The organism is Nocardioides panacisoli (assembly GCF_039537325.1).
Taxonomy (GTDB): Bacteria; Actinomycetota; Actinomycetes; order Propionibacteriales; family Nocardioidaceae; genus Nocardioides; species Nocardioides panacisoli.
In genome coordinates this window covers 1-54,180 of the sequence record NZ_BAABAH010000003.1, presented here as the reverse complement: position 1 = coordinate 54,180, position 54,180 = coordinate 1, and the positions used below count along the sequence as shown (strand labels likewise).

Below are 54,180 nucleotides of genomic sequence, written 5' to 3'. Positions count from 1 at the left end.
CGGCGGCGCTGGACGACCTCTCCCTCGGCCGGGACCTCCGGCGCTTCGGCTGGGAGGCGTACACCCCGGCGCTGCTGCAGGGCCTGGTGGAGGCCTACCTCGTCCGCGGGCAGCTCGCTGCCGCGCGCGAGCTCGGCGCCGAGCTCGCGGCGTTCCTCGAGGAGAGGACGACGATCGCCTCCTACGCTTACGCGGCGCTCAGCGACCTCGCGTTCGTCGACGGCCGGTTCGACGAGGCTGCCGAGCTCCTGGACCGGCTGGCCCGGCTGGTCGCGGAGTCGGACAACCCGGTGCTGCTGACCTGGCGGCAACGACTCGCGCGGGTGCGCGCGCTGCAGGGGCGCTACGACGAGGCCCGCGCCCTGGCCGCGGAGGAGCTGGAGATCACGCGGCAGTGGGGCGCCCCCCGGGTCGCCGCCGGTGCCGCGCTCGTCGCCGCGGAGCTGGACCTCGAGGACCCGGAGGAGCTGCTGCGCGAGGCGCTGAGCCTGACCGAGGCCGACGACCTGCGGCTGACCCGGGAGCGCGCCTATGCCGCGGCGGGGCTGGCCGGGCACCTGCTCGACCACGACCCGGCCGGCGGCCGTGACGAGGCCGTCGCGCTGTCCCGCTTCGCGCACGGCCGCGCGGTCGCCGAGGGCATGGCCCCGCTCGCCGACCGGTCCGCGAACCTGCTGCTGCGCTGCGGCGTACCGGCCGATCCCGAGCAGGACCCGCTCGGCGAGCTGTCACCGGCCGAACGTCGCGTCGCCGAGCTCGTGCTCACCGGGCTGTCCAACCGCGAGGTCGCGGGCGAGCTGTTCGTGACGGTGAAGGCGGTGGAGTTCCAGCTGTCGTCGGTCTACCGCAAGCTCGGCATCCGGGGCCGGCGCGACCTCCTGAAGGTGATGTCGGGTCGATGAGGCAGATTTCTGGGGTCCGTCGCTGCGGATCTGGGGTCGTGGACGGGTGCATCTGCCGCGATCCCGGTACAAGGTGGAGCGTCGTAGGACGCGGGAGGCCGGGTCTTCGTGTGTGGGGCATGCAGACCCGCACCCGCCTCCTCGACCAGCCGGGCGGGACCGCGTGACCGCCTACCTCCTCGAGCGGGCCTGGGTCGACGGCGCCGTCCGCGACACCGTCCGCGTCGAGATCGCCGACGGCCGGTTCGCGAGCGTCGAGGTGGACTCCGACCGCACCGCCACGCCGGTGCGCGGGCTCACGCTGCCGGGCCTCGCCAACGCGCACAGCCACGCCTTCCACCGGGCGCTCCGCGGCCGGACCCAGCAGGAGCGCGGCTCGTTCTGGACCTGGCGGACGCGGATGTACGCCGTCGCGGAGCGGCTCGAGCCGGACAGCTACTTCGCGCTCGCCCGTGCGACGTACCGGGAGATGGTGGCCACCGGCTACACCTCGGTGGCCGAGTTCCACTACGTGCACCACCGGCCCGACGGGACGCCGTACGCCCCGCCGGACGACATGGAGTCGGCCCTGCGGCACGCGGCGGCGGAGGCCGGCATCCGGATGTCCCTGATGGACGCCTGCTACCTCAGCAGCGGGTTCGGCAAGCCGCCCGAGGGCATCCAGGTCCGCTTCAGCGACGGCGACGCGGCGGCGTGGGCCCGGCGAGCCGGCTCCGGCCCCGCCGCCATCCACTCCGTGCGCGCCGTGCCGCGCGACCAGCTGCACGTGTTCCGCGGGCGGGCGCCGCTGCACGTGCACCTCTCGGAGCAGCGCGCGGAGAACGAGGCCTGCCTGGAGGCGTACGGCGTCACGCCGACCCGCCTCCTGCACGACGAGAGCCTGCTCGGTCCGGGCACCACCGTCGTGCACGCCACGCACCTGACCGACGACGACATCGAGCTGCTCGGGACGTCCCGGACGAGCGTCTGCATCACCCCGACCACCGAGCGGGACCTCGCCGACGGGATCGGGCCGGCCCGCCGGCTGCTCGACGCCGGCTGCTCCCTCAGCATCGGGAGCGACAGCCAGGCGGTGGTCGACCCGTTCGAGGAGCTGCGCGGCCTGGAGATGGACGAGCGCCTCGCGACCGAGCGGCGCGGGCACTGGACCGCGGCGGAGCTGCTCGACGTCGGCACCAACCACGCGGCGATCGGCATCGACGGCGCGGGACGGATCGAGGTCGGAGGCCTCGCCGACCTGGTCACCCTCGACACGGCCTCGCCCCGCACCGCCGGCACCGGCGCCGACGAGCAGACCGCGGTCTTCGCCGCCACGGCCCAGGACGTCCGACAGGTCGTCGCGGGCGGGAGGGTCGTGTACACCAGGGACGACGACGAGGAGATCGGGCGCGAGCTGGACTCGGCGATCGGGAGGCTGTGGGCATGAGCACCCTGGTCACGAACATCGGCGAGCTGGCCACGAACGACCCCGCCGCGCCCGACCTCCTCGGGTTGCGGCACGACGCAGCCCTGGTGGTCGAGGACGGCCTGGTCGCATGGACCGGGCCCGCCGGCGAGGCGCCGGCCGCCGACGAGCGGGTCGACATCGGGGGGCGCGCGGTGCTGCCCGGGTTCGTCGACAGCCACAGCCACCTGGTCTTCGCCGGCGACCGCGCCGACGAGTTCGCGGCGCGGATGGCGGGGGAGTCCTACGCGGCAGGCGGCATCCGCCGTACCGTCGCCGCCACCCGCGCGGCCTCCGACGCCGAGCTCGCCGCCAACGTCGACCGGCACGTCGCCGAGATGCGGCGGCAGGGCACGACGACCGTGGAGATCAAGTCCGGCTACGGCCTGACCGTCGCGGACGAGACGCGGTCGCTGCGGGTCGCGAGCGACTTCACCGACGACACCACGTTCCTCGGGGCGCACGTCGTGCCGCCGGAGTACGCCGACGACGTGGCCGGGTACGTCGACCTGGTGACCGGCGAGATGCTGGCGGCCGCGGCGCCGTACGCGCGCTGGATCGACGCCTTCTGCGAGACCGGCGCCTTCGACGACGACCAGGCGCGTGCGGTGCTCGAGGCAGGCGGGGCCGCCGGCTTGCGCGGGCGGCTGCACGCCAACCAGCTCGGCCCGGGGCCCGGCGTACGGCTCGCCTGCGAGCTCGGGCTGACCGCCGTGGACCACTGCACTTTCCTGGCCGACGAGGACGTCGAGGCGCTGAGCGGCTCCGGCACGATCGCGACGCTGCTGCCGGGCGTGGAGTTCTCGACCCGCCAGCCCTACCCGGACGCGCGCCGGCTGCTCGACGCCGGCGTCCGCGTCGCGCTGGCCTCCGACTGCAACCCGGGCTCCTGCTACACCTCCTCGATGCCGCTCTGCGTCGCCCTCGCCGTACGGGAGATGCGGATGACGCCCGCCGAGGCCGTCCACGCCGCGACCGCCGGGGGAGCGGCCGCGCTCGGCCGCGACGACGTCGGCACGATCGCCGTCGGCTCCCGCGCCGACCTCGTCGTGCTCGACGCCCCCACCCACGTCCACCTCGCCTACCGGCCGGGCGTGCCGCTGGTCGCCGCGGTATGGGTGGGCGGCGAGCGCAGCGGGGCGGCGACCGCCCTGTAACACGGAGTCACAGCAGCGCCCGGCCCCGCCCCGGCCCGCGTTGGCGCCCGTTCGGCGTTCGCTGGCCGGGAAATCCCTGGGGTACGTCGGCGACGGTTGTCAGGATGGTCGGCATGAGCGACGCAGCGCCGATCGAGCCCGACACCAAGGACTGGACCTGGGTCCTCGAGCAGCCGTGCCCCGACTGCGGCTTCGAGGCGTCCGCGGTCGATCGGTCGGCCATCGGTGCCGAGATCCGCGGCAACGCCGAGGAGTGGCAGCAGGTGCTGGCCGCCCCGCAGGCCGCCGAGCGACCGGAGCCGACGGTCTGGTCGCCGACGGAGTACGCCGCGCACGTGCGCGACGTGCACCGGGTCTTCGCCGGGCGGGTGACGCTGATGCTGGCCGAGGACGGCCCGAGGTTCGCCAACTGGGACCAGGACGAGACGGCCCTCGCCGAGCGCTACGACCTGCTGGCGCCGGCCCAGGTCGGGCCCGAGCTGCTCGAGGAGGCCGAGCGGGTCGCGGCGGCGTACGACGCGGTCGAGGGCGCCGCCTGGGAGCGGACCGGCACCCGCAGCAACGGGAGCACCTTCACCGTCGAGAGCCTCGGGCGCTACCACCTGCACGACGTCGTGCACCACCTGTGGGACGTGCGCTGGGTGCACGCCGCCGACCGCGGCGGGGCCTGACCGAGGCATGAGGCACACGGAGTTCTGGGAGCGGATGGAGCGGCACCTCGGCCCCGCCTACGCACGGGTCTGGGCAGACCGGACCGTCATCGGCGAGCTCGACCACCGCACGGCGCAGGAGGCTCTGGACGCGGGTGTTCCGCCCAAGCAGGTGTGGCGGGCGGTGTGGCAGATGCTCGAGCTCCCCCTGAGCGAGAGATGACGCAGGACGTCGCGGCGATCCAACGCCGCACCGTCCGGGTGCTCGTGCTCACCCAGGCCGTCGGAGCCGTCGGCATCACCATCGGCATCGCCACCGCGTCACTGCTCGCCCGCGACCTTTCCGGATCCGAGGCGCTCTCCGGGCTGGCGCAGACCGCGCAGGTGCTCGGGGCCGCCGTCACCGCGTTCCTGCTGGCTTCCCTGATGGGCCGGCGCGGGCGCCGGATCGGGTTGGTCACCGGCTACCTGCTCGGTGCCGGTGGCGGCGTGCTCGCCGTGCTCGCCGGCGTGGCCGGGTCGATGCCGCTGCTGCTCGTCGGCGCGGTCCTGCTGGGTGCCACCACGGCGGCGAACAACGCGGCGCGGTACGCCGCCACCGACCTCGCGACCGACGCCACGCGGGCGCGGTCGCTCTCGCTCGTCGTGTGGGCCACCACGATCGGCGCGGTCGCCGGACCCAACCTCACCGGGCCGGCCGGCTCGTTCGCGGACGCGCTGTCGATCCCGCGGCTGACCGGGCCGTTCGCGCTCGGGGCGATCGGGATGCTGGTCGCCGCTGGCGCGGTCGGCGTACTCCTCCGGCCGGACCCGCTGCTCGTGGCCCGTGGCTCCGCCGCGGGGGAGCGCGTCGTCGCGGAGCTGCCGTCCGGGAGCTCCTGGTCGCGCGCCCGGGCCGCGGTGGAGGAGCGGCCGGTGCTCGGCTACGCCATCGCGGGCCTGGCGCTCGCGCACGCCACGATGATCTCGGTCATGGTGATGACGCCGCTGCACATGGAGCACGGCGGCGCCGAGCTCGAGATCATCGGCATCGTGATCAGCATCCACGTGCTGGGGATGTTCGCGTTCGCTCCGTTGGTCGGCGTGCTCGCCGACCGCGTCGGCCGGCCGCCGGTGCTGGCGTCCGGGGGAGTGGTGCTGGCCGTGTCGCTCGCGCTGTGCGCGGCGTCGCCGGACGGGATGTCGTGGCAGGTGACGAGCGGGCTGTTCCTGCTCGGCGTCGGCTGGTCGCTGTCGATGGTCTCGGCGTCCACGATGGTGGCCGAGCACGCGCCGCTCGAGGCGCGCACCGACGTCCAGGGCACCTCCGACCTGGTCATGGGCCTGACCGCCGCCGTCGCCGGCGGCCTGGCCGGCCTGGTCGTCGACCTGGCGGGCTACCGGATGCTGGCGCTCGTCACGGTCGCCCTGGCGGCGGGCACGGTCCTCTGCGCCGTGTCGGCCGGGAACCGCGCGACGGCGGTCCTAGGCTCGGACCGTGGCTGACCTGACCGAGCCCTGCCCCAACTGCGACACCCTGATGCGCTGGGAGACCTCGCACGAGCGCTGTGACGGGTGCGGCTACATCCGTCCGTGCTGCGAGGGCGCACCCTGCGGTTGAGCTCCTGATGGCTGTCTGCCTGGTGTGGCTCGAGGACGCGGCGGGCGTCGAGGCTGTGCTGGCCTCGCCCGGTCCGTGGCGCGAGGTCGTCGAGGCCGGCCCGGGGCTGCTGCTCGTCGAGAGCGACGAGACGCTCTCGCGGGTCTACCACGAGATCAAGTGGATGCTGCCCGACGACGCGGCGCTCCTCGTCGCCCCGCTCGCGGAGCGGCCCAAGGCGCGCGGGGTGACTGCCGGCACCGTGCGGTGGCTACGCGCCCGCCTGCCCCTGCCCGGCTGAGCCCTCGCCGGAGGGTTGCAGGCTCGCCGACACCAGGAACCGCTGCACCTCGATCCGCAGCGCCACCCGTGACGGGTTCGGACGTGGCGTCCGGTAGCGCACGGCGTACTGCTCCTCGGCCCGCCGCACCGACTCGGGGTCGGTCCGGATCTCGGCCGTGCCCTCCAAGGTGGACCACCTCCTGCCGTCCACCTGGCAGGCAGCCACCCGCGGGTCGGTCGATGCGTGCACGGCCTTGAGCGAGCGCTCGGAGGTGATCACCCAGGCGCACCGCCGCTCCAGGTCCAGCGCCACGCCGACGGGAGTGACGTGCGGGCGGCCGTCGCGCCGCAGCGTGGTCAGGGTGCACAGGTGACGCTCACGCCAGAACTCGAGGAGCGATGGCGGGAAGCTCTCCCACCCTGGTTGCCACGAGGTCACGAGGCATCTTCGCATCCGTCCCATCCGGATCCGCGGTGGCTCCGAATGTCCCGTGGGTCGCCCCCGGAAGAGAGCGGTACGGAGCACCGGGGGCGACCTTTTTCGTGACAGTGTCGGAGGGTGGGCGCACACTGAGGCATGGCCGCGCTGAGACCACTCCCCGCCACGGGTGAGGTCTTCTTCGACACGCGTGGGGCGAACCGCGCCCTGCGCGTGACGTGGCACTTCGACTCCGACCTGGTGAACCTCTCGCTGTGGAGCGGCAACGTCTGCACCGGGTCGTTCCGGCTGCCGGTGGAGCAGGTGCCCGACCTGATCGAGCTGCTCCAGACGGGTCTCCGCACCTCCGAGGTGGTCGCGACGTCCCGCCGCCACCAGGCCGGCTAGCGGATGCCGGCCGCTCGATCCAGTGCCTGCAGGAGGTCGTGGGCGGCGAGCTCGACCTTCTTGTGGCGCCACTCCGAGGCGCGGTAGACGCACGCGATCAGCGCGGTGCGGTGCAGCCGGCGGAAGTCGCCGTACACGAACGCGTAGCGCGCCTTGGTCTCGTCGTTGGCCCCCACGGTGAGGCCGAGGTGCCACTTCGCGTAGTCGTCCCACGAGTGCCGCTCGAGGAAGTCGTTGCCGGTCTGGGCGTTGGGCTGGACGACGCCCCAGTCGCTGTCGAGGACGTACTGCCGGGCGGCGATCAGCTCTCGCGCCTTCTCCACGGCGGCGTCGTTGACGTCGTACTCGGCCACGGCGAACCTCCACAGGTCGTTCGGGACAACGCCTGCAGCCTGACACCAGACGCGTCGTCGGCGCCACGGCCCATGTGCGTCTCGCACGCGCCGGGGAGAGGATGAGGGTGGTCGCTCAGCGTTGCTAGCGTTGCGACAGGTGCTCGGGACCGGTCAGCGTTGTCGTGTGATGGAGGCCTCGTGTCGGTACGTATCTTCAGGCTCTGCGCCGTCCTCGTCGCCGTCCTTCTGCTTGCGCCCCTGCTCGCACGCGAAGCTGCCGCGGCCCGGACGATCGAGCGGCCCCGAGTGGATCGGGTTCAGATCGACAAGGTCGTCTACCCCGGGCACGGGGTCGACGTCTGGCGCGCATCAGGGCAGCTGCACCGGTTGTCCGAGACCTCGCTCGGGTTCAGGCGTGCGATCAGGGCCAGCCTCGACCGGACCTGGGGATGGTCGGACGACGATCCTGACTGCGCGCAGGCCCCGGTGGCGACCGTGAAGGAGTACCGGGCGCGGGTCGCGTTCGTGGAGAACCTGGGCATGTTCTCGGGGGGTCCCGGCGACGCTCCGGAGAAGTGCGCCCGTGGCGGGGCATGGCAGTTCTTCGTCAAGCGGAACGGTCACTGGATCTTCCCCTACCGGCTCGGTGGTCAAGACGTCCCCGGCTGCCGGATGCTCCGGCACTCACGCATCCCACGGATGAACGGTGCGACCGAATGCGTGAACGGGAAGGGCGAGATCGTCCCCTACCGCCCCTGACCCGCGGCGCGAGCCCCGTCGACCTTCGCCGATCGGTGCGCTGGGCCTCCGCTACGGTCCCGTCCGTGGATGTCGTCGAGCGCCTTCGTCAGCGTCAGGGCGGCTTCGTGCTGTTCGCGCTCACTCCGCCGAGGCTGGCGACGGCCGATGAGCGGGTCGCAGAGATCGCCGAGACGACCCTGGAGCGCCTGCGTCCGCTCGGCCTGGACGGGCTGATCCTCTACGACATCGACGACGAGAGCTCGCGCAACCCGTCCGAGCGGCCGTTCCCTTTCAGCCCCACCCTCGACCCGGCCGACTACCTGCGGCGTCACCTCGGCGCGTGGCCGACACCGGTGGTCGTCTACCGCGCGGTGAGCAAGTACGGGCCGGAGGATCTCGCGACCTGGCTCTCCTCCCAGGACGCCGCGCGGGTCATGACCGTCCTCGTCGGCGCGCCGACCGCCGGCACCGAGGCGGCCGTCTCCCTCGCGCAGGCGCAGGACCTCCGACGGGACCTGAACCCCGATCTCCTGCTCGGCGGGGTGGCCATCCCCGAACGGCACAGCCGGCGCAAGGACGAGCACCTCCGCCTGGTCGCGAAGCAGGACGCGGGCTGCCGGTTCTTCGTCACCCAGGTCGTCTACGACGTCAACGCGGCCAAGGACCTGGTGTCCGACTACACGTACCACTGCCTGGCCGCGGGCATCGAGCCCGTGCCGATCGTGTTCACCTTCTCGGTCTGCGGCTCGATGAAGACCCTGGAGTTCCTTCGCTGGCTCGGCGTCGACGTCCCTCGGTGGATCGAGAACGACCTGCGCCACGCCACGGACACGCTCGCGGCCTCCCAGGAGCAGGCCTACTCCGCGGCCGTCGAGCTCGCCTCCTACTGCCGCGGGTTGGAGGTCCCCTTCGGCGTCAACGTCGAGAGCGTCTCGATCCGACGGGTCGAGATCGACGCGTCGGTGGAGCTCGCGCGGCGACTCGTCGAGCACCTCCGCGCCTAGGCGAGCCGCCGCCGACCCGCGGCGGCCGACACGCCGCACCTCTTGAACGACTTCGAACACGTGTTCGTCTAGGTTTGCCCGTACGACGACCCGGTGCGAGCCACCGGACGTCCACAGGTACGACGTGGGAGCGGACTGTCCACAACCCACGACGCGGTTGATCAGACTGTGTCGGGACCCCGCCGTAGCGTCGCCGATGTACCTGGCTCACACGACACGAAGGACTGAGGCACATGGCCGGTGAGGACCGCCAGAAGGCGCTCGACGCAGCGCTGCTCAACATCGAGAAGGCTTACGGCAAGGGTTCGGTGATGCGCCTCGGTGACGAGTCCCGCGCACCGCTCGAGATCATCCCGACCGGTTCGATCGCGCTCGACGTCGCGCTCGGTCTGGGCGGCCTCCCGCGGGGCCGCGTCGTGGAGATCTACGGCCCGGAGTCCAGCGGCAAGACGACCGTCGCGCTGCACGCGGTCGCCAACGCCCAGGCGGCCGGCGGCATCGTGGCGTTCATCGACGCCGAGCACGCGCTCGACCCGGAGTACGCCAAGAACCTCGGCGTCGACACCGACGCCCTGCTGGTCTCCCAGCCCGACTCCGGTGAGCAGGCGCTGGAGATCGCGGACATGCTGATCCGCTCCGGCGCGCTCGACCTGATCGTGATCGACTCCGTCGCCGCGCTCGTGCCCCGGGCCGAGATCGAGGGCGAGATGGGCGACAGCCACGTCGGCCTCCAGGCCCGCCTGATGAGCCAGGCGCTGCGGAAGATGACCGGTGCGCTCAACCAGTCGCAGACCACCGCGATCTTCATCAACCAGCTGCGCGAGAAGATCGGCGTGATGTTCGGGTCGCCCGAGACCACGACCGGTGGCCGGGCACTGAAGTTCTACTCCTCGGTGCGCCTCGACGTGCGCCGCATCGAGACCCTCAAGGACGGCACCGACATGGTCGGCAACCGGACCCGGGTCAAGGTCGTGAAGAACAAGGTCGCCCCGCCGTTCAAGCAGGCCGAGTTCGACATCATGTACGGCAAGGGCATCAGCCGCGAGGGCGGTCTGATCGACGTCGGCGTCGAGGCGGGCCTGGTCCGCAAGGCCGGTGCTTGGTACACCTACGAGGGCGACCAGCTCGGCCAGGGCAAGGAGAACGCCCGCCAGTTCCTCAAGGACAACCCCGACCTGGCCAACGAGCTGGAGAAGAAGATCCTCGAGAAGCTCGGTGTCGGGCCGCAGGTCGACGCCGAGACCGACCTCTCCGATGAGCCGATCGGTGTCGACAGCTTCTGAACCTCGACAGGCTCGATCACCGGAGCGACCCATGCCGGCGGACGACATCGAGTTCGACCCCGACGCCGACCACGAGTCGGTGGCGCGGAAGATCCTGCTCGACCAGCTGACCGGCCAGGCGCGCAGCAGGCACGAGCTCGCCGAGCGGCTGGCCCGCCGCAACGTCCCCGACGAGGTGGCGGGCCCGCTGCTCGACCGGTTCGAGGAGGTCGGTCTCGTCGACGACGAGGCGTTCGCGCGGTCCTGGGTCGACAGCAGGCAGCGCACCCGCGGCCTCGCCCGGCGGGCGCTGGCCCAGGAGCTGCGGCGCAAGGGCGTCGCCGACGAGACCGCGCGCGAGGTGCTCGCCGAGGTCGACCCCGGCGACGAGGCCGAGGTGGCCCGTGGGCTGGTCCGCAGGAAGCTGCGGGGGATGCGCGGGGTGGATGACACCGCCGCGGCCCGTCGTCTCGCCGGGATGCTGGCGCGCAAGGGCTATCCCGCCGGCCTCGCGTTCTCGATCGTCCGCGAGGAGCTCGCGGCGGCGGGACGGGACGAGATCGCCGGAGCAGAATCGACCCATGACCTCTGAGTCGGCGCCCGTCGTCGCCCTGCGGGGGATGACGCGCGCCGACCTCAAGGACGTGCTCCGGTGGCGGCTCGCGCCGCACGTCGCCCGCTGGTTCGACACCCGCGGCCCGGCGACGATGGCGGAGGTCGAGGCCCGCTACGGCCCGCGGATCGACGGCGACGAGCCGACCCGGATGTGGGTCGTCGAGGCGAACGGCCGCTCGGTCGGGATGCTGCAGGACTACCTGATCAGCGACCATCCCGAGTTCGCCGTGCTGACCCCGGACCCGGCGGCGATCGGGGTCGACTACCTGGTCGGTGAGCCTGCCTGGCTGCGGCGGGGGATCGGGACGGGGATGCTGCGTCGCTGGTTCTCCGTCGCGCGCGCCGGCTATCCCGGCGCGACGACGTACTTCGCCGCGCCCGACCACCGCAACGTCGCCTCGCGGCAGCTGCTGGTGCGGGTCGGGTTCGCCGAGGGCGCCTGGTTCGACGAGCCGAAGCCCGACGGCAGCGTGGCGACCCTCGTCGGTCACAGCCTCGCTGTGACAACGGTGCTTGGATAGCGACCATGACGTCGGAGCCGATGGAAGACCTGCTGCGCGCACCTCAGGGCGCGATCGATCTCTCCGCACGAGAGACGAACGCCAGTCCCGGCTTCGACGGTGGCAAGAAGGACGGCAAGGTCGCCCTCCTCGGCCTGGGCGCCGGCCTCGCCGACCTGCAGGAGCGGCTGTTCGCCCACGGCATGTCCGGCGGCCACAAGAACCTGCTGCTCGTCCTGCAGGGCATGGACACCTCGGGCAAGGGCGGCACCCTGCGCAAGACCGTCGGCCTGATGGACCCCCAGGGCGTCCGGATCACGTCGTTCAAGGCGCCGACGCCCGAGGAGCTCGAGCACGACTTCCTCTGGCGGGTCCACCGGGCGCTGCCCGGCCCCGGCTACGTCGGAGTGTTCGACCGCTCTCACTACGAGGACGTGCTGATCGCCCGGGTTCGCGAGCTGGCGCCGGCCGAGGAGATCGAGCGGCGCTACGACGCGATCAACGCGTTCGAGGCCGACCTGGTCGAGTCCGGAACCACGATCGTGAAGTGCATGCTGCACATCTCCGCCGACGAGCAGAGGGAGCGCCTGCTGGCGCGGCTCAACAAGCCGAACAAGTACTGGAAGTACAACCCCGCCGACGTCGACGAGCGCCAGCGGTGGCCCGCCTACCGCGAGGCCTACGAGATCGCCATCGAGCGCACCAACACCGACGTGGCGCCCTGGTACGTGATCCCCGCCGACAAGAAGTGGTACCGCAACCTTGCCATCGGGCACCTGCTCCACCACGCGCTCAGCGAGCTGCACCTGGACTGGCCGTCCGCGGACTTCGACGTCGAGGAGGAGCGCCGGCGGCTCGCCGAGGAGGACCCGATCACGTGACCCTGTCCAGCGTCCTCCCTCGGGCCTCGGTCACGCGCTACGTCACCCCGCTGCGAGAGGGCGGCAGCCTTCCGGGCATCGTCGAGGCCGACGACCTCGGCACCTACGTCTGCAAGTTCCGCGGCGCCGGCCAGGGGCCGCGGGTGCTCGTCGCGGAGGTGATCGTCGCCGGGCTCGCCCGTCGACTCGGGCTGCGCACGCCCGACCTGGTCGTGCTCGACCTCGACCCGGAGATCGCCCGCTACGAGGCCGACGAGGAGGTCCAGGACCTGCTCAACGCCAGTACCGGGCTCAACCTCGGGGTCGACTTCCTGCCCGGTGCCTTCGGCTTCGACGGCGAGGACGCCGTCGACCCGATCGAGGCTGCGTCGGTCATCTGGCTCGACGCGCTCACCGCCAACGTGGACCGCTCCTGGCGCAACCCCAACCTGCTGTGGTGGCAGCGCAACCTCTGGCTGATCGACCATGGCGCGTCGCTCTACTTCCACCACAGCTGGCCCGGCGGGATCGGCGACCCGGCGCGCTTCGCGGCCCAGCCCTGGGACGTCGCCGACCACGTGCTCGGCAGCGCGGTCGGCACGGTGGGCGAGGTCGACGCACACCTGCGTGCGCTGCTCACCGACGACGTCGTCGCGGAGGTCGTGGGGGAGGTCCCGGAGGTCTGGCTGGACCCCGTCCCCGGCGCCGAGACGCCCCTCGAGCTGCGGTCGGCGTACGTCGAGTTCCTGGGCGCGCGGCTCCGCTCGGACGCCTGGCTGCCGACGGGGGCCCGCACGTGACCGAGCGGCATCCCTACCAGTACGTCGTCCTGCGGTGCGTGCCGCGCGTGGACCGCGAGGAGTTCGTCAACGTCGGGGTGGTGCTGTTCTGCCAGGAGCTCGACTACCTCGACGTCAGCTGGCACTGCCGCGCCGAACGCCTGCACGCGCTCGACCCGGGCCTCGACGTCGACCGCGTGTGCGAGGCGCTGACCTTCGTCGACGGCGTGTGCGCAGGCGACGAGCGCGGCGGCTCGATCGGCCACCGCTCACTGAGCCAGCGGTTCGGCTTCCTCAAGGCGCCGCGCAGCACCGTCGTCCAGCCCGGCCCGGTCCACGGAGGGGTCACCGAGGACCCCGCCGCGGAGCTCGGCCGGCTGCGGACGACCCTGGTCGACTGAGACTTCGGTGCGCCCGTCGGTCAGACCGGAACCAGCTCGACGGCGCCGACGGCGTACCGCGCGAGCACCGTCCGGGCGATCTCCGGGTGCGCGCCGAGCGGCGCGGAGACGGCGACGGCGCCGGCCTCGAGGGCCAGCTCGGTCGCGCGGTCGAGCAGGGTGCCGGGCGCGAGGAACAGCGAGGCGACCGCGATGTGGCGGCGGCCCTCGGCGCGGAACTGGCGCACGGCCTCACCGGTCGCCGGCGGCGCCGCGGCCGCGTAGGCAGCGGTGATGGGCAGCTTGTGGTGGCTGCCCCACACCCGCGCGAGCCGGGCGACGGCCTGGTTGGCCAGCGGGTCGGAAGACCCGGCGGCGGCCAGCACCAGTGCGTCGAGCTCACGGACCCGGGCGGCGCGCAGCGACTCGCGCATCCGCTCGTCGAGGACCTCCAGGAACCGGGGCTCGAGACCGAGCACGTCGGTCGCCGTGATCTTCAGGCCGGGATGCCGCGCGGTCGCGTTCGCGATCGCCTCGGGCACGTCGACCTTGGCGTGGAAGGCCGCGACCAGGAGCAGCGGGACGACGACGATCTCGTCGTGCCCGGCCCGGACGAGACGGTCGACGACCGTGTCGAAGCTCGGCCGGGAGAGGTCGAGGAACGCCTTCTCGATGCGCAGGTCGGGGCGCAGCGCCTTGACCTCGTCGACCAGGGCGGTCACGGTCGCGGAGGAACGAGGGTCCCGGCTGCCGTGAGCCAGGGCCACCAGTGCGGGAGCGGCCATCAGGGCGCCCTCCTCTCGGGGTTCATCGGGGGGAAGTGGGTCGGGATCACGAGTGGATCCCGCACTCGGTCTTGTTGGTGCCCGCCCAGCGGCCGCTGCGAGGATCCTCGCCCGGGGCCACGCGGCGGGTGCACGGCCAGCACCCGATCGAGGGGTAGCCGTCGTACACCAACGGATTCACGAGGACACCGTTGTCCCTGATGTAGCTCTCGACCTGTTCGTCGGTCCAGCGCGCGATGGGGGAGACCTTGACCTTCTGCTTCTTCGCGTCCCAGCCGATGACCGGCGCGATCACCCGGTTGTGGGTCTCGGCGCGGCGCAGGCCGGTGGCCCAGGCGTCGTAGCCCGCGAGCGCCTCGGTCAGCGGCTGCACCTTGCGCAGCTTGCAGCACAGGTCGGGGTCGGTCTTGTAGAGGTCCTTGCCGTACGTCGCGTCCTGCTCCTCGACGCTCTGCACGGGCGTGATCGGGATCAGGTTCACCGGCAGCGTGTGCTTGACGGCGTCGGCCGTGCCGAGGGTCTCCGCGAAGTGGTAGCCGGTGTCGAGGAAGACCACGTCGATGCCGGGGACCACCTTCGACGCGAGGTGGGACAGCAGCGCGTCACCCATCGAGGAGGTGACGCAGAACCGCTCGCCGAACGTCGCCGCCGCCCACTCGATGATCACCTCGGCCGGCGCGAGCTCGAGCTCGGCGCCCCAGTGGGACACCAGCTCGCGCAGCTCCTCCGAGGAGCGGCCCTCGGTCTGGACGCCGCGGGCGGCGCGCGCCCGGGTGGTCGCGGCACTCATGACTCGCCCTGCCCGCTCACGATGCCGCGCCTTCGAGCGTCTGCTCGCCGCGCAGCAGCTCCTCGTCCGCGCGCTGCACCCAGTCCGCGAACGACTCCTGCTCCTTGCGGTCGACCAGGTAGTTGGTGACGACGCTGGTGACGTAGTCGCCGAGCCCGGCGCTGGTGACCTTGTGGGCGCGCAGCTTGCGGCCGAAGTTGGCGTCGAGACCGGTCGCGCCGCCGAGGTGGACCTGGAACCCCTCGACCTGCTGGCCCTCGTGCATCACCAGCTGGCCCTTGAGGCCGATGTCGGCGACCTGGGTCCGCGCGCAGGCGTTCGGGCAGCCGTTGACGTTGATCGTGATCGGCGCGTCGAGCTGCGGGAGCCGCCGCTCGAGCTCTGCGATCAGGTCGCGAGACCGGTCCTTGGTGTCGACGATCGCGAGCTTGCAGAACTCGATGCCGGTGCACGCCATCGTGTTCTGCCGCCAGTTGGAGGGCCGCCCGGGGAGGCCGATCTCGTCCAGCCGGTCGAGGAGGGCGTCGACGATCTCGGGCCGGGCGCCGATCAGCACGATCTTCTGGTACGGCGTGAACCGCGCCCCCTCGATGCCGAACTGCTCCATGACCTCGGCCAGCGAGACCAGGAGCGTCCCCGAGATCCGGCCGACGACCGGAGCGACGCCGACATAGAAGTTGCCGTCCTTCTGCGGGTGCACGCCGATGTGGTCGCGGTGGCCGACCGGCGAGGCCGGCGACGGGTTCGAGACCAGCTCCTTGCCGAGGTACTCCTTCTCGAGGACCTCGCGGAACTTCTCACCGCCCCAGTCGGCGACCAGGAACTTCAGCCGGGCCCGGGAGCGCAGCCGGCGGTAGCCGTAGTCACGGAAGATCCCCGCCACGCCCGCCCAGGCGTCGGCCACCTCGTCGATGGGGATCCAGACGCCGAGCTTCTCGGTGAGCATCGGGTTGGTCGACAGGCCGCCGCCGACCCACAGGTCGAAACCCGGACCGTGCTCGGGGTGGACGGTCCCGACGAAGGCGACGTCGTTGATCTCCGGCGCCACGTCGTGGCTGGGGTGACCCGTGACGGCGGTCTTGAACTTGCGGGGGAAGTTCGAGAAGTCCTTGTTGCCCAGGAAGCGCTCCTCGATCTCGCGGAGGGCGCTGGTGCCGTCGATGATCTCGTCGGCGGCCACCCCGGCGACGGGGGAGCCCAGGAACGGGCGGGGCGAGTCACCGCAGGCCTCGATCGAGTGGAGACCGACGGCTTCGAGCCGCTCCCAGATCTCGGGCACGTTCTCGATCTCGATCCAGTGGTACTGGATGTTCTCGCGGTCCGTGACGTCGGCGGTGTCGCGCGCGAAGTCCTGGCCGATCGTGCCGAGCGTCCGCACGGCCTCGGGGGAGAGCAGCTTCCCGTCGGAGCGGACCCGCATCATGAAGTAGCGGTCGTCCAGCTCCTCCTCCTCCAAGGCGCCGGTCTTGCCGCCGTCGATGCCCGGCTTGCGCTGGGTGTAGAGCCCCATCCACCGGAACCGGCCGCGGAGGTCGGCGGGGTCGATGGAGTCGAAGCCGCGCTTGGAGTAGACGTAGAGGATCCGGTCCCGCACGTTGAGCGGGTCGTCGTTCTTCTTGCTCTCCTCGTTCTTGTTCAGCGGCTCGCGGTAGCCGAAGGCCCACTGACCCTCCGCGCGGCGGGGGCGGGGCACATCGGTGAAGCGCGGCGGCTGGGAGTCGAAACGTAGGTCGGCCATGATGAGGTGCTGAGTCCTTCGAGGGTGGGCGCGCGCGGGACGTGGCGCGGCGGTCGGTCGGGAACGGGACGCGGGCTCAGAAGGGCCAACACATCATGCTGCGGGTGCGCCCGAAGTCCACGTGGCGACGTACCACGAGGTGCGCATGGGTTGCAGCGGTGACCATGTCAAGAAGTCTCACGGTGCGGGACGGCTGCCCACAAATCTGAATCTCATGATGTGGACGTGCGTACCAGATGGTGGACGGATCTCAGGCGCGCCACACGTGCGTTGCGACCCACATCACATCGCTAGGCTGTCGCCATGACCGACGCCCTCGCCACCACGATCAGCAGTGCCTATCAGCAGGCCCTGGAGGTGATCGCGTCGGTGGAGCCGCGCATCGCCGATGCCACGCGCAAGGAGCTCGAGGACCAGCGCGGCTCGCTGAAGCTGATCGCGAGCGAGAACTACGCCTCGCCGGCGGTGCTGCTGACCATGGGCACCTGGTTCTCCGACAAGTACGCCGAGGGCACCATCGGGCACCGTTTCTACGCCGGCTGCCAGAACGTCGACACCGTCGAGGCGCTCGCCGCCGAGCACGCCCGCGAGCTGTTCGGCGCGGAGTACGCCTACGTGCAGCCGCACTCCGGGATCGACGCCAACCTGACCGCCTACTGGTCGATCCTCGCTCACCGGGTCGAGGGCCCGTGGCTTGAGAACGCCGGCGTCAAGAACATGAACGACCTGAGCGAGGCCGACTGGGAGAAGCTGCGTGGCGAGCTCGGCAACCAGCGCCTGCTCGGCATGAGCCTCGACGCGGGCGGCCACCTCACGCACGGCTTCCGGCCGAACATCAGCGGCAAGATGTTCCACCAGAACCAGTACGGCACCGACCCGGAGACCGGCCTCCTCGACTACGACGCCCTGCGCGCCAAGGCCAAGGAGTTCAAGCCGCTGATCCTGGTGGCGGGCTACTCGGCGTACCCGCGCCGGGTGAACTTCGCCAAGATGCGCGAGATCGCCGACGAGGTCGGCGCCACCCTGATGGTCGACATGGCGCACTTCGCCGGGCTGGTCGCCGGCAAGGTGTTCACCGGCGAGGAGGACCCGGTGCCGCACGCCCACGTCGTCACCAGCACCTCGCACAAGTCGCTGCGCGGCCCGCGCGGCGGCTTCATCCTCGCCACCGAGGAGTACGCCCCGTCCGTCGACCGTGGCTGCCCGATGGTGCTCGGCGGACCGCTCTCGCACGTGATGGCCGCCAAGGCCGTCGCGTTCGCAGAGGCCCGACAGGACTCCTTCCGCACCTACGCCCAGCAGATCGCGGACAACGCTAAGTCGCTCGCCGATGGCTTCCTCTCGCGCGGCGCCAAGCTGGTGACCGGCGGCACCGACAACCACATCGTGCTGCTCGACGTCACGTCGTTCGGCCTGACCGGCCGTCAGGCCGAGTCGGCGCTGCTCGACGCCGGCGTCGTCACCAACCGCAACTCGATCCCCGCCGACCCGAACGGCGCGTGGTACACCTCCGGCGTCCGCCTCGGTACGCCGGCGCTGACCAGCCGCGGGTTCGGGCACGACGAGTTCGACCGGGTCGCCGAGCTGATCGTGCACGTGCTCCAGAACACCGAGCAGGGGTCGACCAAGGCCGGCGGGCCGTCCAAGGCGTCCTACGTCCTGGCCGACGGTGTCGCGGACAAGGTCAAGGACGCCTCGGCCGAGCTGCTCGACAAGCACCCGCTCTATCCCGGTCTCGAGCTGTCCTGATCCGGGCCGGTCAGCGCCAGCGGTAGGCCACCTCGGGCCTGCCGCCGGTGCCGCTGTAGCGCGGCTGCCGCTCGGCGAGCCCGGTGCTCGCGAGGTGCTCGAGGTAGCGCCGCGCGGTGACCCGCGAGATCCCGACCGCGGCGGCGGCCTCGCTCGCCGAGAGCCCGTCGTCCGCTGCGCGCACCGCCGCGGTGACCTCGCGGAGCGTCTCCGCGCTCATGCCCTTCGGCAGCGGCGCGGCGCCCGCCGGGCGCAGCGACCCGAGCAGCTGGTCGACCTCGTCCTGGACCACCTCGCGCGGTGAGGACTCGAGGTGCTGGCGGTAGGCGGCGTACTGCTCGAGCTTGGCGCGGAACGTCGCGAACGTGAACGGCTTGAGCAGGTAGAGCACCACGCCCTGCGCCACGGCGTGCCGGACGACGTCGGTGTCGCGGGCCGCGGTCACCGCGATCACGTCGCACAGGTGGCCGGCGGCCCGGGCGCCGGTGAGCAGGCCGAGCCCGTGCCCGTCGGGGAGGTTCATGTCGAGCAGCAGCAGGTCGACCCGGTGCCCGCGCTCGCGCTCGGCGTCGAGGACCCGCATCGTCTCCGCGGCCGAGTGCGCGATCCCGGCGACGACGAAGCCAGGAACCCGCTCGACGTACGACGCGTGTGCGTCCGCGACCCGCACCTCGTCCTCCACGACCAGGACCCGCACCGTCATGCCGGCACCCCCTGACCGACGGTGACGGTGAACCGGGCGCCGCCGAGGTCGGACCGCTCGATCCGGACGTCGCCGTGGTGCCGGCGGGCGGCCTGCACGACGAGCGCCAGCCCGAGCCCGCGGCCCGCGCCGGGCGCCGCCTTCGTGGTCCAGCCGCGCTCGAGGACGCGCGCCGCCGCGTCCTCGTCGAGACCGGCCCCGCTGTCGTCGACGGCGATCGTCAGGCCGCCTGCACCGCCCTCGACGTGCACGCGGACCCGTCGCCGCTCGGCGCCCGTCACCGCGTCGAAGGCGTTGTCGACGAGGTTGCCGAGGACGGTGACCAGGTCGCGCCGGGACAGCTCGCCCACGTCCGGAAGGCTGCCGGTCACCTCCAGCTCGATGCCGCGCTCGGCCGCCTCGGCCGACTTGCCCAGCAGCAGCGCCGCGACCACCGGGTCGTCCGCGGCGTCGAGCACGCGGTCGGCGAGGAGCTGCGCGACGTGCAGCTCCTCGGTGGCGAAGTCGACGGCCTCCTCGGGTCGGCCCATCTCGATGAGCGACACCACCGTGTGCAGCCGGTTCGCCGCCTCGTGGTTCTGGGAGCGCAACGAGTCCGTCAGCCGGTGGACGAGCTCGAGCTCGCCGGTCACCGAGCGCAGCTCGGTGTGGTCGCGCAGGCTGACCACGGAGCCCACCTCGCGTCCCTCCCACACGGCCGGTGCGGTCGAGACGACGAGCATCCGGTCGCTGGCGAGGTACAGGTCGTCGGACTCCGCTGTCCGGCCGAGCGCCGCCGCGACCAGCCCGGGGGCGAGACCGAGGTCGTGGACCCGGCGGCCGACCACGTCGTCGGGCAGGTCGAGCAGCCGCCTCGCCTCGTCGTTGACCAGCTCCACCCGACCGTCGAGGTCCAGGAGGAGGAGCCCCTCCCGGACGGCGTGGAGGACGGCGGAGTAGTACTCGTACATCCGCGCCAGCTCGCGCTCGCCGAGGCCGTGGGTCTGCCGGCTCAGCCGCCGGTTGATCAGCCAGGCGCCGACCATGCCGGTCAGCAGCACGACCGCCGCGGAGAGCGCGATGAGCACGAGGTCCTGCCGCAGCTGCCGATCGATCGTGGAGACGGTGATGCCGACCGAGACCAGCGCGACGACCCGGTCGCCGTCGCGGACGGGCACCACGGCACGCATCGACGGTCCGAGCGTCCCCGTGTACTGCTGGGTGAACACCCCGCCCTCCGGGGCGTCGCCGAGGTCGCCGACGAAGGGCTTCCCGATGTTGGCCGGGTCGGGATGGCAGTAGCGGGTCCGGTCCAGCGCCATCACCACCACGAAGTCCACCTCCGTGTCCTTGCGGACGTCCTCGCAGTAGGGCTGCAGCGCCGTGGAGGGGGCCGGTCCGTCGAGCGCCTGGAGCAGCGTGGGGGAGTCGGCGACCGCCTCGGCGACGTCGACCGCCCGGTCGGTGGCGTGGTCGCGCACGTCGCGGCGGGCGTCGTACGTCGCCAGCACGATCGCGACCGTCACCAGGAGCAGCACCACGCCGACCTGCAGCAGCAGGACCTGGCGGGCGACCGATAGCCCGGCGAGCGGACGAGGGCGGCGCACGACGACATTGAACCGCAGGCGCGGCCCCGGTTGTGGCGCACGTCACGAACACAACGAACGCAACGGTGACGTGCGTCACGGCGGCCGGGACAGTCGGCGGAGAAGCCGGGTCGGCCGGCAACCAGGAGAGGCCACAGCAATGAGCAGTCACGTCACCACCGCACCAGCGCGGGCCCGCCGGGACCGTACCCACTTCCTCTACCTCGCCGTCGTCGGCGCCGTCGCCGCCGGGATCGTGGTCGGCCTCGTCGCGCCGTCGTTCGCGGTCGAGCTGAAGCCGCTCGGCGAGGCGTTCGTCGCGCTGATCAAGATGATGATCCAGCCGGTCATCTTCTGCACGATCGTCCTCGGCGTCGGATCGGTGCGCAGCGCCGCGCGCGTCGGCAAGGTCGGCGGCCTCGCGCTCCTCTACTTCCTCGTCATGTCGACCGTCGCGCTCGGCATCGGCCTCGTCGTCGGCAACCTGCTCCACCCGGGTTCGGGCTTGCACATCACCGATGCGACCGCCTCCGCGGGGGCCGAGCAGGCCGCCACCGGCCACGCGAGCACCACGGACTTCCTGCTCGGGATCGTGCCCGACTCGATGCTCTCGGCGCTGACGTCAGGGGACGTGCTGCAGACCCTGCTGATCGCGCTGCTGGTGGGCTTCGCCATCCAGGCGATGGGGGCTCCGGGGGAGCCCGTGCTCAACGCGGTCGGCTACATCCAGCGCCTGGTGTTCCGTGTTCTCGCCATGATCATGTGGGTCGCGCCGGTCGGCGCGTTCGGCGCGATCGCGGGCGTGGTCGGGGAGACCGGGGTCGACGCCCTGAAGAGCCTGGCCGTGCTGATGCTGGGCTTCTACATCACCTGCGCGCTGTTCGTGTTCGTCGTCCTCGGCCTGGTGCTCAAGGCGACCACGGGGGTCAACATCCTGTCCCTGCTGCGCTACCTCGGCCGCGAGTTCCTGCTGATCCTGTCGACCTCATCGTCGGAGTCGGCGCTGCCGCGGCTGATCGCGAAGATGGAGCACGCCGGCGTCGACAAGCCCACCGTCGGCGTGGTGGTCCCGACCGGCTACTCCTTCAACCTGGACGGCACGGCGATCTACCTGACGATGGCGTCGCTGTTCATCGCGTCGGCGATGGGCGACCCGCTCTCCATCGGCCAGCAGATCTCCCTGCTGCTCTTCATGATGGTGGCGTCCAAGGGCGCGGCGGGCGTCACCGGCGCCGGCATGGCGACCCTCGCCGGCGGGCTGAGCTCGCACCGGCCCGAGCTGGTCGACGGCGTGGGGCTGATCGTCGGCATCGACCGCTTCATGTCGGAGTGCCGCGCGCTCACCAACTTCGCGGGCAACGCCGTCGCCACCGTGGTGATCGGCACCTGGACCGGCGGCATCGACCGGGCCCGTCTCGACCGGGTCCTCGCGGGCGACGAGCCGTTCGACGAGGCGACGATGGTCGACGAGGTTCCCGCCGACGAGGTGCCGGTCGTCCAGCCGGCGCTTCAGGAGCGGGCGCGGCTGCAGACCAGCAGCCGGTAGGCCCGGGCGCCTCCGCCCACGCGGCGCTGCTCGACGTCCAGACCGACGTCGCGCAGCGCCGCTGCCACGTCGTCGACCGGGCGGATCGTGAACTCGTGGCGGGTGAAGGGCTGCGTCGCCATCCAGTCGGGATCGGCGATCCCCAGCACCGCTCGACCGGACGGCGCCAGCACCCGGTGCAGCTCGGCGAGGGCAGGTGCCAGCTCCTCGATGAAGTAGACGGTGTTGAGGCTGATCCACCCGTCGAGCGCCTCGTCGGGGAAGGGCAGCCGGTCCATGGTCGTCTCGTCCAGCTCGAGCCGCCCGCTCTCCAGGTCGTCATCGTGCATCCGGCGCGCCCGCGCGAGCATGTCGGGGGAGGGCTCGACGCCGTAGACCCTGCCGTCCTGGCCGACCGCGTCGAGGAGCAGGTCGAGCCCGAGCCCGCCGCCGAACCCGATGTCGGCCACCCGCTCGCCGCCGGAGAGCTCGAGCGCCTCGACCGCCGCTGCGATCACTCCCGCGTTGCCCTTGTTCAGCATCCGGGCGACGAACCCGCCCAGCACCCCGGAGGGTCCGCTCAGCTGCCGGCTGAGCGTGCGCAGGAGGAAGTCCGGTACGGGGATCCGGGGCATCGTCCGACTATCGCAGGTCACCGCGGCGAAGGGATGCGATTGCAGATGACCACCGGCCCGGCGGTCACGCCGACCGTGGGAGCACCTCGTCCATCGGGGCCGGGACGATCGCGGTGTCCGTCCCGACGTGGATGAGCTCGAGACGTACGCCGGCGTCGGTCGCCGCGGCGTACAGCTCACGGCAGGACGAGCGGTCCGCCTCGGTCAGCGTGGCTCCTCCGGGGCGGGCGAACATCAGGGCGGCGCTGCCCGTCTCCAGCAGATGGCCGAGCAGGTGCAGTACCGCGACCGCGTCCTCACGGGTGAGGGCGCCGGGCATCTCGTCGACCTCGACGAGATGGGGGAGCGACCGGCCGTCGTCCTCGACGAGGATGATGTGGAGACGGTTGGTGTGCCAGCCGAGCGGCTGCATCAGCGTGCGCCACATGGTGGTGACGTCGGCGTCGCAGGTGATCGCGGGGCGGAAGGGTTCCCGAGAGACGTTGGTCATACCGACATGGTGGGCCGAGCGAGGGCCGTCGCGTCAGCCCTTGCTCGTGGCCTGTGGACAACCGCCGCTGCGGCTAGGTTTGCGCCCGTGCAACCGGAGGAGTCGGCGGAGGCGGAGCCTGCCGCCAGCGTTCCCCGACGCATCCTGCACACGATCTGGCGGCTGGTCGTCACGACCGTGTCGTCCTGCCTGAGGTACCGGGTCACCGGGCTCGCGGCGGAGGGCGCGTTCTTCGCGGTGGTGTCCGTGCCGCCGCTGATCTTCGCGCTCGCCGGCGCCGTGGGTTATGTGTCGCGGACGTTCTCGGCGGACCAGGTCGAGGAGCTCCGGCGCTCGATCGTCGACCTGTCCTCGTCGTTCCTGACCGACCGCGCGGTCGACAAGGTGATCGAGCCGACGCTGGACGACGTGCTCGGCGGCGGCCGCTTCGACGTCGTGTCGCTCGGCTTCGTGCTCGCGCTCTGGTCGGGCTCGCGGGCGCTCAACGTGTTCGTCGACACCATCACGATCATGCACGGGCTCGGCGGCCACCGCGGGATCATCAAGACCCGGGCGCTCGCTTTCGTCCTCTACATCCTCGCGGTCGTCACCGGCGCGGTCTCGATCCCGCTCGTCGTGGCCGGACCGAAGCTGGTCCGGACCTGGCTGCCCAACCGCGCCGACGTCCTGATGACCTTCTACTGGCCGATCGTCGTCGTCATCTGCATCTGCTTCCTCGCGACGCTGTACCACGTGTCCGTGCCGGTGCGGACGAGCTGGAGCTTCAACCTGCCCGGCGCGACGTTCTCGCTCGTCGCCTGGATCCTCGGCTCGTGGATCCTGCGCTGGGTGCTGACGGTCACGGCCCACGACTCCCGCTCCATCTACGGCCCGCTCGCGGCGCCGATCGCGGTCCTGCTGTGGCTCTACATCCTCGCGCTCGCCGTGCTCGTCGGCGCCGCGGTCAACGCCGCCTTCGACACCGTCTTCCCGCAGCAGGCGACGACCCGCGCGCGGCGGGAGCTCGTCGCCCGGCTGCGCGAGCGCGTGGTGCAGGCCCGCGAGCGCAGGTCCACGCTAGATTCGCCCGAGTGAGCGACGTACCGGCCCAGGTCTCCCTCCCCGAGCGGCCACGCTCACCCGGGTGGCAGCTGGCCCGCCGGCTCCTGGTCGCGCTGGCGATCCTCGTGGGGACCGCGCTCCTGGTGTACCTCGACCGCGGGGGCTACCGCGACAACGGCGACATCTCGGCGGCGCGCCCGAACGGGCACCTCACGCCCGTCGACGCCCTCTACTACGCCACCGTCACGCTCTCCACGACCGGGTACGGCGACATCGCGCCGGTCAGCGAGACCGCCCGAGTGGTCAACGCCCTCATCGTCACGCCGCTCCGCATCGCGTTCCTCGTGGTCCTGATCGGCACCACCATCGAGGTCCTCGCGCAGCGCAGCAGGGACCTGTTCCGGATCGGCCGCTGGAGGAGAAACATGGGACAACACGTCGTGATCGTGGGCTACGGGACCAAGGGCCGCAGCGCCGTCGAGACGCTCGTCAACAACGGCATCAACCGGGACAGCATCGTGGTCGTCGACCCGAGCCCGCAGGCGCTCGCCGACGCGCACACCGACCAGCTCGCGGTCGTCAGCGGCGACGCGACCCGTCGCGACGTGCTGCGTCGCGCCGGCGTCGCGACCGCCGACCAGGTCATCGTCACCACCGCGCGCGACGACACCAACGTGCTCGCCACGCTCACCGTCCGCCAGCTCAACCCCGACGCCAAGATCGTCGCCGCCGTGCGCGAGCAGGAGAACGCCGCGCTGATGCGCCAGTCCGGGGCCAACTCGGTCATCATCTCCGCCGACGCGGTCGGCCGGCTGCTGGGCCTCTCCACGCTGTCGCCGACGATGGGCTCGGTCATGGAGGACCTGCTGACCTACGGCGAGGGCCTCGAGGTCGCCGAGCGCGAGCTGCTCGTCAACGAGGTGGGCCGGCAGCCGCAGACCCTGCCCGACCAGGTCATCGCGGTCGTGCGCGACGAGAAGGTCTACCGGTACTTCGACCCCGTCGTCGCCCTGCTCGCGCGCGGCGACCGACTGGTCGTCGTACGGCCGGCCAAGGAGCAGCCGTGGGCACCGCGCCCCGGCACCCACAACGAGGACTTCGCCGTCGAGGACGACGCCTGACGCACCGTTGCGAGGAGGCCCTCAGCAGCTGAAGTGCTGGGTTCCGGTGTTGAGCGACGCACCGTTCTTCGGGTGCTGGCCGTGGTCGATCGGGAAGCCGCGCATCCAGTCGAAGAGCGCGTAGGTGTGCCGCATCTCGTTGTTCCCGTTGCCGATCAGCGAGAGCCGGATGGTCAGCGGGACACCCGGGACGGCGGCCTTGTCCTTGGTCGTCCCGACCGGCTTGCCGTCGATGAACCAGGTGATGTGGTCCTTGGCGACCTCGACCGCGAAGGCGTGCTCGTTGGCGCGCGCGCCGATCGGGACGCCGGACACGGTCCTGGTCCACGACTTGTCGCCGCTGGGCGAGTAGGCCCCGATGTCGACGCTGTTCGAGGTCGCCGTGACCTGCGCGACCTTGATCGACCTGGCGCGGCAGTCGGGGCTGGTGCCCTCGGGGACCAGGTCGAACCGGACGTCGTAGGGGTCGCCGTCGGAGGACTGGGTCCAGGTGGTGAACCGGACCTCCCAGCGTCCGTAGGTCTGCGGGTTGCCCTTCAGCGTGACGGACGTGGTGCCGTGGTCGCCGTCCTTGAAGTCCGGGCTCACGTCGCGGGGGGTCACCACGCCATAGCTGCTCTCGATCATCATCCCGCCGTTGTGGCGGGCGGCGCGCCCGGAGCCGGTGCTGACGTCGAGCCACTTGCCCTTGCGCTTGGTGCCCCGGGACGGCTTGTCGGTCAGCGCCTCGCCGTACTCCCAGGAGAAGTCGAACAGCGACGGCTGCCAGCCGTACTTCTGCGAGGCCACCGCCTGCCCGGCGCGGGCCGAGCCATGACCGGCGTTGCCGGCGTTCTCGGAGACCTCCGCCGAGCCGGGCATCATCAGCGCACCGACCAGCAGCAGGGCGGTCATCGCCGTGCCGCGGCTGACGCGGCCGAGCAGCGGGCTCACGGCTGGGCTCCTGTCGTGACCGAGGGGACCGAGGCGGCCACCGACCAGACTCCGTTGACCTTCACGAACACCGAGTAGGAGTAGGTGCTCGACGCCGCGACGGAGAAGTCGGTGAAGCTGGTGTCGTTGGGGAAGGGCGGGAAGTCGAAGCCCACACCCCCGGCGGGGCTGGTGGGCGGCGTGCCGCCGTCCGCGCGGCGCACCTTGATGTCGTCGATCAGGCCGTCCGGGATGTTCGGCAGGTCCCAGGCGAGGCTGACGTGGTCGAAGCCGACGTCCGTGGTGTGCACGTTGGTGACCGGCGGGGTGGGATCGGTGTGACCGGTCGCCGTCGCGGCCGCGGTCGAGCAGATGCCGTCGACGGACTTGGTGAACACCGAGAACCCGTAGTCCTGGTCCGGGACCAGGCCCGAGACGTGGGCCGTGCCGCCCAGGCCGACGGTGTCGGACCCGTCGGCGTTCTCCGGGCTGGTCGGCGGCGCGCCCTGGTTCCACGCGACGATGAACTTGTCCGCGGTCGGGTCCGCCGGTGCCACGGCGACGGCGTCGAGGACGGTCGGGTCGAGGCCGGCAGGGTTGTTCACGTTGGCGAGCAGCGGCTTCGCGGGCCGGTGCAGCGGGTCGACGGCCGTCGGGAACGACGGGAACCAGCCGATCTTGTTCACGCCGCTGGTGACGCTGCCCAGGACCGCCCGGTAGACGGTCTGGCCGGTCGTCGGGAGCGTGATCGGGAAGGCCGCCTTGCCGTCGCCGTCGAGGGTGCTCGTGGCGACGTTGGTCCAGCTGTCGGACGGGGTGCGCTGCTGCAGGGTCACCTTGCGGCCCTTGAGCGCGGGCTCGCCGTCGGGGGTCGCGTCGACCTTGACCTGGAACGGCTCGCTGGCCACGGCCTCGTAGGACTTGAACGGCGCGAAGCTCGCGCTGCAGGCGCCGAGGTTGTAGAGGTCGCCGGCGGGCTGGACGGCGATGCTGACCGCCTGGTCGACGGCCTGGAACTTCACGCCGTCGGTGGCGCTGCCCTGGGTCGCGACGCGGACGCTGATGTTCAGCATGCCGCGGGCCGGGAACTGGAAGTTGAAGTGGCCGCTCGCGTCCGTGTAGTGGTTCGAGCCGTCGATCTTGGTCCAGCCGTCGCCCGGCCGGTTCATGTTGAACTCCAGCCAGATCTTGTGCTTGCCGCTGCGTCCGATGTCGCCCGAGAACGTAACCGCCTGCCCACCGTAGAAGTTCGTCGGCGAGATCGAGAGGTGCCCCGCGAGCCGGGTCTCCGACGAACCGGGGGACGCTGCCACGAACGCGAGGCCGAGCAGGCACGCCACCGGCAGCCATGCGATGACCATCCTGGTCAGGAACCGCCGTGGGGGCATCGGCACTCCTCTCTCCGGACCCGAGGCTAGGTAAAAGACCCCCGTCCCGTCCCGGGAACGGGAGGACTACCGCGAATTAGGTGAGAGGAGGGCCGCGACCTGGTCCACGATCAGGTCGATGGTGCGCTGCGCGGAGGCGTCGTCACGGCGTGCCAGCCAGTCGAGGGTCAGCCCGTCCACCACGACCGCGAGGTAGCGCCCGAGGTCCTCGAGCGGGATCGCCCCCTCGAACCCGAGGGCCTCGAAGAGCAGCACGAAGGTCGTCCCGTAGTGCTCGTACTGGTGCCGCGCGACCTCCTCCAGGCCGGGGGAGCGCAGGCAGTACCGGGTCAGCTCGTAGGTGAGCAGGTGCCGATCGGGGTTGCTCGTGACGTGGTCCCAGTACGCCGTCAGCCCCGCCCGCACCAGCTCCCGCGGCGTCGCTCCCTCCGGGAAGGACGCCTCCGCGAACTCCACCGTCGTGCCGACCAGTCGCCGGATCACGGCGTCGAGCAGCTCCTGCTTGGACGCGAAGCAGTAGTGGAAGACGCTCAGCGAGGTGCCGGCCTCGGCGACGATCGCGCGCGTCGTCGCGCCGCCGACGCCGTCGCGGGTCATCACTGCGATCGCGGCTTCCTCGAGCTGCCGGCGCCGCTCCGCCTGGGGAAGCCTGCTCATGGCGGCTGAGCATAGGCGGCGTCTTCAGGACGGATGACCTGAATTGCGTGACACGAGCGGACCTCCGCCGTTTTGCCGGGCATGGGAAACACGTTCCACCTCGGGCGCCGCGGCCTCCTCGGCGGCGCTGCCGCCCTCGGCGCCGGCGCCGTCCTGCTCGACCACACCGACGCCACCGGAGCGACCACCCGTGGTCCACTGCCCGACCGGGTGGACGTCGTGGTCGTCGGCGGCGGCATCTCCGGCCTCACCGCCGCGCGGGAGCTGCACAAGGCCGGCCACCGCGTCCTGGTGACCGAGGCCCGCGGGCGGGTCGGTGGCCGGGTGCTCAACCACCACCTGCGCTCCGGCGGCGTGGTCGAGGCGGGGGCAGCGTTCGTCGGGCCGACGCAGGACCACATCATGAAGGTGGCCGACGAGCTCGGCGTCACGACGTTCAAGGAGTACGTCGACGGCCACAACGTCTACGTCAAGAACGGCCACCGCTCGACGTACACCGGGACGGTGCCGACCGACCCGGCGATCCTGGTGGACGCGGCGCTGCTGCAGTCGCGGATCGACCAGATGGCCGCGAGCATCGACGTCACGGCACCGTGGGACCACCCGCAGGCCGCCGAGTGGGACGCGATCACCGTCAAGGACTGGGTCGCGCAGCAGACGATCAACCCGGCGGTCGACACGCTGCTCAAGTGCTACTTCCAGCCGAGCTGGGGCTCCGACGCGGGCAACGTGTCGATGCTGTTCTTCGCGTGGTTCATCGCGACCGCCGGCAACGAGGAGAACGTCGGCACCTTCGAGCGGTCCTCGGGCACCGCCGGCGGCGCCCAGGACTCCCGGTTCGTCCTGGGCTCGCAGACCGTCCCGATCCGGATGGCGCACCAGCTCGGGGACCGGGTCGCGCTGCGCGCACCCGCCCGGCGGATCGTGCAGCGCGACGGCCACGTCGTCGTGCACACCGACCGCGGCGCGGTCCGCGCCGAGCGTGCGATCGTGGCGTGCCCGCCGCCGCTCGTCCTGGGCATCGACTGGTTCCCGCACCTGCCGACGGACCGGCGGAAGCTGCTCGAGGCGATGCCGATGGGCCACCTGATGAAGGTCGACGCGGTCTACGAGACGCCGTTCTGGCGCGACGCCGGGCTGTCCGGCTCGGGGCTCGCGATGGAGGGCGCGACCCGCGCCGTCTTCGACAACACGCCGGCCGGCGGGTCCCCGGGCGTCCTGCTGGCGTTCGTCGGCGGCTCGACCCACCACCGCTACTCCCGGCTGCCGCTGGCCCAGCGCAAGCAGGCGATGCTCGACGGCTTCACGCAGATGTTCGGCGACCAGGCGCAGCACCCGATCGAGTACACCGAGCACGACTGGACCCTCGAGCCCTGGACCACCGGGTCGCCGATCGCGCTCCCCAAGCCGGGCATCATCTCCACCCGCGGGCACGCGATCCGCGAGCCCTTCGGCCGGGTGCACTGGGCCGGGACCGAGACGTCGACGTACTGGTCGGGGTTCATGGACGGTGCCGTCCGGGCGGGCGAGCGCGCGGCCGACGAGGTGGCCGCGCTGCTCTAACGTGGGCCCATGCACCCGTTCCGCAAGGCCGTGGAGGCGCGCGACCACGCCGCCATGGAGGCGCTCCTCGCCGACGACGTCGTCTTCACCAGCCCGGTCGCGTTCAAGCCCTACCCGGGCAAGGCGATCACCTCGGCGATCCTCGAGACGGTGATGGAGGTCTTCGAGGACTTCCACTACCTCCGCGAGATCGGCGACGACTCCGCCGCCGACCACGCGCTGGTGTTCGAGGCGAAGGTCGGCGGCAAGGCGATCACCGGCTGCGACTTCATCCACGTGGGGGAGGACGGTCTGATCGATGACTTCATGGTGATGGTCCGGCCGCTACGCGCCGCCCAGGCGCTGGCCGACGCGATGGGCGCGCGGTTCGACTCGATCGTGGAGCGCGCCTCCCGGGCCTGAGGCCGACTGGTCAGTCGAACAGGTGTTCGATATCATCGCGAGGTGATCGCCGAGCGTTCCGAGACCTGAGGTGGGCGGGCTCCGGCACGTCTGGGTCCGGCGCCCGTTCACGCCGACGGAGCTGCCGGGGCTGGTCCTCGACTGGCGCCAGCACCCCGACGGCTGGTTCGCGCTCGTGACGTACGTCGAAACGCGGGGGCGCGTCCTCACCGAGTGGGTTCCTGCCGACCAGCTGCGGCCGCTGGCGGTGCGTCCCGGCACCGGGTCGGCGTACGGCTGACCGATCGTCCGGTTCTGTCCCGTTCGCCGGACAGCGCCGCCGCCGCCTGCTTACCGTGCCGCGCAGGGAGGGGATGGCGATGAACTGGTTTCGTCGACTCCAGGGCCAGGAGGACCAGCAGGTCTGGTACGTCGCGACCGTGCGACGCGATGACGGGAAGGTCGTCGAGGTCCCGTTCCGCACGTCCGCGACCGGCCGCGGACCGGTCCGGCGGAAGGCGCGGATCGCGATCCGCCGTGAGGGTTACATCGACGCAACGCTGCTCAGCGTCCGGCGCAGGGACGCCTGAGGACGCGAGGCAGCACGGTCACCATGAGCAGCGACCAGGTCAGGTGGGTGACCGTCGGGGCGCGGAGACTCCCCGTCGCGCGCCGCTGCCACCCGAACAGCGCACCCATGACAGCGGCAGCCAGCACCAGCGCGGGATTGCGCGTCGTGGCCGTGACCAGCGCGTAGGTGGCGGTCGACGCCACCACCGGTCGCCGACCGGCCAGGTCGAAGACCGCGCCGCGGAAGAACACCTCCTCGCCGATCCCGTTCGCCGCGGTCGTGAGCAGCACGAGCGGCAGGCTGCCGCCGCCGGCGAGCCCGAGCGCACTGTCGACCGCTCGGCCCAGCGGCGGGATGCGGCGCGCGACCAGAGCGCCGCCGCAGAAGCCGCCGAAGGCGACGCCCGCGACGGCGACGGGAGGCACGAGCCGGCGGTCGGGCTCCCGCTGGCTCGGCTCCGCCCTCGAGAACGCTCCGGAGAGCGCTCCGCCCGCGACCCAGGTGCCCGCCGTCGCCAGGGTCAGCCCGTAGAAGCGCCGGGAGCCGGGTGCCGCCGAGAGCGAAGCGCCGAGCAGCCCGGCGCCGGCGGCCAGCGTCGCGGCCGCGATCCTGCGGCGTCGGCGATCCGGGCGGACCACGCGGTTCACCGGCCGGTCCTCTCTGCGCGCTCGGCCAGCGCCTGGCGCACCGCGTCGTCGTAGGTGGTCAGCGTGAGCGGGACGAGGTCGCGGATGGAGTCGTCCTGCACGATGACCTCGGTGCTCATGGAGTCGATCAGGGTGCGGCCGGCGGCGGTGTCGACGTCGGTGACCAGGGCCAGCCAGTACGACGACAGCCGTGGCGTCAGCAGCGGGACCGGGAGCACCGGCAGGGACCGGCCCTCGACCTGGGCCACCCGCTTGAGCATTGTCGAGTACCTGAGCACCTCCGGACCGCCGACCTCGAAGACCTTGCCGATCGCCTCGGGGTGTCCGAGCACGCCGACCAGGTAGGCGACGACGTCGTCGACCGCGATCGGCTGGGTCCGGGTGTTCACCCACCGCGGCGTGATCATCGCCGGCAGGTGCTCGACCAGCTGGCGGGTGATCTCCCACGAGAGGCCCTCGTCCCCGACGATGATGCCGGCCCGCAGGGACGTGACCGGCACGCCGCCGCTCGCGAGCAGTCCCTCGACCTCGCGCCGGCTCCGCAGGTGTGGCGAGAGGGTGTCGGAGTCCGAGCCGAGCCCCCCGAGGTAGACGATCTGCTCCACGCCCGCCTCCGCGGCCGCATCGCCGAACGTGCGCGCGGCCCGCGCGTCCCTCTCCTCGAAGTCGGCCGAGGCCAGCGAGTGCACGAGGTAGTAGGCCGATCGGCAGCCGGCCAGTGCCGTCCGGAGGCTGTCGGCGTCCAGGGCGTCGCCGTGGACCGGCTCGCCCGGTCCGTCGTACCGCTCCGGCCGCCGGGTCATCGCGCGGACGTCGTAGCCCTCCTCGACGAGGGCGCGTCCGAGCCGGCGCCCGACGAAGCCGGACGCGCCGGCGAGGAGGACCGGGCCTCGGCCGCTCACCGGCCCTCTCCTCGTACGATCCTCGGGTGACCACCGCTGCGCCGCCGACCGCCGGGGACGGCCCGAGTGCGCTGACCATCGGCGAGCTCGCCGAGCGGACCGGCGTGAGCCCGGCGGTGCTGCGCACGTGGGAGGCGCGGCACGGCTTCCCCGACCCGCGGCGCTCGCCCGGCGGGCACCGCTGGTACCGCGAGTCCGACGTCGAGCTGGTCCGCCGCGTCGCGCAGCGCCAGCGCGCCGGCGTCCGTCTCGAGGCGGCGATCCGCGAGGTCACGACGCTGGCCGGGCCGAGCCGCTCGGTCTTCGGGACGCTGCGCGCCGCGCACCCCGAGCTGAGCCCGCAGCGGCTGCGGAAGTCCACGGTGCTCGCACTGAGCCGCGCGATCGAGGACGACTACCTCGCCTCGGCCGATCTCGGTGTGCTCGCCGGCGCCTTCCAGGAGCCGCGCTTCTACCGGGCGTCGCGCTCGCGCTGGTCCGAGCTCCGCCGCCGGTCTCGGTGGGCGCTGGCGCTCGCCGGGTTCGCCGAGCCGCAGGCGCAGAGTGCCGACGAACCGGCGCTGGTGCCGCTCGCTGCCGACGCCCCGATGCTCCGCGAGTGGGCCCTCGTGGCCGAGACGCCGCGGCTGGGCGTCTGCCTCGCCGCGTGGGAGGCCCCGGGGCAGGCCGGGCTGCGTGACGAGGATCGCGAGTTCGAGGTCGTGTGGACCGTCGACCCGGAGGCCACCCGGACGGCGCTCCGCGTCTGTGTCGACGTCGGCGCCGCGTCCGGCCTGGCGACCGCGCCCCACCTGGTGGCTGACCTGGACGCCACCCCGGTCGCGCCGACGGCCGACCTGCTGCGAGCGGCCGCGCTCTTCAACCGCGCCCTGGGGTACGCCGACCGCGCTCATCGCGCCCCGCCCTGACGAGCCTCGAGGAACCGCTGCCGGCCCTCGGCCAGGTCGACGATCGGCTCGGGGTAGTCGAGGTCGGCGCGCACCTCGGGCGGGAGCTTCCACGGCTCGTGGACCTCGGGCCCCTGGACGCCGGCCAGCTCCGGCACGTAGCGCCGCACGTAGGCGCCGTGCGGGTCGAACCGCTCCGCCTGTCGCAACGGGTTGAGCACCCGGTTCGGGCGGGTGTCGGTCCCCGTGCCGGCCACCCACTGCCAGTTGAGCTGGTTGTTGGCCACGTCGCCGTCGAGGAGGTGGTGGGCGAAGTACCGCGCGCCCTCGCGCCAGTCGACGTACAGGGTCTTGGTCAGGAAGCTGGCGGTGATCAGTCGGCCGCGGTTGTGCATCCAGCCCTCGCTGACCAGCTGGCGCATCGCCGCGTCGACGATCGGGTAGCCGGTGCGGCCCTCACGCCATGCTGTGAACGCCTCCTCGTCGTCACGCCAGCGGTCGCCGTGCCCGCGGTAGTCCTCGACCGCGACCTCGGGGCGGGCCGCCAGGAGCTGGAGGTTGAAGTCGCGCCAGGCGACCTGCCGCACCAGCGCGTCCCCTCCGCGGGACCGGCCGGCCTTGGAGACGAGCTCGGTGGGGGAGACGCACCCGAAGTGGAGGTACGGCGAGAGCCGGGTCGTCCGGTCGCCGTAGAGGTCGTCGTGGTGCGCCTCGTAGCCGGGAACCGAGGCGCGCAGCCACCCGTGCATCCGCGTGCGTCCCGCGGTCTCGCCGCCCTGGGGCAGGTGCGGAGCACGATCTCCGGAGCACAGGGACTTCGCCGCCGGGATGCGACCCTTGCGGACGGTCGGCGACGGCAGCCGGCTCGGGGCGTCGAGGACGTGCCGGCGCGGCTGGTCGAGCCAGCGCCGGTGGTAGGGGGTGAAGACCGAGAAGTGGTCCTTGTCGTTCGGGGTGACGGCGCCGGGTGGGACCACGGCGATCGTCTCGTCGTGAAGGACGAGCTCGGCACCCGTGTCCGCGAGCGCCTTGCCGAGCCGACGTCGGCGGCGCTGTGCGTGGCCGCTCCAGTCCGCCGACAGGTGGACCTGCTCGGCCCCCGTCTCGGCGACGAGGGCCGCGACCTCCACGGCGGGGTCGCCGCGCCGCACCACGAGCCCGTGCGACCCGCGCGCCTTGAGCGCCTCGTCGAGGTCGTGCAGCGCGTCCACGAGGAACGTCGCGCGGTTGGGGGAGAGGAACGACGAGCCGAGCACGTCCTCGTCCAGCACGAAGAGCGGCAGCACACGGTCCGCGGCCTCTGCCGCCGCCAGGAGGGTCGGGTTGTCGTGCATCCGGAGGTCCCGCGTGAAGAGGGCGATCGCGGTGCTCGTCAACGTTGTCTCCCGGGGTCGTCGGACTTATCCCCAGAAACGTACACAGGTTGTGGAGATATTCCTCAACATCGACATTAAGAATTGCGCCGGCGGGCCGTTTGCCGGCCGATCCGCTGGGCACCGCTCGGGCCGTACCCGACGACATGAGGAGCAGGAGCCCACCATGAGCCAGATCGAGCAGTCCGTCGACGTGGATGTACCCGTGCGCACGGCCTACAACCAGTGGACGCAGTTCGAGTCGTTCCCGGAGTTCATGTCCGGCGTCGAGTCCATCACCCAGGTCGACGACACGCACACGCACTGGGTGACGAACATCGCCGGCGTGGAGCGTGAGTTCGACGCCGAGATCACCGAGCAGCACCCGGACGAGCGGATCGCGTGGCGCAGCACCAGCGGCGAGGCCGAGCACGCCGGCGTGGTGACCTTCCACCGTCTCGACACCGAGAAGACGCGGGTGATGATCCAGATCGACTGGCAGCCCACCGGCATCGCGGAGAAGGTCGGATCGGCCGTCAACGTGGACAAGCACCAGGTGAAGAAGGACGCCGCGCGGTTCAAGGAGTTCATCGAGTCGCGCGGTGGCGAGACCGGCGGCTGGCGCGGGAACGTCGACGCGGGCTGAGCATTTTCCGAACATCGCTGCGCGAGGCTGACGGGTTCGGCATGATCCGACCAACCGGCCTGGGATGGGGCCCGTCGTGCGCACGGGCACCAGGTCGCTGCTCCCGAGGTTGGTCATGCCCAGAATCCCGTTCCTCGCGCGGCTCACCGCGCTGTCCCTCGGCGTAGCCGGCCTGGCCGCGCTCGGCACGTCAGCCGCGACGGCGGTCCTGCCGTCGCAGTGCGTGACCACGGGGGACACCGTCGTCTGCACGTACACCGCACCCACGGCGCCGGCCAGCTTCACGCTGACCGTCCCCAACGCGGTGACGGACGTGCAGGTGCACGCCGTCGGCAGGCGGGGAGCGGACTCCAACGGCGCCACCGGCGGCAGCCCCGCCTACGTCGACACCACGGTGCCGGCCGCGGGCGGCGACACCTTCAGCATCGCGTTCAAGAACGACGGCGGTACGGCGACCGCCGGCGGCGGCGCCGGGGGTGGGTCCACGCAGGTCAGCGTGGGCGGCACCCGCCTGCTGGTCGCCGCCGGTGGCGGTGGAGCGGGCGGTGTCGTGGGCGCCGGCGCTGCGCTGTCCAACGGTGCCGACGCGGGCCTGACCGCGACCAACGCAGCTCCCAACACGTCCGGGGCGCACGAGGTCCGGCCCGCGCAGGGTGGCAAGGCGGCGACGCCGACGGCCGGTGGACCCGGTGGCGGCGGTGCCCAGGAGATCGCCGGGACCTGCGTCGGCGCCCAGGGGAACGGGTTCAACGCCAGCGCCGGCAACGCGAACAAGGGCGGCAACGGCGGGGCCGCGACCCAGCCCGGTCAGGTCGGCGGCGGCGGCGGTGGCGGCGGCCTGTTCGGCGGCGGCGGTGGCGGCTCCGGCGGCTACGGCACCTGCGGCCTGACGAACTCGGCCGGCGGTGGCGGCGGCTCCGACCTGGTTCCCGACGGCGGGAGCGACGGGATCGCCACGAGCGAGTCCGCGGTCGTGACCCTCACCTTCACCACCTTCGCGTCGGCCTCCTACTCCGCCTCGACGCTGGACTTCGGGTCCGTCGAGGTCGGCAAGTCGAGCGGTGAGCAGACGGTCACCGTCACCAACGACGGTTCACAGGACCTCGCCTTCGGTGCGGCGACCGTCTCCAGCCAGTTCACCAAGGGCGCCGACGGCTGCAGCGGGACCACCCTGCTGATCGGTGCGAGCTGCAGCATCGCGGTGCGGTTCACGCCCACCGTGACCGGCGTCGCGTCGGGCGCGCTGACGATCGACGACGGCACGGCGTCCAGCCCGAAGCAGATCGGGCTCACCGGCATCGCCGTCGCGCCGGCGGACCTGAAGATCCTCAACGTGGGCTCCGTCTATGCCGGCCGCGACCACCTGGTCACCCGCACGGTCAAGGCGGCAGGGGCGACGGCGACGTACAAGCTGGGCATCCTCAACGAGTCGAGCACCCCGCAGACCTACCGGCTCGCACTGACTCCCGGTTCGCCCGCGCAGGTGTGGACCACCGGCTTCCGGGCGGCGGAGCTGCCGAAGGACGCGGGCGGGGACTACGTCACGCCGTCGGTCGCCGCGCACAAGGTCCTCGCCCTCACCCTCAAGGTGACCCCTGCGCAGGTCGTCGAGCCCGCTGACGTCACGCTCCTCTCGGCGGACGGCGGCCGGATCGAGTCGGTCTCGACCGAGACGAACCTCCCGGCAGGGGCGGGCACGACCCGCTACGAGCTGTTCGCCAAGCAGGGGACGGACCCCTACATCGGTGGTCCGGTCGCCACGCCCCAGACGGCCACCGGACCCGCGCTCAACCTCAACCAGACCGCGACGTACACGCTCCGGTTGGAGAACGACGGCACGGACGCCTCGACCGTCGGGCTCAAGGTCACCGACCTCGACGGCTGCGCCGGTTCCTTCAAGCCGACGGTCAAGGTCGGTACCAAGGACATCACCGCGGCCGCGCTCGCCGGGAGCTATCGGACGCCGTCCCTCGCGCCGTCGAAGTACACGACGGTCAAGGTGTCGGTGAAGCGGATCGCGGCCGGCTGTCCCTCGATGAGGCTGATGGTCCAGTCGCTCGGCGGACTCGGGAGCCCGATCCGGACGTCGTACCTGCTCACGAACGCGGGGTACGACGCGGCCACGGACTGAGCCCGGTAGGCGAAAAGAACCGCCCCGCCCACAGCTCTCGGGTGGGCGGGGCGGCCCGAGAACCATGATCTCGGAGCAGGGGGCCGCGGGGCAGCCGTCTCAGGGACGGAAGACCACCTTGACCATGCCCTCCTCCTTCTTCTGGAAGTGCTCGTAGGCGTCCGGCGCCTCCGCGAGGGGAAGGTGGTGGGTCGCGAACGCGTCGACCCCGAACGGGTCGTCGTCGACGAGCTTCGCGAGGAGCTCGCCTGTCCACCTGCGGACGTTGGCCTGGCCCATCCGGACCTGGATCTGCTTGTCGAACAGCTGCATCATCGGCATCGGGTCGGCCATGCCGCCGTAGACGCCCGAGATCGAGATCGTGCCGCCGCGGCGGACCGCGTCGATCGCGGTGTAGAGGGCCGCCAGCCGGTCGACGCCGGCGTTCTTCATCAGCGGCTCGGCCACCTTGTCGGGGAGCAACCCGGCGAACTTCTGGATCATGCCGGCCGCCGGCGATCCGTGGGCCTCCATGCCGACGGCGTCGATGACCGCGTCGGGACCGCGGCCACCGGTCATCTCGCGGACGGCGTCACCGACGGTGCCGCTCTTCTCGACCTCGTCGAGGTCCAGGGTCTCCGCGCCGAACGCCTCGACCCGGGCCAGTCGCTCGGGCACGCGCTCGACCGAGATCACCCGGTGCCCGCACGTCAGGGCCATCCGTGCTGCCATGTCGCCGATCGGTCCCGCGCCGAGCACGAGGAGCGTGCCGTCGTCCGGGACGTCGGCGTACTGGAGACCCTGCCATGCGGTGGGCAGCACGTCGGAGAGGAACAGGTAGCGGTCGTCGGAGTGCTCCTCGGGGACCTTGACCGGCAAGAAGTCGGCGAAGGGGACGCGCAGGTACTCGGCCTGGCCGCCGGGAACCTGGCCGTAGAGCTTGCTGTAGCCGAAGAAGCTCGCACCCGTCCCGTGCTCGTGGGTCTGCGTGGTCTCGCACTGGCTGTAGAGCTGGCGGTCGCACATCCAGCACTGGCCGCAGCTCACGTTGAAGGGGACCACCACGCGGTCGCCGGCCTTGAGCTTGGTCACCGCCGAGCCCACCTCCTGGACGATGCCCATCGGCTCGTGTCCGACGATGTCGCCAGGCTCCATGAAGGGGGCGAGGGTCTCGTAGAGGTGGAGGTCGGAGCCGCACAGGCCGGTCGAGGTGACCTTGATGATCGCGTCGGTGGGATCCTCGATCCGCGGGTCGGGGACCTCCTCGACCCTCATGTCGTGAACTCCCTGCCAGGTCACTGCCTTCATGCCGGCCTGCTCTCGTCGAGTGATGTCGCTCTCGCGCTTGCCCTGGGCTGTACCCGGAGGAGCAGCGTTGATCCGGCACGGGGCCGGTCGGTCGAGAACGGGGCTAGCTCGGCCGCACCTCGTCGCCGACCGTGAGCGTGCCGGGCACGACGACGTCGGACCACACCCCGAAGCGGCCGCGGTGGTGGCGGGCGAGGGTGCGGAAGACGTCGACGTCCGCCTCGAGACCCGGCTGCGGGCGCGTGACCATCGTGCAGCGGACGCACGGCTCGGCGGGCCGCAGCTCGACCTCCCCGGCGAGCACGCGCTGACCCACCCAGTCGTCCTCCAGCCACCCGTCGCCGTCCGCGTCGACGAGCAGGTTCGGCCGGAACCGCCGGGGGCTCCAGTCGCCCTCGGGATGCAGGCCCTCGCCGGTGCGGAGTGACGCCGTGGTCAGCACCAGCAGGGGAGCGGCGTCGACGTACCTGCCCTCGGGCATCGTGAACTCGATCGCCTCGCTCGTGTCGTCGGTCGCATCGGCGAAGAACTCCGCGCGCCCCTCGTCCCCCGCGGACGACACGAGTGAGACGGGCATCGCGAGCCAGTCGGACAGGGCGGCGTCGGTCTGCCTCCCGGGCCCGCGCAGGACGCTGCCGTCGGGCAGCGTGACGACCGGCATCCCGTCGTCGTACGCCGCGGCGGCCTCGAGCAGCGGCGGGCGCCGGCGCGCCGTCAGGATCCGCCCGGTCGACTCGTCCCGGATGCCCCAGGTCCGATCCCCGGCGACCCCGTCCCGCTCGACCGTCGCGCTCGCGACAGCCTCACCCTGGAGCGACTTGACCGGGTAGCGCCACAGCCCGACGACCTTCATGGCGTCACCCTGCCGTACGCCGACCGGTCGCGCCCAGCGTCACGCGGGCTCATAGGCGGGCAGCTCGGGTCCGACCACCGCCCGCTCGATCAGCGGGCCGAGGGCCTCCATGTCGGGCTCGGGGCTCGGACCGGCGTCGGGCGCGGTCAGCATCTCCACGTGCATCCGGCCGATCTCCTGGTTGGCGTCGACGTAGTCGCGCATCCGCGCCTGGTAGCCGGCGAAGCCGACCTCCGGGTCCCAGCCGGCGGCGGCGAGCTCCCCGGCGAGGAAGTAGGCGCCGACGAGGGCGAGCCCGGTGCCTGCGCCGGACATCGGTGACGCGCTGAACGCCGCGTCCCCCAGCAGCCCGACGCGTCCGCTGTGCCACTGGTCCATGACCACCTGCGCGACCTGGTCGAGGTAGAAGTCCGGGGTGTCGTCGAGGTGCGCGAGGATCCGCGGCGTGAGCCAGCCGACGTCCCCCATGTGCTCGCGCAGGAGCCGCTTCTGGGCCTCGATGTCGCGGTGGTCGATGTCGAAGTCGGGGGCCGGGAAGGACAGCATCGCGATCGCCCGAGTGGCGTCGGGGACCGGGCGCAGGCCCGCCGAGCGTCCCGCCTCGTGGTAGTCCAGGGCCCAGCGGTCCAGGCCGAACTCGTTCGGCACGGTGTAGAAGGCCAGCACCAGTCCGAGGTGACGGATGAACTGCTCGCGTGGCCCGAACACCATCGACCGCAGCGGCGAGTGCAGCCCGTCGGCGCCGACGACGAGGTCGTAGCGGCGCCGGTCGCCACCGGCGAACACCACGTCGACCCCGTCGGCGTCCTGGGTCAGCTCGGCGATGCGGTCTCCGAAGACGTACTCGACCTTCTCGCGGGTGTCGTCGTACAGCAGCTCGGAGAGGTCACCGCGCAGGATCTCGATCTCGGAGATGTAGCCGTCGCCGTCGTCCGCCTCCGCGCTGAAGGTCTCCAGCACGGCGCCGTCGGCGTCGACGACGTGAGCGCCGGCGGTGTTGGTGCAGGACGCGCGCACCGTCGCGTCGAGGCCCATGCGACGGATGACCTCCTTGGCCACCCCGCGTGCGTCGACGGCCTGGCCGCCCGCACGGAGCCCGGGCGCCTGCTCGACGACGGTCACTTCCGCGCCCCGCCGCCGCAGCCAGTGCGCCAGCGCGGGTCCCGCGATGCTCGCTCCGGTCACCAGCACCTTGACATCGCTCATGGTCGCTCCTGTTCGTTCCGTCGAGTGCGGCTTGGCTGACCTGTCGGTCGGCCGCTTCTCATCGGTCGACGAACGAACGAGCGGGGATACGACAACCGTCACCCGGGCAGCGTGTCACCCGGGAACCCGACGCAGGGCAGCACCTCGACCGTCATCATCCCGGCCCGCACGCACGGATCGGCTGCCATGATCTCGCGCGCCTCCTCCAGGTCCCGGGCCATGATCGCGACCCCGCACAGCCCGTCGGAGAGCACCGGGCACAGGACGGCGATCGTGCCGTCGGCCCGCAGCGAGACCATGCGCCGCTGGTGCTCGCCCTCGATCGCGTCGGCACCCTCCTGGTGCCGGCCGGGCGCCCAGCTCAGCTGGACCAGGCTGTAGGGCTTCGCGGTCGCGGCCAGCTGCTGCACCTGCTCGTCGGTGACCGCGTCCACGGCGTTCACATCCCCATCCGGTGGTGGTCCACGGCGATCATGCCCACGACGCGCTCCTGCGCGCGGTCGTAAGGCCGCTGGATGTACTTCTGGGCGATCGCGTCGACGACGGCCCAGCCCTCGTCGCCGGAGAGCCAGGTGACGACACGGCCGCGCACGATGACGGGGAAGAACGGCTTGTCCTCGGGCGTGATCGACAACGCGACGCGCGGGTCGTGCCGGAGGTTGCGCGCCTTCTGGGAACCAGGCCCGGTCATGATCACGACGTGGTCCTGGTGGGTGCCCACCCAGACCGGCACCGAGTGCGGTGCGCCGTCGGGCAGGACCGTCGCCAGGTGGGCGATCGGGGTGCCGTCGAGCAGAGCGGTGAGCTCGGGATCGAGAGCGGTTGCGGTGGCTGTGTTCATGACGGGCTCCTTGGAGTTCCTTGAAGAGACTCAAAGACCGTAGCATGCAGAGTTCCCTGAGGGAACCCCATTTGTTACAGTCGTCCCATGCAGCGAACCGACTTCGGCGACATGGCGTGCTCGATCGCCCGCACCCTCGACGTGATGGGCGAGCCGTGGACGCCCCTGGTGATCCGCGACGTCTATGTCGGGATCAACCGGTTCGAGCAGATCCAGCAGGACCTCGGGATCTCGCGCAAGGTGCTGACCGAGCGGCTCAACCACCTCGTCGAGCACGGGGTGCTCGAGCGGCGTCCCTACGACAACCGCCCCCGCTACGAGTACCACCTCACCGAGCGGGGGACCGAGCTCTTCGACGTGCTCATGGTGATGGTCGGTTGGGGCGACAAGTGGCTCGCCGGCACGGCGGGTCCGCCGGTCCTCTACCGCCATCACGCCTGCGGCGAGGTCAGCAGCGTGGACCTGAGGTGCGCCCATTGCGGTGAACCGATGCACGCGACGGACATCGACGTGCTGCCCGGGCCGGGCGCCGCGGCCTGACAGCCGGGATGGGTCGCCGCCAAATCGGAAAGAGGCCCTCGACGGGGCCTCTCTCGCGGTGTTGCTGGTGGGCGATACTGGGTTTGAACCAGTGACCTCTTCCGTGTCAAGGAAGCGCGCTACCGCTGCGCCAATCGCCCGTGTGGAGTTATGGAGGTGGGTACGGGATTTGAACCCGTGTACACGGATTTGCAGTCCGTTGCCTCGCCTCTCGGCCAACCCACCGCGGAGGCCGGGACCCCTGGTCAGCCAGTGGGTCTGACCTCTCCGAGCGGACGACGAGGCTCGAACTCGCGACCTCAACCTTGGCAAGGTTGCGCTCTACCAACTGAGCTACGTCCGCATGCGCTTTTTGCCTCTCGGCTGTGGCGCGGTGAGAACAGTATCTGATCGCCACAGTGGCACCAAAACCGGGGGCTTCCCCCGTGTGTCTCTAGGGTGACGCACATGCGTGCCTGGATCGACGGACAGCTTCTCGCCGACCCGACCGCCCCCGCGGTGCCGGTCACGGACCACGGCCTGACCGTCGGCGACGCGGTCTTCGAGGCGATCAAGGTCGTCGATGGGAAGCCCTTCGCGCTGACCCGGCACCTCGACCGGCTCGAGCGCTCGGCCGCCGGCCTCGGCCTCACGGGGGTCGACGTGGACGCCGTACGTGCAGGGGTCGGGGCCGTCCTCGCGGAGGAGCACCTGCCGCTGGGCCGGGTCCGGATCACCGTCACCGGTGGCCCTGCGCCGCTGGGGTCGGGACGGGGGAGCGACGGACCGACCACGATCGTCGTCGCGGCGCCGATGGACCCGGCATCCGAGTCGACCGCGGTCATCACCGTGCCGTGGCCGCGCAACGAGCGAGGCGCGCTGGCCGGCCTCAAGACCACGTCGTACGGCGAGAACGTGGTCGCGCTCGCCAGGGCGCGCGAGCACGGCGCGACCGAGGCGGTGTTCGCCAACCTCGCCGGCCACCTGTGCGAGGGGACCGGCTCCAACGTCTTCTACGTCGTCGACGGCGAGCTCCGCACCCCGACCTTGGCCAGCGGCTGCCTCGCCGGCGTGACCCGGGACCTCGTCATCGAGTGGTTCGGCGCGCGCGAGGTCGACGAGCCGATCGAGGTCGCGGCCGGTGCAGACGAGATTTTCCTCGCCTCGACCACCCGCGACGTGCAGGCGGTGCACCGCTGGGACGACCGCGAGCTCGCGCACGGGCCGGTCACCAAGGAGGCCGCCGAGACCTGGCGGAGGCGGGAGCCGGAGCTGCTCGGGCTCTGAGGAACCGGGCCGGACGGTCAGACGCCGAGCCAGGCGAGGACCGCACGCACCCGGCGGTGGTCGTCGGTGTCGGTGGGGATGTCGAGCTTCATGAAGATCGCGTTGATGTGCTTCGCGACGGCCTTCTCGGTGATGACCAACGTCGTTGCGATCGCGGCGTTGCCACGGCCCTCCGCCATCAGCGCGAGCACCTCGCGCTCGCGGTCGGTGAGCCGGTCGACGGGGGAGTCCTTGCGCTTGGCGATCACCGACGCGACGACCTCGGGGTCGAGGACGGTGCCGCCCGCGGCGACGCGGCGCAGGGCGTCGACGAACTCGCCGACGTCGCCGACCCGGTCCTTGAGCAGGTAGCCCACCGCGCCCTCGCCACTGGCCAGCAGCTCGCGGGCGTAGAGGTGCTCGACGTACTGCGACAGCACCAGCACCGGGAAGCCCGGTCGCCGCTCGCGGATCGCGATCGCGGCCCGCAGGCCCTCGTCGGCGTACGTCGGCGGCATCCGTACGTCGACCACGGCGGCGTCCGCGGTCGGGTCCAGCAGCGCCTGCTCCAGGGACGGCAGGTCGTCCACCGCCGCGGCGACCTCGAAGCCCTTCGCCTCGAGCAGCTGCGCGAGGCCGGCGCGGAGCAGGGCCTGGTCCTCGGCTAGGACAACGCGCACGGCACCTCCAGGTGGACCGTCGTGGGGCCGCCGACGGGGCTGGTGATCCGCAGCCCGCCGTCGAGGGCGGCCAGCCGGGTGGCGACGCCGCGCAGCCCGGTACCGGTCGTCGGGTCGGTGCCACCGCGTCCGTCGTCACCCACCCACGTCCTCAGCACGCCGCCATCGTGCCGGATCCGGATCCACACCCGCGTCGCGCCGGAGTGCTTCGCCGTGTTGGCGAGGCACTCCGCGATGGCGAAGTACATCGCGGACTCGACCGCGGCAGCCGGCCGGCCGCGGAGGTCGGCGTCGACCTCGACCGGCGTGGCCATGTCGATGGCGAGTGCCTGGACCGCGCCGACGAGGCCCCGGTCGGCGAGCACCGGCGGATGGATACCGCGGACCACGTCGCGCAGCTCGACGAGCGCGGACGACGCGCTCCCGCGGGCCTCGTTGACCAGCTTCCGTGCCGCGTCCGGGTCGGACTGGAACAGGTCGTCGGCGAGTCCGAGGCTCAGCGACAGCGCCGCGAGCCGGGCCTGCGGCCCGTCGTGCAGGTCGCGCTCGATCCGGCGTACCTCGGCGGCCGAGTAGTCGACCACCTCCGCGCGGGTCTCGCTCAGGACACTGACGCGCTGCTCGAGTGCCTCGGTCCGGCCGAAGGTCAGCAGAGCCCGATCCACCGACGCCCGCGCCTGCAGGAGCGGCACGACGCCGTACCACCAGATCGGGATGGTGACGACGAGCGCCAGCAGCAGCACCCCGATCAGCGAGATCGCGAACCCGAACGTGAGCGCCCACAGCGTCCACAGCAGGTCGCGCCAGGTCATCGGGTCCGCCGCCTGCATCCGCAGGCGGGTGAGCGCACCGCCGCTGGTGGGGCGGTACGGCGGCGGCACCGGCGCGTCCAGGATCCGCGCGGCAAGCTTCCGGTGCGCGTTCGCGAGGGCGCGGGTCGCCGGGATCAGGGCGAGCAGCAGGACGACCCCGACCCACACCACGACGAGCACGCCGCTGGTGACCAGCAGGATGAACCCGGTCAGCAGCGGCACCCACAGCAGGAGGTGCAGGCCGGCGTAGCCCGTGACGGCCAGGCGCTCGGCCAGGGTCACGGGGCGACGCGTCTCCATGGCGACATCGTGCCGTGTCGGCGATCTCGGCGCGGTGGTGCGCGCACCACCATCGCCTCGGGTGTCGGCACCCCTGACCTGGACGCCCGCGCTCACGAGGCTGGAACCACCCGAGCCACGGAGGTTCCCATGTCAGTCAGATCAGTTCTCAGTGCCGCTCCCACCAGGGCAGCCCGCTGGAGCGCCACCCACCCCTGGCGGTCGATCGCGCTCTGGTTCGCGTTCGTCATCGCCGCCACCGCTCTTGCGTCGTTCGTCAGCACCGAGGAGCCCTCGGACGCCGACTACCGCATCGACCAGTCCGGCAGCGCCGAGGCGATGATCGACGCAGCCGGGCTCGACCAGCCGTCGACCGAGAACGTGCTGATCACCAGCGCGTCCGGCAGCCTCGACCAGCGCACAGCGGACCGCGCCGCCGCCGACGTCACGAAGGCCCTCGGCTCCGTCGACGGCGTCGCCGGCGTCGGCAAGCCGGTGCCGTCCGAGGACGGTGCGGCGTTGCTCGTCCCCGTCACGCTGACCAGTGACGACGTCGAGCCCGGTCCGCTGCTCGCGGCGACCCGGCACGTGCAGGAGGCCCATCCCGACCTGCAAGTGCGCGAGGCCGGCGACGTCAGCCTCGACGCCGCGATCGACGACCGCGTCGGCAGCGACCTCGGGCACGCCGAGAGCACCAGCCTGCCGATCACGCTCGTCCTGATGCTGCTCGCCTTCGGTGCGCTCATCGCCGCCGGACTGCCGGTCCTGCTCGCCGCGAGCAGCGTCGCGGCGACGATCGGAATCATGGCGCCGGTCTCGCACTTCGTGCCGGCCGACATGACCGTCAGCAGCATGATCGTGCTGATCGGCATGGCCGTCGGCGTGGACTACTCGCTCTTCTACCTCAAGCGCGAGCGCCAGGAGCGGGAGGCAGGCAGGAGCACTCTCGACGCCGTCGCCATCGCCGCCGAGACGTCCGGCCACGCGATCCTCGTCTCGGGCATCGCGGTCGTCGGAGCGCTCGCGGGGCTCTTCGTCCTCTCCGATCCCACGTTCAACTCGTTGGCGACGAGCGCGATCATCGTCGTCGCCGTGGCCGTCCTCGGATCTATCACGGTGCTACCGGCGCTGTTGGTGAAGCTCGGCCGATGGGTCGACCGGCCGCGGGTCCCGCTGCTCTGGCGGCTCACCCGTCGCACTCGCCGCGGCTCGGTCGCCGGCCTCGTCCTCGGGCCGGTCGTGCGCCACCCGGTCGCCGCGCTCATCGGGTCCGCCGTGGTCGTCGGCGCGCTGGCGGTCCCCGCGTTCGGCATGAAGACCCACGACGCGTCGCTGGACACGTTGCCCACCGACATCACCGAGGTGCAGACCCTGCGGGCGATCCGCGACGCCTACCCGAGCGAGGGCGCGACCGTGAAGGTGGTGCTCCGCACCGACGGGAGTACGCCGACCCGCGCGTCGACCGCCGCTCTTCGCGGGCTCGCGAACGACGCCGCCGCGTCCGGTGACTTCTCGACCGGGTCCGACCCTGCGATCAGCACCTCGGACGACGGGCGTACCTCGGTCCTCGTCCTGCCGTTGCCGCACGACGAGACCGACGGCCGGTCCGCCGGCGCCGTGGAGCTCCTCCGCGACGAGCTGGCTCCCGCTGCGCTGGACGGCACGGGCACGTGGGCGGTCGGCGGCGACGCCGCGGAGTCGCTCGACAGCTCCGCGCACATGAACCAGCGACTGCCGATCCTGCTGGGGTTCGTTCTGCTCCTGACGTTCCTGACCATGGCCGGCGCGTTCCGCAGCGTCGTGCTCGGTGGAGTGTCGACGCTGCTGAACCTCGCCTCGGTGGGAGTCGCCTTCGGCGTGCTCACCGTGGTGTTCCAGCACGGGTTCGCCGCGTCGCTGCTCGACTTCACCAGCCCCGGCTACGTGATCGGCTGGATCCCGATCTTCGTGCTGGTCGTGCTCGTCGGGTTGTCGATGGACTACCACGTGTTCGTCCTGAGCCGGGTGCGTGAGCTCGTCGCCGGCGGCATGGCGACCCGGGACGCCGTACGCAAGGGCGTCTCCGAGACCGCCGGGATCGTGACCAGCGCAGCCACGGTGATGGTGTCGGTCTTCGCGCTGTTCGCGACGCTGTCGATGCTCGAGATGAAGATGATGGGGGTGGGCCTCGCTGCGGCGATCCTGCTCGACGCCACGCTGATCAGGCTGGTCGCGCTCCCTGCGTTGCTCGTGCTGCTCGGCGAGCGGACCTGGTGGCCGGGCCGGCCGGAGGAGCGGGCGGCGGCGCCGCGGCTCGAGCCGGTCCCCGAGGTTGTCGCGGCCGCGCGAGCCGGCGCCGAGGCGGCCCGAATGTGAGCGCCGAGAAATGATGCGTTAAGGTCGTCCCTCGCATCAGGGTGATTGGCGCAGTGGTAGCGCGCTTCGTTCACACCGAAGAGGTCACTGGTTCGAACCCAGTATCACCCACCCACGTTGCACCCGGCTCCGTCGTGACCGTCGTCCGTCCGCGAGGGGACCTTCGGCTCTCCAGCCGCGCGCTCGATGCGCGAAGGATCGATGTCGAGAGACAACGACCCAGGAGGATCCGCATGTCCACCACCACGCTGGACGATCGACGCACCCCGACCATCGAGGTCCGCATCTACGACCACAGCGTCCTGCTCCGGCGTGAGCTCTGCGGGACCGAGAGCGACGCCGACACGGTGGTCGACCGCTTCTCGCACCTGGGCAACCGGTTCGTGGTCAGTGACTACGACTCCGGCCTGCAGCGGCCCGACGAGCAGGTCGAGGCGCCCCAGGAGTACGGCACCATCGCGAGCGCCGTGATCTCCCCGGAGGGCAGCGAGTAGTCGCTGCTGCACCGGGCCCGCGACACGCCGGTCGACGCCGCGCCGACGTACGTCGCCGCTTGCCCCGTCACACCGCATACTTGCGGGACGAGGAGGCGAGCACATGAGGCAGGTACTCGCGCGACAGCTGAGGCCGGGGGACACCATCGAGACCCCCCACGGGGGCGCAGCCCGCGTCGTCGACCTGCCGGTGACGTGCTACGAGCCGGGCCGCATCTCCGTCACGGTCCCCGTCAGCACGCTGTGGCGGTCGCAGGAGCTCACGTTCGCCGCGACCGACTTCGTCCCCGTGATCGACCGGCTCAGCCGGCGGCTCGCTCTCGTCTGCTCTCGGTGATAGTGCGCTCGGCCGGCCCGCGTGACGCAGGTCTCGCCCCGGCCGCCGTGTGCCTCGCCGTCCTGTTCGCCGGCACAGGAGCGGCGGCGTATGCCGATTCCGAGTCCCACGCGGACCGGGCCCACGACGTTGTCGAGGTCTCGCCGTCCGGCACGGCGGCGCGGCCGGGCGACCGGCGCCGCGACGTCGTGCTCGTCCGGACGGTGCACGCCCAGCACGTCGTGCTGCTGATCGCGGGCCTGCGCAGGTTGGGCGCGAGCGGCTTCGAGCTGCTGTGGCGGGTGCGCACCGACGCCGGCACGTGGCGGGTGCAGTACAACGCCGACATCCCCTCGACGCCGTTCGTCGTCGTCTACCCGCCCGGCGACGACGAGCCGTCGGACTGCCTGGCCGGCGCCCACCGGGACGCCGCGCACCGACGGGTCGCCGTCTCGGTCCCGCGGAGTTGTCTCGGCGGGCCACACTGGGTCCGCACGGGCCTGCTCGTCCGGCACTGGGTCCAGTTCGACACCGACGTCCGGCTCGACGACGCCCGGCGCACCGGGCTGCACGGTCCGGCTCGGCTCGGTCCCCGCGTGCAGAAAGGCTAGCCGGTCGGCCTCCGGCCCCGGCCGCGCAATCGCCGCGCGTCGCTCCGAGGTCGGTCGATACGATCAGTACGCGGGCCCAGGAAGGGCCCGCAGCCGATACCGAGGGAGCACCCGTGTCCGAGATCAAGGTCGTCCGCGTCCAGGCCGATGAACGGCTGGAGCAGACCACCGCGACCGGCACGCGTGCCTGGGAGCTCTTCAAGGACGACCCTCAGGTCGTTGCGGCCCGTGTCGGTGGCGTCCTGAAGGACCTCGCCTACGAGCTCGCCGACGGTGACGAGGTCGAGGGTGTGGCGATCGACAGCCCCGACGGCCACGACATCCTGCGCCACTCGACCGCGCACGTGATGGCCCAGGCCGTCCAGGACCTGTTCCCGGACGCCAAGCTCGGCATCGGCCCTCCGATCAAGGACGGCTTCTACTACGACTTCGACGTCGAGGTGCCGTTCACCCCCGACGACCTCGCGAAGATCGAGACCCGGATGCGCAAGATCGTCAAGGACAACCAGCGGTTCTCCCGCCGGGTGACCACCGACGACGACGCGCGCGCCGAGCTAGCCGAGGAGCCCTACAAGCTCGAGCTGATCGGCCTCAAGGGCAACGCCGCTGATGCGGCCGAGGGTGCGAGCGCCGAGGTCGGCGCGGGGGAGCTCACGATCTACGACAACCTCGACCGCAACGGCGAGGTGGCGTGGAAGGACCTGTGCCGAGGGCCGCACCTGCCCACGACCAAGCGGATCCCTGCCTTCAAGCTGATGCGCAGCGCGGCGGCGTACTGGCGCGGCGACGAGAGGAACAAGCAGCTCCAGCGCATTTACGGCACCGCCTGGGAGTCCAAGGAAGCGCTCGACGAGCACCTGCACCGGCTCGAGGAGGCCGAGAAGCGCGACCACCGCAAGCTCGGCCGCGAGCTCGACCTGTTCAGCTTCCCGGACGAGATCGGCTCCGGGATGGCGGTCTTCCACCCCAAGGGCGGTGTGATCAAGCGCGAGATGGAGGACTACGTCCGTCGCCGGCACATCGAGGAGGGCTTCCAGTACGTCGGCACGCCCCACATCAGCAAGGAGGGGCTGTTCCACACCTCGGGGCACCTGCCCTACTACGAGGACACGATGTTCCCGCCGATGGAGCTGGAGAACAGCCGGTACTTCCTCAAGGCGATGAACTGCCCGATGCACAACCTGATCTTCAGGTCGCGGCAGCGCTCCTACCGTGAGCTGCCGCTGCGGTTCTTCGAGTTCGGGTCGGTCTACCGGTTCGAGAAGTCCGGCGTCGTGCACGGCCTCACCCGCGTGCGTGGCATGACCCAGGACGACTCGCACTCCTATGTCACCCCCGAGCAGGCGCCCGAGGAGGTCAAGCACCTCCTCGGCTTCGTGCTGAGCCTGCTCAAGGACTTCGGCCTCGACGACTTCTACCTCGAGCTCTCGACGCGCGACGACAAGAAGAAGGACAAGTTCGTCGGCAGTGACGAGGACTGGGCCATCGCCACCAAGGTGCTCCAGGACGTCGCCACCGAGACGGGCCTCGAGCTGGTCGACGACCCCGGCGGCGCCGCGTTCTACGGCCCGAAGATCTCGGTGCAGGCGCGCGACGCGATCGGCCGCACCTGGCAGATGTCGACGATCCAGTACGACTTCAACCAGCCCAAGGGATTCGGCCTGGAGTACGTCGCCCCGGACGGCTCGCGCCAGCAGCCGGTGATGATCCACTCGGCCAAGTTCGGATCGATCGAGCGGTTCTTCGGCGTCCTCGTCGAGCACTACGCCGGCGCGTTCCCTCCGTGGCTCGCTCCCGTCCAGGTGCAGGGCATCCCGATCGCCGAGCGGCACGAGGACTACCTGCGCGACGTCGCCCGGCAGCTGCAGGCGCGCGGACTGCGGGTCGAGATCGACGACTCCGACGAGCGGATGCAGAAGAAGATCCGCAACGCCCAGCTGCAGAAGGTGCCGTTCATGGTGATCGCGGGCGACCAGGACCTCGAGGCCGGTGCGGTGTCGTTCCGCTACCGCGACGGCCGCCAGGACAACGGGGTCCCGATCGCCGAGGCCATCGAGCGGGTCGCGGCCGCGGTCGCGTCGCGGGAGCAGGTCTGACGATGCGGCCGCGGGTGGCCGCGGCCGCCGTACTCCTGCTGTTCGCCGGGTGCAGCGGCGGCAACGAGCCGTCCGCGGCGCCGTCGTCGGTGGCGACCTCGGTGACCCCCGAGCCGGCGCCGGACTACACGCCGGACACCAACCTCGCCGACGACATGGCCGAGCTGGCCCACCTCGCGGAGCAGCTGGCGCACGACCTCGACGTGGTGACGCCACGGTCCGGGGAGGTCGTGGGCGCCGACCTCAGCTGGCCGCAGTGCCCGGCCGGACTCGGCATCCCGCAGCGCCGCAGCTCCGGCCAGCCGCTGCCGCTGGAGAGCTCGGAGTACGTCGTCATCGGCCTCACCAACGGCCCGGCCTTCTACCCGAACCCGTGCCTGGCCGACCAGGTCGCGTGGGCGACCGACCACAAGATGCTCGTGTCCGCCTACTCCGTGATCAGTTACCCCGACGCCGACATCCTGCAGCGGTTCGGCGACAAGGGCCCTTACGACGGCTCGACCCGGCTCGGTCGGCTGCAGAACGTGGGCTACCAGCAGGCGGGCTTCAACGTGACGTCGATGCGCGAGGTCGGACTGGTCACGCCGATCGTGTGGCTCGACGTCGAGCCGGTCTCGGACTGGGAGTGGTCCACGGACCTGCGCGCCAACGCTGCCGTCGTCGAGGGCGCCAACCGCGGCTACCGGGACGCGGGCTACCAGACCGGGGTCTACTCGACGCCGCTGCTGTGGTCCGACATCGTCGGCGGCCTCTCCTTCGGCATCCCGGAGTGGCGGGCCGCCGGCCAGACCTCGCGCGCCGAGGCGCTGAACCGGTGCGGCGACGACTGGTCGATCCAGGGTGGCCGTGCCCTGATGGGCCAGTGGGTCGAGGCTGCCCGTGACATGAACGTCACCTGTCCCGGGGTGGCCGCCAGCCTCGGCAATTGGTTCCACCAGACCTGACGAGGCCGGGGTATTAAGGTCGCCGTGTGAGTGACGACCGTGTTGCCCCCGACGGCCGTCGGCTTCGATGGCAGCGCCACAACGAGGCCAGGCGCGAGGCGGTGATCGAGGCTGCCATCAAGGTCCTGGAGGCGCAGGCACCTGGCGAGGAGTTCCAGATCCAGCCGGTCGCCGACGAGGCCGGTCTCGCGCGCACCGTGATCTACCGCTACTTCGACGACCGCGCCGACCTCGACCGCAGCGTCCAGCGCCGGATCTGCGAGCTGCTCGGCGCCAAGCTGTTCCCGGCGCTGCACTACGACGGGACGCCGGAGGAGATCCTCCGGCGGGTCGTCGACGCGTTCGTGCGGTGGTCGGTCGACCACCCGACCTTGCTCTGGTACGTCGAGCGCGACCTGTCCGGCTGGGGCCCGAGCCCGCTGACCGAGGCCTTCGAGCAGCTCGCGCTGGCCATCGAGCGGCTGGTGAACGCCGTGGTCGGCTACTCGGGAGTCCAGCTCGGGGAGGACGACCGCTCGGCCCTCGACCCGTGGGTCTTCGGCCTGGTCGGTGCCACCTTCACCGCGATCCGCCGGTGGTGCAGCCGACCGGAGCGGAAGCCGGACGTCGACGCCTTCATCGAGATCATCGCCGAGTCGATCTGGTTCCAGCTCGACGGGATGGCGGCGGCGCGCGGTGTCAGCATGCCCGCCGGGAAGGTGAGCGACCTCATCCACGACCTGGGCAACGTCGGAACGTGAGCGACCCCGACGGTCTCGAGCGCCTCTGGACCCCCCACCGGATGGCCTACGTCAAGACGGCCGACGACACCGGGTGCCCGTTCTGCCGGATCACGCGCGACCCCGCGACGTCGTCCGACGACGACCTGGTGGTCAAGCGCGGCCAGGTCGTCTACGCCGTGCTCAACCTCTACCCCTACAACCCGGGTCACCTGATGGTGCTGCCCTACCGGCACGTTCCCGACCTCGCCGACCTCGACGACGCGGAGACGGCCGAGCTGATGCTGCTGACCAAGCAGGCCCTGGCGACGGTGCGGCGGGTGTCGAACCCGCACGCCTTCAACGTGGGCATCAATCTCGGGGGAGTGGCGGGCGGGTCCCTGTCGGGCCATCTCCACCAGCACGTCGTGCCGCGCTGGTCGGGCGACGCGAACTTCATGACCGTGCTCTCAGGCACCAAGACGCTCCCGCAGCTGCTGAGGGAGACCCGCGATCTGCTCGCGGACGCCTGGGACGGGTAGCGTCCGGCCTCGTGCTCGACCGATTCAAGGACTTCTGGCAGGGCGTCGTGCTCATGCCGTTCGTCAGGCTGTTCATCAAGCTCGGCATCAGCCCGGACACCGTCACCTTCGTCGGCACCCTGGGGGTCGTGGCGGGGGCCCTCGTCTTCTTCCCGCGCGGACAGCTGCTCGTCGGCGTCCTCGTGATCACGGCATTCGTCTTCAGCGACCTGGTCGACGGCAAGATGGCGCGGACGCTGGGGCGGTCCTCGCGGTTCGGTGCGTTCTGGGACTCGACGCTCGACCGGATCGGGGACGGCGCGATCTTCGGAGGTCTCGCGCTGTACTTCGCCGGGTCGCACTACGACGGCGGCGTGGGCTACCTCTACCTGTGCGTCACCCTCTGGTGCCTCGTGATGGGCTCGGTGACCTCCTACGCCCGAGCCAGGGCGGAGTCCCTCGGGATGGACGCCAAGGGGGGCATCGCCGAGCGCGCCGACCGCACCGTCGCGATCCTGGTGATGACCGGCCTGGCGGGGTGGTTCGACGTACCGATCCTGCTGTACGTCACGCTGTGGGCGCTCGCCGCCGCGACGACGTACACGGTCGTCTTCCGGGTGCTCAAGGTCTATCGCCAGGCCACGGCGCTCGATGCCCTGTCCACGGCGAATCCCGATGAGGGTCCAGGGGCTCCCGGCGCCTAGAATCGGTGCCATGAGCGAGCAGCACACCACCGGTACGCACAGGGTCAAGCGGGGCATGGCCGAGATGCTCAAGGGCGGTGTGATCATGGATGTGGTCACCCCTGAGCAGGCCAAGATCGCCGAGGACGCTGGTGCGGTCGCGGTGATGGCGCTGGAGCGGGTGCCGGCCGACATCCGGGCCCAGGGTGGGGTCTCGCGGATGA

61 protein-coding genes, 4 tRNA genes and 1 pseudogene (1 of these 66 only partly in view) are annotated in these 54,180 nt (G+C 71.6%); 41 read left to right on the top strand and 25 right to left on the bottom strand.

Translation table 11 applies throughout. The features are described 5' to 3' along the window. From ABD709_RS05630 to ABD709_RS05595, 8 genes are all read left to right on the top strand, one after another. On the top strand, positions 1-902 hold the 3' portion of the coding sequence (locus ABD709_RS05630) for a helix-turn-helix transcriptional regulator (RefSeq protein ID WP_344773177.1). 1,861 nt of this gene lie to the left of the window's left edge; the window shows 902 of its 2,763 coding nt (coding positions 1,862-2,763); its start codon lies off the left edge, out of view; its stop codon occupies positions 900-902. A gap of 163 nt (positions 903-1,065) precedes the next feature. Further along, positions 1,066-2,328, top strand: coding sequence for a formimidoylglutamate deiminase (locus ABD709_RS05625; RefSeq protein ID WP_344773175.1), 1,263 nt, complete (start codon positions 1,066-1,068; stop codon positions 2,326-2,328). Beyond that, a complete protein-coding gene (gene hutI / locus ABD709_RS05620) occupies positions 2,325-3,503 on the top strand; it encodes an imidazolonepropionase (RefSeq protein ID WP_344773173.1) in 1,179 nt (392 codons plus the stop codon). Before ABD709_RS05625 ends, hutI begins: the two co-directional genes overlap by 4 nt. A 113-nt stretch (positions 3,504-3,616) precedes the next feature. Further along, entirely contained in the window at positions 3,617-4,174 is a 558-nt protein-coding gene (locus ABD709_RS05615) for a DinB family protein (protein ID WP_344773171.1), read from the top strand. Between the two features lie 7 nt (positions 4,175-4,181). Further along, complete coding sequence (locus ABD709_RS05610) at positions 4,182-4,376, top strand: DUF3046 domain-containing protein (protein ID WP_344773169.1); 195 nt, start codon at positions 4,182-4,184, stop codon at positions 4,374-4,376. Continuing rightward, positions 4,373-5,638, top strand: a complete 1,266-nt coding sequence (locus ABD709_RS05605) for an MFS transporter (RefSeq protein WP_344773167.1) — start codon at positions 4,373-4,375, stop codon at positions 5,636-5,638. The genes ABD709_RS05610 and ABD709_RS05605 overlap by 4 nt, the downstream gene beginning before the upstream one ends. Beyond that, the gene (locus ABD709_RS05600; RefSeq protein WP_344773165.1) at positions 5,631-5,753 is read left to right on the top strand and encodes a hypothetical protein; all 123 of its coding nucleotides are present in this window, start codon (positions 5,631-5,633) and stop codon (positions 5,751-5,753) included. The genes ABD709_RS05605 and ABD709_RS05600 overlap by 8 nt, the downstream gene beginning before the upstream one ends. A gap of 7 nt (positions 5,754-5,760) precedes the next feature. Further along, positions 5,761-6,033 carry a hypothetical protein gene (locus ABD709_RS05595; protein WP_344773163.1) on the top strand — a complete coding sequence of 91 codons (273 nt, stop codon included), beginning with the start codon at positions 5,761-5,763 and terminating at the stop codon, positions 6,031-6,033. On the opposite strand, the gene ABD709_RS05590 is transcribed toward ABD709_RS05595, so the two are convergent. Beyond that, a complete protein-coding gene (locus ABD709_RS05590; RefSeq protein WP_344773161.1) occupies positions 6,004-6,453 on the bottom strand; it encodes a pyridoxamine 5'-phosphate oxidase family protein in 450 nt (149 codons plus the stop codon). The two genes, ABD709_RS05595 and ABD709_RS05590, sit on opposite strands and share 30 nt — an antisense overlap. 138 nt (positions 6,454-6,591) lie before the next feature. Here ABD709_RS05590 and ABD709_RS05585 point away from each other — a divergent pair, with 138 nt between their 5' ends. Beyond that, positions 6,592-6,840, top strand: coding sequence for a hypothetical protein (locus ABD709_RS05585; protein ID WP_344773159.1), 249 nt, complete (start codon positions 6,592-6,594; stop codon positions 6,838-6,840). Here ABD709_RS05585 and ABD709_RS05580 read toward each other — a convergent pair. Further along, positions 6,837-7,193 (bottom strand): hypothetical protein, encoded by a 357-nt coding sequence (locus ABD709_RS05580; RefSeq protein ID WP_344773157.1) that lies wholly within the window; start codon positions 7,191-7,193, stop codon positions 6,837-6,839. The genes ABD709_RS05585 and ABD709_RS05580 overlap by 4 nt on opposite strands. A 288-nt stretch (positions 7,194-7,481) precedes the next feature. Between ABD709_RS05580 and ABD709_RS05575 the strand changes: the two genes are divergently transcribed. The 8 genes from ABD709_RS05575 (at position 7,482) to ABD709_RS05540 (ending at position 13,337) form a co-directional block, all read left to right on the top strand. Further along, positions 7,482-7,934 (top strand): hypothetical protein, encoded by a 453-nt coding sequence (locus ABD709_RS05575; RefSeq protein WP_344773155.1) that lies wholly within the window; start codon positions 7,482-7,484, stop codon positions 7,932-7,934. A gap of 65 nt (positions 7,935-7,999) precedes the next feature. Continuing rightward, a complete protein-coding gene (locus ABD709_RS05570) occupies positions 8,000-8,920 on the top strand; it encodes a methylenetetrahydrofolate reductase (RefSeq protein ID WP_344773153.1) in 921 nt (306 codons plus the stop codon). 233 nt (positions 8,921-9,153) lie between these two features. After that, positions 9,154-10,203: a recombinase RecA gene (recA, locus tag ABD709_RS05565; protein ID WP_344773151.1), complete on the top strand. Its 1,050-nt coding sequence runs from the start codon at positions 9,154-9,156 to the stop codon at positions 10,201-10,203. Positions 10,204-10,234: 31 nt separating this feature from the next. Then, a complete protein-coding gene (locus ABD709_RS05560; protein ID WP_344773149.1) occupies positions 10,235-10,774 on the top strand; it encodes a regulatory protein RecX in 540 nt (179 codons plus the stop codon). Further along, the gene (locus tag ABD709_RS05555) at positions 10,764-11,318 is read left to right on the top strand and encodes a GNAT family N-acetyltransferase (protein WP_344773147.1); all 555 of its coding nucleotides are present in this window, start codon (positions 10,764-10,766) and stop codon (positions 11,316-11,318) included. The genes ABD709_RS05560 and ABD709_RS05555 overlap by 11 nt, the downstream gene beginning before the upstream one ends. 5 nt (positions 11,319-11,323) lie before the next feature. Beyond that, a complete protein-coding gene (locus tag ABD709_RS05550) occupies positions 11,324-12,178 on the top strand; it encodes a PPK2 family polyphosphate kinase (RefSeq protein ID WP_344773145.1) in 855 nt (284 codons plus the stop codon). Next, positions 12,175-12,957, top strand: a complete 783-nt coding sequence (locus ABD709_RS05545) for a HipA family kinase (protein ID WP_344773143.1) — start codon at positions 12,175-12,177, stop codon at positions 12,955-12,957. Before ABD709_RS05550 ends, ABD709_RS05545 begins: the two co-directional genes overlap by 4 nt. Next, the gene (locus tag ABD709_RS05540) at positions 12,954-13,337 is read left to right on the top strand and encodes a DUF3037 domain-containing protein (RefSeq protein ID WP_344773141.1); all 384 of its coding nucleotides are present in this window, start codon (positions 12,954-12,956) and stop codon (positions 13,335-13,337) included. The genes ABD709_RS05545 and ABD709_RS05540 overlap by 4 nt, the downstream gene beginning before the upstream one ends. 20 nt (positions 13,338-13,357) lie before the next feature. Here ABD709_RS05540 and ABD709_RS05535 read toward each other — a convergent pair whose 3' ends face one another. The 3 genes from ABD709_RS05535 to ABD709_RS05525 are packed head-to-tail and all read right to left on the bottom strand — an operon-like array spanning position 13,358 to position 16,629. Then, positions 13,358-14,101: a sirohydrochlorin chelatase gene (locus tag ABD709_RS05535; RefSeq protein WP_344773139.1), complete on the bottom strand. Its 744-nt coding sequence runs from the start codon at positions 14,099-14,101 to the stop codon at positions 13,358-13,360. Between the two features lie 46 nt (positions 14,102-14,147). Beyond that, entirely contained in the window at positions 14,148-14,891 is a 744-nt protein-coding gene (locus ABD709_RS05530; RefSeq protein ID WP_344773137.1) for a phosphoadenylyl-sulfate reductase, read from the bottom strand. Between the two features lie 16 nt (positions 14,892-14,907). After that, on the bottom strand, positions 14,908-16,629 hold the full coding sequence (locus tag ABD709_RS05525; protein ID WP_344773135.1) for a nitrite/sulfite reductase: 1,722 nt from the start codon (positions 16,627-16,629) through the stop codon (positions 14,908-14,910). Positions 16,630-16,932: 303 nt separating this feature from the next. Here ABD709_RS05525 and ABD709_RS05520 point away from each other — a divergent pair, with 303 nt between their 5' ends. Then, the gene (locus ABD709_RS05520) at positions 16,933-18,378 is read left to right on the top strand and encodes a glycine hydroxymethyltransferase (protein WP_344773133.1); all 1,446 of its coding nucleotides are present in this window, start codon (positions 16,933-16,935) and stop codon (positions 18,376-18,378) included. A 10-nt stretch (positions 18,379-18,388) separates the two neighbouring features. Here the strand turns inward: ABD709_RS05520 and ABD709_RS05515 are convergent, their stop codons facing one another. Continuing rightward, a complete protein-coding gene (locus ABD709_RS05515) occupies positions 18,389-19,081 on the bottom strand; it encodes a response regulator (protein WP_344773131.1) in 693 nt (230 codons plus the stop codon). Then, positions 19,078-20,667: a sensor histidine kinase gene (locus ABD709_RS05510; RefSeq protein ID WP_344773129.1), complete on the bottom strand. Its 1,590-nt coding sequence runs from the start codon at positions 20,665-20,667 to the stop codon at positions 19,078-19,080. Before ABD709_RS05510 ends, ABD709_RS05515 begins: the two co-directional genes overlap by 4 nt. Before the next feature lie 139 nt (positions 20,668-20,806). Between ABD709_RS05510 and ABD709_RS05505 the strand changes: the two genes are divergently transcribed. Beyond that, positions 20,807-22,192, top strand: coding sequence for a cation:dicarboxylate symporter family transporter (locus ABD709_RS05505; RefSeq protein WP_344773127.1), 1,386 nt, complete (start codon positions 20,807-20,809; stop codon positions 22,190-22,192). On the opposite strand, the gene ABD709_RS05500 is transcribed toward ABD709_RS05505, so the two are convergent. Further along, a complete protein-coding gene (locus ABD709_RS05500; RefSeq protein ID WP_344773125.1) occupies positions 22,156-22,806 on the bottom strand; it encodes a methyltransferase domain-containing protein in 651 nt (216 codons plus the stop codon). The two genes, ABD709_RS05505 and ABD709_RS05500, sit on opposite strands and share 37 nt — an antisense overlap. 64 nt (positions 22,807-22,870) lie before the next feature. Continuing rightward, the gene (locus ABD709_RS05495) at positions 22,871-23,296 is read right to left on the bottom strand and encodes a hypothetical protein (RefSeq protein ID WP_344773123.1); all 426 of its coding nucleotides are present in this window, start codon (positions 23,294-23,296) and stop codon (positions 22,871-22,873) included. 87 nt (positions 23,297-23,383) lie between these two features. On the opposite strand from ABD709_RS05495, the gene ABD709_RS05490 reads away from it, so the two are divergent. Together ABD709_RS05490 and ABD709_RS05485 are read left to right on the top strand one after the other, a co-directional pair. After that, complete coding sequence (locus tag ABD709_RS05490; RefSeq protein ID WP_344773121.1) at positions 23,384-24,370, top strand: YihY/virulence factor BrkB family protein; 987 nt, start codon at positions 23,384-23,386, stop codon at positions 24,368-24,370. Further along, complete coding sequence (locus ABD709_RS05485; protein ID WP_344773119.1) at positions 24,367-25,458, top strand: potassium channel family protein; 1,092 nt, start codon at positions 24,367-24,369, stop codon at positions 25,456-25,458. Before ABD709_RS05490 ends, ABD709_RS05485 begins: the two co-directional genes overlap by 4 nt. A gap of 21 nt (positions 25,459-25,479) precedes the next feature. Here the strand turns inward: ABD709_RS05485 and ABD709_RS05480 are convergent, their stop codons facing one another. The 3 genes from ABD709_RS05480 to ABD709_RS05470 all read right to left on the bottom strand — a co-directional run bounded on the left by ABD709_RS05480 (position 25,480) and on the right by ABD709_RS05470 (position 28,415). Then, a complete protein-coding gene (locus ABD709_RS05480; RefSeq protein WP_344773117.1) occupies positions 25,480-26,391 on the bottom strand; it encodes a family 16 glycosylhydrolase in 912 nt (303 codons plus the stop codon). Further along, a complete protein-coding gene (locus ABD709_RS05475; protein ID WP_344773114.1) occupies positions 26,388-27,758 on the bottom strand; it encodes a fibronectin type III domain-containing protein in 1,371 nt (456 codons plus the stop codon). Before ABD709_RS05475 ends, ABD709_RS05480 begins: the two co-directional genes overlap by 4 nt. A 66-nt stretch (positions 27,759-27,824) precedes the next feature. Then, on the bottom strand, positions 27,825-28,415 hold the full coding sequence (locus ABD709_RS05470) for a TetR/AcrR family transcriptional regulator (RefSeq protein ID WP_344773112.1): 591 nt from the start codon (positions 28,413-28,415) through the stop codon (positions 27,825-27,827). 81 nt (positions 28,416-28,496) lie between these two features. Between ABD709_RS05470 and ABD709_RS05465 the strand changes: the two genes are divergently transcribed. From ABD709_RS05465 to ABD709_RS05450, 4 genes are all read left to right on the top strand, one after another. Continuing rightward, complete coding sequence (locus tag ABD709_RS05465; protein WP_344773108.1) at positions 28,497-29,978, top strand: flavin monoamine oxidase family protein; 1,482 nt, start codon at positions 28,497-28,499, stop codon at positions 29,976-29,978. Positions 29,979-29,987: 9 nt separating this feature from the next. Continuing rightward, positions 29,988-30,380, top strand: coding sequence for a nuclear transport factor 2 family protein (locus tag ABD709_RS05460; protein ID WP_344773106.1), 393 nt, complete (start codon positions 29,988-29,990; stop codon positions 30,378-30,380). A gap of 70 nt (positions 30,381-30,450) precedes the next feature. Beyond that, positions 30,451-30,660, top strand: a complete 210-nt coding sequence (locus ABD709_RS05455; protein WP_344773104.1) for a hypothetical protein — start codon at positions 30,451-30,453, stop codon at positions 30,658-30,660. Between the two features lie 79 nt (positions 30,661-30,739). After that, entirely contained in the window at positions 30,740-30,949 is a 210-nt protein-coding gene (locus ABD709_RS05450; RefSeq protein WP_344773102.1) for a hypothetical protein, read from the top strand. Here ABD709_RS05450 and ABD709_RS05445 read toward each other — a convergent pair. Both ABD709_RS05445 and ABD709_RS05440 read right to left on the bottom strand, forming a co-directional pair. Beyond that, positions 30,924-31,577: a CPBP family intramembrane glutamic endopeptidase gene (locus tag ABD709_RS05445; protein ID WP_344773100.1), complete on the bottom strand. Its 654-nt coding sequence runs from the start codon at positions 31,575-31,577 to the stop codon at positions 30,924-30,926. The genes ABD709_RS05450 and ABD709_RS05445 overlap by 26 nt on opposite strands. Beyond that, positions 31,574-32,479 (bottom strand): NAD(P)H-binding protein, encoded by a 906-nt coding sequence (locus ABD709_RS05440; RefSeq protein WP_344773098.1) that lies wholly within the window; start codon positions 32,477-32,479, stop codon positions 31,574-31,576. Before ABD709_RS05440 ends, ABD709_RS05445 begins: the two co-directional genes overlap by 4 nt. Positions 32,480-32,505: 26 nt before the next feature. Between ABD709_RS05440 and ABD709_RS05435 the strand changes: the two genes are divergently transcribed. Beyond that, a complete protein-coding gene (locus tag ABD709_RS05435) occupies positions 32,506-33,387 on the top strand; it encodes a DICT sensory domain-containing protein (protein ID WP_344773096.1) in 882 nt (293 codons plus the stop codon). Here the strand turns inward: ABD709_RS05435 and ABD709_RS05430 are convergent. Further along, positions 33,369-34,742, bottom strand: coding sequence for a cryptochrome/photolyase family protein (locus tag ABD709_RS05430; protein WP_344773094.1), 1,374 nt, complete (start codon positions 34,740-34,742; stop codon positions 33,369-33,371). The two genes, ABD709_RS05435 and ABD709_RS05430, sit on opposite strands and share 19 nt — an antisense overlap. A gap of 163 nt (positions 34,743-34,905) precedes the next feature. Here ABD709_RS05430 and ABD709_RS05425 point away from each other — a divergent pair, with 163 nt between their 5' ends. Both ABD709_RS05425 and ABD709_RS05420 read left to right on the top strand, forming a co-directional pair. Further along, a complete protein-coding gene (locus ABD709_RS05425; protein ID WP_344773092.1) occupies positions 34,906-35,364 on the top strand; it encodes an SRPBCC family protein in 459 nt (152 codons plus the stop codon). Positions 35,365-35,479: 115 nt separating this feature from the next. After that, positions 35,480-37,495 (top strand): choice-of-anchor D domain-containing protein, encoded by a 2,016-nt coding sequence (locus ABD709_RS05420; protein WP_344773090.1) that lies wholly within the window; start codon positions 35,480-35,482, stop codon positions 37,493-37,495. 99 nt (positions 37,496-37,594) lie between these two features. On the opposite strand, the gene ABD709_RS05415 is transcribed toward ABD709_RS05420, so the two are convergent. The 5 genes from ABD709_RS05415 to ABD709_RS05395 all read right to left on the bottom strand — a co-directional run bounded on the left by ABD709_RS05415 (position 37,595) and on the right by ABD709_RS05395 (position 41,682). Further along, positions 37,595-38,782 (bottom strand): zinc-dependent alcohol dehydrogenase, encoded by a 1,188-nt coding sequence (locus ABD709_RS05415; protein WP_344773088.1) that lies wholly within the window; start codon positions 38,780-38,782, stop codon positions 37,595-37,597. 103 nt (positions 38,783-38,885) lie between these two features. After that, positions 38,886-39,635 carry an MOSC domain-containing protein gene (locus tag ABD709_RS05410; RefSeq protein WP_344773086.1) on the bottom strand — a complete coding sequence of 250 codons (750 nt, stop codon included), beginning with the start codon at positions 39,633-39,635 and terminating at the stop codon, positions 38,886-38,888. 39 nt (positions 39,636-39,674) lie between these two features. Then, entirely contained in the window at positions 39,675-40,841 is a 1,167-nt protein-coding gene (locus ABD709_RS05405) for an FAD-dependent monooxygenase (RefSeq protein ID WP_344773084.1), read from the bottom strand. A gap of 98 nt (positions 40,842-40,939) precedes the next feature. Then, positions 40,940-41,275 carry a YciI family protein gene (locus ABD709_RS05400; RefSeq protein ID WP_344773082.1) on the bottom strand — a complete coding sequence of 112 codons (336 nt, stop codon included), beginning with the start codon at positions 41,273-41,275 and terminating at the stop codon, positions 40,940-40,942. Between the two features lie 5 nt (positions 41,276-41,280). Further along, positions 41,281-41,682, bottom strand: coding sequence for a PPOX class F420-dependent oxidoreductase (locus ABD709_RS05395; protein ID WP_344773080.1), 402 nt, complete (start codon positions 41,680-41,682; stop codon positions 41,281-41,283). 87 nt (positions 41,683-41,769) lie between these two features. Between ABD709_RS05395 and ABD709_RS05390 the strand changes: the two genes are divergently transcribed. Beyond that, positions 41,770-42,222, top strand: coding sequence for a winged helix-turn-helix transcriptional regulator (locus ABD709_RS05390; RefSeq protein ID WP_344773078.1), 453 nt, complete (start codon positions 41,770-41,772; stop codon positions 42,220-42,222). Positions 42,223-42,287: 65 nt separating this feature from the next. Here the strand turns inward: ABD709_RS05390 and ABD709_RS05385 are convergent. From ABD709_RS05385 to ABD709_RS05375, 3 genes are all read right to left on the bottom strand, one after another. After that, a tRNA-Val gene (locus tag ABD709_RS05385) sits at positions 42,288-42,362 on the bottom strand. A gap of 11 nt (positions 42,363-42,373) precedes the next feature. Beyond that, positions 42,374-42,447: transfer RNA gene (locus ABD709_RS05380), tRNA-Cys, on the bottom strand. 45 nt (positions 42,448-42,492) lie between these two features. After that, positions 42,493-42,565, bottom strand: a tRNA-Gly gene (locus ABD709_RS05375). Between the two features lie 104 nt (positions 42,566-42,669). Here ABD709_RS05375 and ABD709_RS05370 point away from each other — a divergent pair. Then, positions 42,670-43,488, top strand: coding sequence for an aminotransferase class IV (locus ABD709_RS05370; protein ID WP_344773076.1), 819 nt, complete (start codon positions 42,670-42,672; stop codon positions 43,486-43,488). Between the two features lie 17 nt (positions 43,489-43,505). Here ABD709_RS05370 and ABD709_RS05365 read toward each other — a convergent pair whose 3' ends face one another. Together ABD709_RS05365 and ABD709_RS05360 are read right to left on the bottom strand one after the other, a co-directional pair. Then, positions 43,506-44,147 carry a response regulator gene (locus ABD709_RS05365; protein ID WP_344773074.1) on the bottom strand — a complete coding sequence of 214 codons (642 nt, stop codon included), beginning with the start codon at positions 44,145-44,147 and terminating at the stop codon, positions 43,506-43,508. Continuing rightward, positions 44,132-45,259, bottom strand: coding sequence for a sensor histidine kinase (locus ABD709_RS05360; RefSeq protein WP_344773072.1), 1,128 nt, complete (start codon positions 45,257-45,259; stop codon positions 44,132-44,134). The genes ABD709_RS05365 and ABD709_RS05360 overlap by 16 nt, the downstream gene beginning before the upstream one ends. A 129-nt stretch (positions 45,260-45,388) precedes the next feature. Between ABD709_RS05360 and ABD709_RS05355 the strand changes: the two genes are divergently transcribed. From ABD709_RS05355 to ABD709_RS05305, 11 genes and pseudogenes are all read left to right on the top strand, one after another. Next, on the top strand, positions 45,389-47,593 hold the full coding sequence (locus tag ABD709_RS05355; protein WP_344773070.1) for an MMPL family transporter: 2,205 nt from the start codon (positions 45,389-45,391) through the stop codon (positions 47,591-47,593). A 39-nt stretch (positions 47,594-47,632) separates the two neighbouring features. Further along, positions 47,633-47,704: transfer RNA gene (locus tag ABD709_RS05350), tRNA-Val, on the top strand. A 122-nt stretch (positions 47,705-47,826) separates the two neighbouring features. Next, entirely contained in the window at positions 47,827-48,087 is a 261-nt protein-coding gene (locus ABD709_RS05345; protein WP_344773068.1) for a hypothetical protein, read from the top strand. A 103-nt stretch (positions 48,088-48,190) separates the two neighbouring features. Next, the gene (locus ABD709_RS05340; protein ID WP_344773066.1) at positions 48,191-48,424 is read left to right on the top strand and encodes a hypothetical protein; all 234 of its coding nucleotides are present in this window, start codon (positions 48,191-48,193) and stop codon (positions 48,422-48,424) included. Next, positions 48,421-49,014, top strand: coding sequence for a hypothetical protein (locus tag ABD709_RS05335; RefSeq protein WP_344773064.1), 594 nt, complete (start codon positions 48,421-48,423; stop codon positions 49,012-49,014). The genes ABD709_RS05340 and ABD709_RS05335 overlap by 4 nt, the downstream gene beginning before the upstream one ends. A gap of 113 nt (positions 49,015-49,127) precedes the next feature. Continuing rightward, entirely contained in the window at positions 49,128-51,110 is a 1,983-nt protein-coding gene (thrS, locus tag ABD709_RS05330) for a threonine--tRNA ligase (protein WP_344773062.1), read from the top strand. Between the two features lie 2 nt (positions 51,111-51,112). Next, on the top strand, positions 51,113-52,054 hold the full coding sequence (locus ABD709_RS05325) for a glycoside hydrolase family 25 domain-containing protein (protein WP_344773060.1): 942 nt from the start codon (positions 51,113-51,115) through the stop codon (positions 52,052-52,054). A 26-nt stretch (positions 52,055-52,080) separates the two neighbouring features. Then, the gene (locus tag ABD709_RS05320) at positions 52,081-52,794 is read left to right on the top strand and encodes a TetR/AcrR family transcriptional regulator (RefSeq protein WP_344773058.1); all 714 of its coding nucleotides are present in this window, start codon (positions 52,081-52,083) and stop codon (positions 52,792-52,794) included. Continuing rightward, entirely contained in the window at positions 52,791-53,294 is a 504-nt protein-coding gene (locus ABD709_RS05315) for an HIT family protein (RefSeq protein ID WP_344773056.1), read from the top strand. Before ABD709_RS05320 ends, ABD709_RS05315 begins: the two co-directional genes overlap by 4 nt. A gap of 11 nt (positions 53,295-53,305) precedes the next feature. Then, positions 53,306-53,977 (top strand): phosphatidylinositol phosphate synthase, encoded by a 672-nt coding sequence (pgsA, locus tag ABD709_RS05310; RefSeq protein WP_344773054.1) that lies wholly within the window; start codon positions 53,306-53,308, stop codon positions 53,975-53,977. 10 nt (positions 53,978-53,987) lie between these two features. Then, positions 53,988-54,180 (top strand): annotated as a pseudogene (locus tag ABD709_RS05305) (pyridoxal 5'-phosphate synthase lyase subunit PdxS); the annotation flags it as partial.

Bases quoted from the DNA above. Each gene is read 5' to 3' on its own strand.
- hutI (WP_344773173.1), top strand. From the start codon at position 2,325: ATGAGCACCCTGGTCACGAACATCGGCGAGCTGGCCACGAACGACCCC.
- ABD709_RS05615 (WP_344773171.1), top strand. From the start codon at position 3,617: ATGAGCGACGCAGCGCCGATCGAGCCCGACACCAAGGACTGGACCTGG.
- ABD709_RS05610 (WP_344773169.1), top strand. From the start codon at position 4,182: ATGAGGCACACGGAGTTCTGGGAGCGGATGGAGCGGCACCTCGGCCCC.
- ABD709_RS05605 (WP_344773167.1), top strand. From the start codon at position 4,373: ATGACGCAGGACGTCGCGGCGATCCAACGCCGCACCGTCCGGGTGCTC.
- ABD709_RS05595 (WP_344773163.1), top strand. From the start codon at position 5,761: ATGGCTGTCTGCCTGGTGTGGCTCGAGGACGCGGCGGGCGTCGAGGCT.
- ABD709_RS05585 (WP_344773159.1), top strand. From the start codon at position 6,592: ATGGCCGCGCTGAGACCACTCCCCGCCACGGGTGAGGTCTTCTTCGAC.
- recA (WP_344773151.1), top strand. From the start codon at position 9,154: ATGGCCGGTGAGGACCGCCAGAAGGCGCTCGACGCAGCGCTGCTCAAC.
- ABD709_RS05560 (WP_344773149.1), top strand. From the start codon at position 10,235: ATGCCGGCGGACGACATCGAGTTCGACCCCGACGCCGACCACGAGTCG.
- ABD709_RS05555 (WP_344773147.1), top strand. From the start codon at position 10,764: ATGACCTCTGAGTCGGCGCCCGTCGTCGCCCTGCGGGGGATGACGCGC.
- ABD709_RS05550 (WP_344773145.1), top strand. From the start codon at position 11,324: ATGACGTCGGAGCCGATGGAAGACCTGCTGCGCGCACCTCAGGGCGCG.
- ABD709_RS05535 (WP_344773139.1), bottom strand. From the start codon at position 14,101: ATGGCCGCTCCCGCACTGGTGGCCCTGGCTCACGGCAGCCGGGACCCT.
- ABD709_RS05530 (WP_344773137.1), bottom strand. From the start codon at position 14,891: ATGAGTGCCGCGACCACCCGGGCGCGCGCCGCCCGCGGCGTCCAGACC.
- ABD709_RS05525 (WP_344773135.1), bottom strand. From the start codon at position 16,629: ATGGCCGACCTACGTTTCGACTCCCAGCCGCCGCGCTTCACCGATGTG.
- ABD709_RS05520 (WP_344773133.1), top strand. From the start codon at position 16,933: ATGACCGACGCCCTCGCCACCACGATCAGCAGTGCCTATCAGCAGGCC.
- ABD709_RS05515 (WP_344773131.1), bottom strand. From the start codon at position 19,081: ATGACGGTGCGGGTCCTGGTCGTGGAGGACGAGGTGCGGGTCGCGGAC.
- ABD709_RS05505 (WP_344773127.1), top strand. From the start codon at position 20,807: ATGAGCAGTCACGTCACCACCGCACCAGCGCGGGCCCGCCGGGACCGT.
- ABD709_RS05500 (WP_344773125.1), bottom strand. From the start codon at position 22,806: ATGCCCCGGATCCCCGTACCGGACTTCCTCCTGCGCACGCTCAGCCGG.
- ABD709_RS05495 (WP_344773123.1), bottom strand. From the start codon at position 23,296: ATGACCAACGTCTCTCGGGAACCCTTCCGCCCCGCGATCACCTGCGAC.
- ABD709_RS05475 (WP_344773114.1), bottom strand. From the start codon at position 27,758: ATGCCCCCACGGCGGTTCCTGACCAGGATGGTCATCGCATGGCTGCCG.
- ABD709_RS05470 (WP_344773112.1), bottom strand. From the start codon at position 28,415: ATGAGCAGGCTTCCCCAGGCGGAGCGGCGCCGGCAGCTCGAGGAAGCC.
- ABD709_RS05465 (WP_344773108.1), top strand. From the start codon at position 28,497: ATGGGAAACACGTTCCACCTCGGGCGCCGCGGCCTCCTCGGCGGCGCT.
- ABD709_RS05460 (WP_344773106.1), top strand. From the start codon at position 29,988: ATGCACCCGTTCCGCAAGGCCGTGGAGGCGCGCGACCACGCCGCCATG.
- ABD709_RS05450 (WP_344773102.1), top strand. From the start codon at position 30,740: ATGAACTGGTTTCGTCGACTCCAGGGCCAGGAGGACCAGCAGGTCTGG.
- ABD709_RS05425 (WP_344773092.1), top strand. From the start codon at position 34,906: ATGAGCCAGATCGAGCAGTCCGTCGACGTGGATGTACCCGTGCGCACG.
- ABD709_RS05420 (WP_344773090.1), top strand. From the start codon at position 35,480: ATGCCCAGAATCCCGTTCCTCGCGCGGCTCACCGCGCTGTCCCTCGGC.
- ABD709_RS05415 (WP_344773088.1), bottom strand. From the start codon at position 38,782: ATGAAGGCAGTGACCTGGCAGGGAGTTCACGACATGAGGGTCGAGGAG.
- ABD709_RS05410 (WP_344773086.1), bottom strand. From the start codon at position 39,635: ATGAAGGTCGTCGGGCTGTGGCGCTACCCGGTCAAGTCGCTCCAGGGT.
- ABD709_RS05405 (WP_344773084.1), bottom strand. From the start codon at position 40,841: ATGAGCGATGTCAAGGTGCTGGTGACCGGAGCGAGCATCGCGGGACCC.
- ABD709_RS05395 (WP_344773080.1), bottom strand. From the start codon at position 41,682: ATGAACACAGCCACCGCAACCGCTCTCGATCCCGAGCTCACCGCTCTG.
- ABD709_RS05390 (WP_344773078.1), top strand. From the start codon at position 41,770: ATGCAGCGAACCGACTTCGGCGACATGGCGTGCTCGATCGCCCGCACC.
- ABD709_RS05370 (WP_344773076.1), top strand. From the start codon at position 42,670: ATGCGTGCCTGGATCGACGGACAGCTTCTCGCCGACCCGACCGCCCCC.
- ABD709_RS05360 (WP_344773072.1), bottom strand. From the start codon at position 45,259: ATGGAGACGCGTCGCCCCGTGACCCTGGCCGAGCGCCTGGCCGTCACG.
- ABD709_RS05355 (WP_344773070.1), top strand. From the start codon at position 45,389: ATGTCAGTCAGATCAGTTCTCAGTGCCGCTCCCACCAGGGCAGCCCGC.
- ABD709_RS05345 (WP_344773068.1), top strand. From the start codon at position 47,827: ATGTCCACCACCACGCTGGACGATCGACGCACCCCGACCATCGAGGTC.
- ABD709_RS05340 (WP_344773066.1), top strand. From the start codon at position 48,191: ATGAGGCAGGTACTCGCGCGACAGCTGAGGCCGGGGGACACCATCGAG.
- ABD709_RS05325 (WP_344773060.1), top strand. From the start codon at position 51,113: ATGCGGCCGCGGGTGGCCGCGGCCGCCGTACTCCTGCTGTTCGCCGGG.